General features: G+C 70.9%; 51 protein-coding genes and 1 tRNA gene (2 of these 52 cut by a window edge). 34 read left to right on the plus strand and 18 right to left on the minus strand.

Annotation, left to right across the window (positions count from 1 at the left end; translation table 11 throughout):
• Positions 1-240 carry the 5' portion of a phosphotransferase gene (locus OB08_RS06720; RefSeq protein ID WP_461473416.1) on the minus strand. 690 nt of this gene lie to the left of the window's left edge, so only the first 240 of its 930 coding nucleotides appear in the window; it begins with the start codon at positions 238-240; its stop codon lies off the left edge, out of view.
• An 82-nt stretch (positions 241-322) separates the two neighbouring features.
• Here OB08_RS06720 and OB08_RS06725 point away from each other — a divergent pair, with 82 nt between their 5' ends.
• The 4 genes from OB08_RS06725 to OB08_RS06740 all read left to right on the plus strand — a co-directional run bounded on the left by OB08_RS06725 (position 323) and on the right by OB08_RS06740 (position 4511).
• Complete coding sequence (locus OB08_RS06725) at positions 323-1102, plus strand: DeoR/GlpR family DNA-binding transcription regulator (RefSeq protein WP_461473418.1); 780 nt, start codon at positions 323-325, stop codon at positions 1100-1102.
• Positions 1099-2052, plus strand: a complete 954-nt coding sequence (pfkB, locus tag OB08_RS06730) for a 1-phosphofructokinase (protein ID WP_461473420.1) — start codon at positions 1099-1101, stop codon at positions 2050-2052. Before OB08_RS06725 ends, pfkB begins: the two co-directional genes overlap by 4 nt.
• A 33-nt stretch (positions 2053-2085) precedes the next feature.
• Positions 2086-4176, plus strand: a complete 2091-nt coding sequence (locus OB08_RS06735; protein ID WP_461473422.1) for a PTS fructose transporter subunit IIABC — start codon at positions 2086-2088, stop codon at positions 4174-4176.
• Positions 4177-4241: 65 nt separating this feature from the next.
• A complete protein-coding gene (locus OB08_RS06740) occupies positions 4242-4511 on the plus strand; it encodes an HPr family phosphocarrier protein (protein ID WP_461473424.1) in 270 nt (89 codons plus the stop codon).
• A 95-nt stretch (positions 4512-4606) separates the two neighbouring features.
• Here OB08_RS06740 and OB08_RS06745 read toward each other — a convergent pair whose 3' ends face one another.
• Positions 4607-5245 (minus strand): MBL fold metallo-hydrolase, encoded by a 639-nt coding sequence (locus OB08_RS06745; RefSeq protein WP_461473426.1) that lies wholly within the window; start codon positions 5243-5245, stop codon positions 4607-4609.
• Positions 5246-5352: 107 nt separating this feature from the next.
• Between OB08_RS06745 and OB08_RS06750 the strand changes: the two genes are divergently transcribed.
• Positions 5353-5428: transfer RNA gene (locus OB08_RS06750), tRNA-Glu, on the plus strand.
• 85 nt (positions 5429-5513) lie between these two features.
• Here the strand turns inward: OB08_RS06750 and OB08_RS06755 are convergent.
• Entirely contained in the window at positions 5514-6704 is a 1191-nt protein-coding gene (locus tag OB08_RS06755) for a DUF4349 domain-containing protein (RefSeq protein ID WP_461473428.1), read from the minus strand.
• Complete coding sequence (locus OB08_RS06760; protein WP_461473430.1) at positions 6701-7258, minus strand: RNA polymerase sigma factor; 558 nt, start codon at positions 7256-7258, stop codon at positions 6701-6703. Before OB08_RS06760 ends, OB08_RS06755 begins: the two co-directional genes overlap by 4 nt.
• A gap of 283 nt (positions 7259-7541) precedes the next feature.
• Between OB08_RS06760 and OB08_RS06765 the strand changes: the two genes are divergently transcribed.
• The 7 genes from OB08_RS06765 to OB08_RS06795 all read left to right on the plus strand — a co-directional run bounded on the left by OB08_RS06765 (position 7542) and on the right by OB08_RS06795 (position 15277).
• Entirely contained in the window at positions 7542-8666 is a 1125-nt protein-coding gene (locus OB08_RS06765; protein WP_461473432.1) for a TerC family protein, read from the plus strand.
• Positions 8667-8870: 204 nt separating this feature from the next.
• Complete coding sequence (gene leuC / locus OB08_RS06770) at positions 8871-10349, plus strand: 3-isopropylmalate dehydratase large subunit (RefSeq protein WP_461473434.1); 1479 nt, start codon at positions 8871-8873, stop codon at positions 10347-10349.
• Between the two features lies 1 nt (position 10350).
• A complete protein-coding gene (gene leuD / locus OB08_RS06775) occupies positions 10351-10947 on the plus strand; it encodes a 3-isopropylmalate dehydratase small subunit (RefSeq protein ID WP_461473436.1) in 597 nt (198 codons plus the stop codon).
• Between the two features lie 73 nt (positions 10948-11020).
• Positions 11021-12388, plus strand: coding sequence for a UDP-N-acetylglucosamine 1-carboxyvinyltransferase (murA, locus tag OB08_RS06780; protein WP_461473438.1), 1368 nt, complete (start codon positions 11021-11023; stop codon positions 12386-12388).
• 22 nt (positions 12389-12410) lie between these two features.
• The gene (locus OB08_RS06785) at positions 12411-13160 is read left to right on the plus strand and encodes a lysophospholipid acyltransferase family protein (protein ID WP_461473840.1); all 750 of its coding nucleotides are present in this window, start codon (positions 12411-12413) and stop codon (positions 13158-13160) included.
• Positions 13150-14286 (plus strand): NAD(P)H-dependent glycerol-3-phosphate dehydrogenase, encoded by a 1137-nt coding sequence (locus tag OB08_RS06790; RefSeq protein WP_461473440.1) that lies wholly within the window; start codon positions 13150-13152, stop codon positions 14284-14286. The genes OB08_RS06785 and OB08_RS06790 overlap by 11 nt, the downstream gene beginning before the upstream one ends.
• Positions 14186-15277, plus strand: a complete 1092-nt coding sequence (locus OB08_RS06795; protein ID WP_461473442.1) for a D-alanine--D-alanine ligase family protein — start codon at positions 14186-14188, stop codon at positions 15275-15277. The genes OB08_RS06790 and OB08_RS06795 overlap by 101 nt, the downstream gene beginning before the upstream one ends.
• A gap of 30 nt (positions 15278-15307) precedes the next feature.
• Here OB08_RS06795 and OB08_RS06800 read toward each other — a convergent pair whose 3' ends face one another.
• Complete coding sequence (locus OB08_RS06800; protein WP_461473444.1) at positions 15308-15790, minus strand: DUF3515 family protein; 483 nt, start codon at positions 15788-15790, stop codon at positions 15308-15310.
• 22 nt (positions 15791-15812) lie between these two features.
• Between OB08_RS06800 and thiL the strand changes: the two genes are divergently transcribed.
• Positions 15813-16802 (plus strand): thiamine-phosphate kinase, encoded by a 990-nt coding sequence (gene thiL / locus OB08_RS06805; protein WP_461473446.1) that lies wholly within the window; start codon positions 15813-15815, stop codon positions 16800-16802.
• Between the two features lie 3 nt (positions 16803-16805).
• On the opposite strand, the gene rsmD is transcribed toward thiL, so the two are convergent.
• Together rsmD and OB08_RS06815 are read right to left on the minus strand one after the other, a co-directional pair.
• Positions 16806-17381: a 16S rRNA (guanine(966)-N(2))-methyltransferase RsmD gene (gene rsmD / locus OB08_RS06810; protein ID WP_461473448.1), complete on the minus strand. Its 576-nt coding sequence runs from the start codon at positions 17379-17381 to the stop codon at positions 16806-16808.
• Positions 17382-17403: 22 nt separating this feature from the next.
• Positions 17404-17988 (minus strand): 1-acyl-sn-glycerol-3-phosphate acyltransferase, encoded by a 585-nt coding sequence (locus OB08_RS06815; protein WP_461473450.1) that lies wholly within the window; start codon positions 17986-17988, stop codon positions 17404-17406.
• A 74-nt stretch (positions 17989-18062) separates the two neighbouring features.
• Between OB08_RS06815 and OB08_RS06820 the strand changes: the two genes are divergently transcribed.
• The 6 genes from OB08_RS06820 to mutM are packed head-to-tail and all read left to right on the plus strand — an operon-like array spanning position 18063 to position 23193.
• Positions 18063-20222 carry an ATP-dependent DNA helicase RecG gene (locus tag OB08_RS06820; RefSeq protein ID WP_461473452.1) on the plus strand — a complete coding sequence of 720 codons (2160 nt, stop codon included), beginning with the start codon at positions 18063-18065 and terminating at the stop codon, positions 20220-20222.
• Positions 20223-20235: 13 nt separating this feature from the next.
• Positions 20236-20733: a pantetheine-phosphate adenylyltransferase gene (gene coaD, locus OB08_RS06825; protein WP_461473454.1), complete on the plus strand. Its 498-nt coding sequence runs from the start codon at positions 20236-20238 to the stop codon at positions 20731-20733.
• A 58-nt stretch (positions 20734-20791) separates the two neighbouring features.
• On the plus strand, positions 20792-21346 hold the full coding sequence (locus OB08_RS06830; protein WP_461473842.1) for a YceD family protein: 555 nt from the start codon (positions 20792-20794) through the stop codon (positions 21344-21346).
• 2 nt (positions 21347-21348) lie between these two features.
• A complete protein-coding gene (gene rpmF / locus OB08_RS06835; protein WP_045297913.1) occupies positions 21349-21558 on the plus strand; it encodes a 50S ribosomal protein L32 in 210 nt (69 codons plus the stop codon).
• Positions 21559-21572: 14 nt separating this feature from the next.
• Complete coding sequence (gene rnc / locus OB08_RS06840) at positions 21573-22274, plus strand: ribonuclease III (RefSeq protein ID WP_461473457.1); 702 nt, start codon at positions 21573-21575, stop codon at positions 22272-22274.
• Positions 22267-23193 (plus strand): bifunctional DNA-formamidopyrimidine glycosylase/DNA-(apurinic or apyrimidinic site) lyase, encoded by a 927-nt coding sequence (mutM, locus tag OB08_RS06845; RefSeq protein WP_461473459.1) that lies wholly within the window; start codon positions 22267-22269, stop codon positions 23191-23193. The genes rnc and mutM overlap by 8 nt, the downstream gene beginning before the upstream one ends.
• A 25-nt stretch (positions 23194-23218) precedes the next feature.
• On the opposite strand, the gene OB08_RS06850 is transcribed toward mutM, so the two are convergent.
• The 3 genes from OB08_RS06850 to OB08_RS06860 all read right to left on the minus strand — a co-directional run bounded on the left by OB08_RS06850 (position 23219) and on the right by OB08_RS06860 (position 25732).
• The gene (locus OB08_RS06850; RefSeq protein ID WP_461473461.1) at positions 23219-24319 is read right to left on the minus strand and encodes a GNAT family N-acetyltransferase; all 1101 of its coding nucleotides are present in this window, start codon (positions 24317-24319) and stop codon (positions 23219-23221) included.
• On the minus strand, positions 24316-25395 hold the full coding sequence (locus tag OB08_RS06855) for a GNAT family N-acetyltransferase (protein WP_461473463.1): 1080 nt from the start codon (positions 25393-25395) through the stop codon (positions 24316-24318). Before OB08_RS06855 ends, OB08_RS06850 begins: the two co-directional genes overlap by 4 nt.
• Positions 25396-25477: 82 nt before the next feature.
• Entirely contained in the window at positions 25478-25732 is a 255-nt protein-coding gene (locus OB08_RS06860) for a hypothetical protein (RefSeq protein ID WP_461473465.1), read from the minus strand.
• Between the two features lie 512 nt (positions 25733-26244).
• On the opposite strand from OB08_RS06860, the gene smc reads away from it, so the two are divergent.
• The 4 genes from smc (at position 26245) to OB08_RS06880 (ending at position 31770) form a co-directional block, all read left to right on the plus strand.
• Positions 26245-29820 carry a chromosome segregation protein SMC gene (gene smc / locus OB08_RS06865; protein ID WP_461473467.1) on the plus strand — a complete coding sequence of 1192 codons (3576 nt, stop codon included), beginning with the start codon at positions 26245-26247 and terminating at the stop codon, positions 29818-29820.
• A 50-nt stretch (positions 29821-29870) separates the two neighbouring features.
• Positions 29871-30743, plus strand: a complete 873-nt coding sequence (ftsY, locus tag OB08_RS06870) for a signal recognition particle-docking protein FtsY (protein WP_461473469.1) — start codon at positions 29871-29873, stop codon at positions 30741-30743.
• A gap of 89 nt (positions 30744-30832) precedes the next feature.
• Positions 30833-31333, plus strand: a complete 501-nt coding sequence (locus tag OB08_RS06875) for a DUF2004 domain-containing protein (RefSeq protein ID WP_461473471.1) — start codon at positions 30833-30835, stop codon at positions 31331-31333.
• Positions 31334-31338: 5 nt separating this feature from the next.
• Positions 31339-31770: an MSMEG_6728 family protein gene (locus tag OB08_RS06880; RefSeq protein WP_461473473.1), complete on the plus strand. Its 432-nt coding sequence runs from the start codon at positions 31339-31341 to the stop codon at positions 31768-31770.
• A gap of 24 nt (positions 31771-31794) precedes the next feature.
• On the opposite strand, the gene lipA is transcribed toward OB08_RS06880, so the two are convergent.
• Together lipA and lipB are read right to left on the minus strand one after the other, a co-directional pair.
• Positions 31795-32817 carry a lipoyl synthase gene (gene lipA, locus OB08_RS06885; RefSeq protein ID WP_461473475.1) on the minus strand — a complete coding sequence of 341 codons (1023 nt, stop codon included), beginning with the start codon at positions 32815-32817 and terminating at the stop codon, positions 31795-31797.
• Positions 32814-33455 (minus strand): lipoyl(octanoyl) transferase LipB, encoded by a 642-nt coding sequence (lipB, locus tag OB08_RS06890; protein WP_461473477.1) that lies wholly within the window; start codon positions 33453-33455, stop codon positions 32814-32816. The genes lipA and lipB overlap by 4 nt, the downstream gene beginning before the upstream one ends.
• 86 nt (positions 33456-33541) lie before the next feature.
• Here lipB and OB08_RS06895 point away from each other — a divergent pair, with 86 nt between their 5' ends.
• The 3 genes from OB08_RS06895 (at position 33542) to OB08_RS06905 (ending at position 37353) form a co-directional block, all read left to right on the plus strand.
• Complete coding sequence (locus OB08_RS06895) at positions 33542-34531, plus strand: TetR family transcriptional regulator (protein WP_461473479.1); 990 nt, start codon at positions 33542-33544, stop codon at positions 34529-34531.
• Positions 34532-34754: 223 nt separating this feature from the next.
• Positions 34755-36314, plus strand: a complete 1560-nt coding sequence (gene ffh, locus OB08_RS06900) for a signal recognition particle protein (protein WP_461473481.1) — start codon at positions 34755-34757, stop codon at positions 36312-36314.
• 193 nt (positions 36315-36507) lie between these two features.
• Positions 36508-37353, plus strand: a complete 846-nt coding sequence (locus tag OB08_RS06905) for an endonuclease domain-containing protein (RefSeq protein WP_461473483.1) — start codon at positions 36508-36510, stop codon at positions 37351-37353.
• A 98-nt stretch (positions 37354-37451) separates the two neighbouring features.
• Here OB08_RS06905 and OB08_RS06910 read toward each other — a convergent pair whose 3' ends face one another.
• The gene (locus OB08_RS06910) at positions 37452-38615 is read right to left on the minus strand and encodes a glutamate--cysteine ligase (RefSeq protein ID WP_461473485.1); all 1164 of its coding nucleotides are present in this window, start codon (positions 38613-38615) and stop codon (positions 37452-37454) included.
• Positions 38616-38843: 228 nt separating this feature from the next.
• Between OB08_RS06910 and rpsP the strand changes: the two genes are divergently transcribed.
• From rpsP to OB08_RS06930, 4 genes are all read left to right on the plus strand, one after another.
• A complete protein-coding gene (gene rpsP / locus OB08_RS06915; protein ID WP_461473487.1) occupies positions 38844-39275 on the plus strand; it encodes a 30S ribosomal protein S16 in 432 nt (143 codons plus the stop codon).
• Positions 39276-39279: 4 nt separating this feature from the next.
• Positions 39280-39510 (plus strand): RNA-binding protein, encoded by a 231-nt coding sequence (locus OB08_RS06920; protein ID WP_055965452.1) that lies wholly within the window; start codon positions 39280-39282, stop codon positions 39508-39510.
• A gap of 1 nt (position 39511) precedes the next feature.
• Entirely contained in the window at positions 39512-40171 is a 660-nt protein-coding gene (rimM, locus tag OB08_RS06925) for a ribosome maturation factor RimM (protein WP_461473490.1), read from the plus strand.
• A gap of 119 nt (positions 40172-40290) precedes the next feature.
• Positions 40291-44433: a molybdopterin-dependent oxidoreductase gene (locus OB08_RS06930; RefSeq protein WP_461473492.1), complete on the plus strand. Its 4143-nt coding sequence runs from the start codon at positions 40291-40293 to the stop codon at positions 44431-44433.
• Between the two features lie 96 nt (positions 44434-44529).
• Here OB08_RS06930 and OB08_RS06935 read toward each other — a convergent pair whose 3' ends face one another.
• Positions 44530-45951, minus strand: coding sequence for an MFS transporter (locus tag OB08_RS06935; protein WP_461473494.1), 1422 nt, complete (start codon positions 45949-45951; stop codon positions 44530-44532).
• Positions 45952-46116: 165 nt separating this feature from the next.
• On the opposite strand from OB08_RS06935, the gene trmD reads away from it, so the two are divergent.
• Positions 46117-46794, plus strand: coding sequence for a tRNA (guanosine(37)-N1)-methyltransferase TrmD (gene trmD / locus OB08_RS06940; RefSeq protein WP_461473496.1), 678 nt, complete (start codon positions 46117-46119; stop codon positions 46792-46794).
• Between the two features lie 2 nt (positions 46795-46796).
• Here the strand turns inward: trmD and OB08_RS06945 are convergent, their stop codons facing one another.
• Genes OB08_RS06945 through nirB form a run of 4 tightly spaced genes read right to left on the minus strand, consistent with a single transcriptional unit; the run spans position 46797 to position 51662 of the window.
• Positions 46797-47945, minus strand: a complete 1149-nt coding sequence (locus tag OB08_RS06945; protein WP_461473498.1) for a uroporphyrinogen-III synthase — start codon at positions 47943-47945, stop codon at positions 46797-46799.
• Entirely contained in the window at positions 47942-48706 is a 765-nt protein-coding gene (gene cobA / locus OB08_RS06950; RefSeq protein ID WP_461473500.1) for a uroporphyrinogen-III C-methyltransferase, read from the minus strand. Before cobA ends, OB08_RS06945 begins: the two co-directional genes overlap by 4 nt.
• The gene (gene nirD, locus OB08_RS06955; protein ID WP_461473502.1) at positions 48703-49086 is read right to left on the minus strand and encodes a nitrite reductase small subunit NirD; all 384 of its coding nucleotides are present in this window, start codon (positions 49084-49086) and stop codon (positions 48703-48705) included. The genes cobA and nirD overlap by 4 nt, the downstream gene beginning before the upstream one ends.
• Positions 49083-51662: a nitrite reductase large subunit NirB gene (gene nirB, locus OB08_RS06960; protein WP_461473504.1), complete on the minus strand. Its 2580-nt coding sequence runs from the start codon at positions 51660-51662 to the stop codon at positions 49083-49085. The genes nirD and nirB overlap by 4 nt, the downstream gene beginning before the upstream one ends.
• Positions 51663-51992: 330 nt before the next feature.
• Between nirB and glgX the strand changes: the two genes are divergently transcribed.
• The 3 genes in view from glgX to treZ are tightly spaced (at most 14 nt apart) and all read left to right on the plus strand, a layout consistent with a single transcriptional unit that may run on beyond the window.
• The gene (glgX, locus tag OB08_RS06965; RefSeq protein ID WP_461473506.1) at positions 51993-54206 is read left to right on the plus strand and encodes a glycogen debranching protein GlgX; all 2214 of its coding nucleotides are present in this window, start codon (positions 51993-51995) and stop codon (positions 54204-54206) included.
• A 14-nt stretch (positions 54207-54220) separates the two neighbouring features.
• Positions 54221-56563, plus strand: a complete 2343-nt coding sequence (gene treY, locus OB08_RS06970; RefSeq protein WP_461473508.1) for a malto-oligosyltrehalose synthase — start codon at positions 54221-54223, stop codon at positions 56561-56563.
• On the plus strand, positions 56560-57066 hold the start of the coding sequence (gene treZ, locus OB08_RS06975) for a malto-oligosyltrehalose trehalohydrolase (RefSeq protein ID WP_461473510.1). Its footprint extends 1227 nt past the window's final position; 507 of the gene's 1734 nt are visible here — the first part of the coding sequence; it begins with the start codon at positions 56560-56562; the stop codon falls past the right edge of the window. Before treY ends, treZ begins: the two co-directional genes overlap by 4 nt.

Genomic DNA, 57066 nt, shown 5'->3' on the forward strand with positions numbered 1-57066 from the left:
CGGGGCGAGCAGGGGCAGACTCTCCTGCTCGTGAAGTACAAGGGGTGCCGCGAGCGCGCGACGCGGGAGGCGCACCGCCCAGTGGCCGCCGAGGCGCCACACTTCGCTGTCCCAGCCTTCGGCGACCTTGCGGAGCGGCAGGGAGGCGGCGTCGGCGATGCGACCCGCGCCTTGCGCGACGACGAGTCGGCGCACCAGCCTCTCGTCGATGAGGACCTCGGCTGCGGGCTTGTCGGGCATGGTTCCGACCCTAGCGATGCGGACAGTCTTGTTTTGTGTTGGAGCGTGTTGTACTGTGTGGGAATCCGAAGGAGGGTCGCAGATGTACGCAACGGAGCGCCAAGGGCAGATCGAGCGGATGCTGCTGCTCGACGGGCGGGTGAGTGTCGTCGACCTCGCCGGGCGCTTCGACGTGACGACCGAGACGGTGCGTCGCGACCTCGGCCTGCTCGAGAGCGCGGGCGTCCTGCGGCGGGTCCACGGCGGTGCGGTGCCCGTCGACCGGGGGAGCACGGCGGAGTCCCCGTTGACCGAGCGGCTCCAGCACCACAGCGCGGCGAAGTCCGCGATCGCCCAGCGCGCGATCGAGGCGATCAGCGACGGCTTCCGCGGATCGGTGTACTTCGACGCCGGAACGACCACCGCTGCGGTCGCGAGCCGTCTGGGTGCGCGCCTCACCGCCGGTCCGGTCGAGGTGGTCACGCATGCCCTCACCCTCGCCCATTCGCTCGCGGCGATCCCGGACGCGGCGCTGACTCTCGTCGGGGGGCGGGTGCGCGGCATCACCGGGGCCGCCGTCGGGGCCGACACGGTGCGTGCGATCGAGGGCATGCGTCCCGACATCGCCTTCCTGGGCACCAACGGCGTCTCCGCCGGCTTCGGGCTCAGTACGCCCGACCCCGACGAGGCCGCCGTCAAGCGCGCGATCGTGCGCGCGGCACGACGCGTCGTCGTGGTGGCCGACGCCGACAAGCTCGGTCGGGAGCTGCTGATCGGCTTCGCCTCGCTCGCCGACGTCGATGTCCTCGTCACCGACGCGGACCCCGGCCCCGAGCTTTCGGCGGCGCTCGCGGAAGCCGACGTGGAGGTGTGGCGCGCATGATCGTCACCCTCACCGCCAACCCCTCGCTCGATCGCACGATCGTCCTGGACCGGCCGCTCCGCCCCGGCGACGTGCAGTCGGCCTCATCCTCGCGCGAGGATGCAGGGGGCAAGGGCATCAACGTCGCCCGCGTCGTCGCTGCCGCCGGCCTCGACACGCTCGCCGTGCTGCCGCTCGCCGAGGACGACCCCTTCGACGCCACCCTCAGGGCCGCAGCCCTCGACGCGCGGCGGGTGCCGGTCGGTGGGCGCGTCCGCGCGAATCTCACCATCACCGATCCGTCGGGCGTCACCACGAAGCTGAACCTTCCCGGCGCCGAGCTGTCCGGGGCCGATTCCGCCGCCGTCATCCGTGCGGTGGTCGAGGCTTCGGCGGGCGCGCGCTGGCTGGTGCTGGCGGGATCGCTGCCGCCGGGCGCCGGCGCCGACTTCTACGTCGAGGTGATCGCGGCGGTGCGCGACGCGCTCGGCGACCGGGCCCCGCTCATCGCCGTCGACACGTCCGGCCCGGCCCTCGCGGCCGTCGTCGATGCCGGCCGGCCGGATCTGATCAAGCCGAACGACGACGAGCTCGCCGAGCTCGCCGGGCGTGCGCTGCCCGCCGGCGACCTCGCCGCAGCGGTGGTCGAGGTGGCCCGCGGGCTCGTGCCTGAGCGCGTCGGCGCCGCGCTCGTGACGCTCGGCGCGCAGGGCGCTGTCCTGGTCACCGCGGACGGCGCGTGGTCGGCGACTCCACCCGCGATCCGCGTCGTGAGCACCGTCGGCGCCGGCGACAGCTCGCTGGCCGGCTACGTCATCGCCGACCAGGGCGGTGCCGGCCCCGACGAGCGGCTGCGCACGGCCGTCCGGTACGGGTCGGCCGCGGCATCCCTCCCCGGCACCCAGGCCCCGACGCCCGCCGACCTGCCTGCAGGCGATGTGGTCGTCCACAGAATCTCGCCGCACGTCTGATCCGTTCCCTGAACCGACCTATTGGAGGTCACCGTGTCCCAGACCATCACTCCGGACCTCGTCAGCCTCGACGTCGGTCTCGGCGCCGACAAGTCCGAGGTCATCCGCTCGCTCGCCGCGCGCGTGGTCGCGCAGGGTCGCGCGACGGACGCCGACGCGCTCTACGCCGACGCGTGGGCGCGCGAGCAGAAGGATGAGACAGGCCTCCCCGGCGGCATCGCGATCCCTCATGCCAAGAGCGCCGCCGTCACCGAGCCGTCCCTCGCCTTCGCTCGCCTGGCCCCCGGCGTCGACTTCGGCGCTCCCGACGGCCCCGCCGACCTGGTGTTCCTCATCGCTGCGCCTGAAGGCGCGGCCGAGGCCCACCTCGCCGTGCTCTCGAAGCTCGCCCGCAGCCTCATGCAGGACGACTTCACGAGCAGTCTCCGCGCAGCCGCCACGAATGACGACGTCGTCGCGATCGTGCGCCAGGCGATCGGCGAAGCGGATGCCTCGTCCCCGGCCCCCGCCGCGACGAGCGCGGCCGCGCCCGCGCCCGCGACCGCCGCCTCGACGGCCCCCGCGACGCCCGGCGACCTCACGGTCGACGGCCGACCCGCCCGCATCGTGGCCGTCACGGCGTGCGCCACCGGGATCGCCCACACGTTCATGGCGGCCGACGCCCTCACCGCCGCCGGCACGGTGACCGGTATCGACCTCGCTGTCGAGCCGCAGGGGTCGAGCGGCTACCAGGCGCTGCCCCGCGATGTGATCGACCGGGCCGACGCCGTGATCTTCGCCACCGACGTCGACGTGCGCGAGCTCCAGCGCTTCGCCGGCAAGCCCGTCGTGCGCTCGGGCGTGAAGCGCGGCATCGAGCAGCCGCGCGAGCTCATCGCCGAGGCCGTCGCCGCGGCCAACAATCCGCACGCGACCAGGGTGACCGGGACCGCGACCGACTCGACGGCGACAGCGGCCGGTGAGTCGCTCTCGTGGGGCGCGCGCATCCAGCGCATCCTTCTCACGGGCGTGAGCTACATGATCCCCTTCGTCGCGGGCGGCGGTCTGCTGATCGCGCTCGGCTTCGCGCTCGGCGGGTACGAGATCACGGCCGACGCGTCCAAGATCATCACGCAGAACTCGCTGTGGGATCTCCCGACCGAGAACATCACCTCGCCGTTCGGCCCCCTGGGTCAGTATCTCGGTGCGGTGTTCTTCATGATCGGTGCGACCTCGATGGGCTTCCTCGTCTCGGCGCTGGCCGGCTACATCGCCTTCGCGATCGCCGATCGCCCGGGGATCGCTCCCGGCTTCGTGGCCGGTGCGGTCGCGGTGCTCATGAACGCGGGCTTCATCGGCGGCATCGTCGGCGGTCTGCTCGCCGGCGTCGTCGCATGGTGGCTGGGTCGACTGCCTGCCCCGCGCTGGCTGCGCGGCCTCATGCCGGTCGTGATCATCCCGCTCATCGGCTCGATCGTCGCGTCCGGTCTCCTCGTCCTCTTCCTCGGCCGGCCCATCGCGACGCTCATGGTCTGGCTCACCGACTGGCTCAACAGCCTGACCGAGTCGGGCGCCTCCGCGGTCGCCCTCGGCGTGATCCTGGGCCTCATGATGTGCTTCGACCTGGGTGGGCCGGTCAACAAGGTCGCCTACTCGTTCGCTGTCGCGGGTCTCGCCGCCGGATCGGTCGAGAACCCCGCGCCGCTGTACATCATGGGTGCCGTCATGGCGTCGGGCATGGTGCCGCCGCTCGCGATGGCGCTCGCCTCCACCGTCATCGCGCGCCGGATCTTCACGCCGGTGGAACGTGAGAACGGCAAGGCGGCCTGGCTGCTCGGCGCATCGTTCATCTCGGAGGGTGCGATCCCGTTCGCGGCGGCCGACCCGCTGCGTGTGATCCCGGCCTCGATGGTCGGCGGCGCGGTCACCGGCGCGCTGTGCATGGTCTTCCAGGTGGCGTCGTACGCGCCCCACGGCGGGATCTTCGTGCTCTTCGCCATCAATCCGATCTGGGGCTTCCTCGTCGCGATCGCGGCGGGCGTCCTGGTGAGCGGCTTCCTGGTCGTCCTCTTCAAGCGCTTCATCGCGCCGAAGGAGCTGGCCGCCGCCGAGGCGAACCTCGACGCGGCCGCTGTCCCCGCCTGACCATTCCCTCGGCGGCGCACATGCGAAATGCTGGAGCACGCCGTCTCGACGAAAGGACACCACTCATGGCAGAACGCCAGGCCACCATCGCGAGCAGCTCCGGGCTGCACGCCCGCCCCGCGAAGCTGTTCGTGCAGGCCGTGCAGGAGAAGAGCGTGCCCGTCACCATCGCCGTCGACGGGGGGCCGGACCTCAACGCGGGCAGCATCCTGTCCCTCATGGGGCTCGGTGCCTCGCATGGTACGGTCGTGACACTCAAGGCCGAAGGGGACGGCGCAGAGCAGGCCCTCGACGAGCTCGTCGAACTGCTCGAGACCGATCTCGACGCTTCGTAGACGGGGGCTCTCCGAGTCCCTCGATGCGAGATGAGACGACGGATGCCGCGGGTCGAAGCCGCGCGGCATCCGTCGTCTGCGTCTGCGGGGCGGTCTCAGAGGTCGGTGGAATCGCCCGGGTCCAGGATGAGGAACCCGCCGCCGTCCTGCTCCACCGCCCAGCGCAGCCGGGCGCGGCCCATGTCGCGGCCGATCACCGACAGGGTCATGTCGTGCGTTCCGAACGCCTGGCGAGGCGCGACTTCGAGGACGAAGTCCATCGCGTCGCCGATCTTCAGCCAGGGAGCGCCCACCGGCGCGGCGAGCAGACGCACCTTCTTGCCCGACGGCACCGCGTACGAGTCGCCGGGGTAGTAGAACTCGTCGTTGACGAGCACTCCGACGTTGTCGATGACCGGGATCGACTCGTGGATGACGGCGTGCTTCCCGCCGAAGAACTCCAGGCGGAAGGGCTCGAGATCGAGCGTGTCCCCGGGGTGCACGACCGTCACGTCGTAGCCGGCGGCCGCTTTCGCGACGCCCTCCGGGGCGTAGATCGGCGTTCCGGGGAAGGCCTTGAGCAGCCGGTCGAGGTGATCGGGGGTCCAGTGGTCGGGGTGCTCGTGGGTGATGACGATGCCCACGACGTCCTCGAGCAGAGACAGGGGAGTCGTGAGCGATCCCGGGTCGATCACCAGGGTGCGCCCCGCCTCGAGCAGGGTCAGGGTGGCGTGCTCGAACTTGGTCACTCGCATGTCCCGAGTCAATCCGCGAGGAGCGTCCTGGGCAAGCGCCGCGCCGCTTCCCCCCTCGATTTGGAGACGGCATGAACGCCATGGCATAATCGAACGGTTGCGAAAACGGCCCCATCGTATAGCGGCCTAGTACGCCGCCCTCTCACGGCGGTAACGCGGGTTCGAATCCCGCTGGGGTCACCAACACCAAGAGAAGCCCGGTCCATCGGACCGGGCTTCTCTTGTTCCTCCGCGCCGCCGGGACGACCCACCGGCGGGCGGGTCCGGGTCAGATCACGGGGTCGTCCATGTCGGCCCGCTCTGCGCGCCCCGCGGCCGCGGCATCCGCTCGCCGTGCGGCGCGTCGACCGCGCACCAGGCGGATGACGGCCCACACGATGAGCGCCGCGACGGCGGCCACGAGCAGCCAGGGCAGCAGGAAGCCGAGGGCGATCACGATGCCGTTGAGTGTCGCGACCAGGCCGTTCCAGCCGGCGACGAGGCCGTCGCCGAATCCCGCGGGGTCGGCCTCGACCGTCTCGACGACGGGGACGAGGGTCACCGTGAGCGACGACATCGCCACCTGGTCCTCGAGCATCTCGAGCTGCTGCTGGTAGGACTCCAGCAGCGCCTGCCGCTCCGAGAGCGCGGCCTCGGCGGCGATCAGGTCGGCCACGCTGGTCGCCTCGGCCATGAGATCGACCAGGCGATCGACGGATGCCTGGGCCGCGTCGATGCGCGCCCGCAGGTCGACGGCCTGCTCCGTGACGTCCTGCCGGTTGATGGACGACGCGGTGACCTCGCCCACGTCCGAGAGCTCGTCGATCATCGCGGGCAGTTCGTCTGACGGGACACGGACGCTGATCCACGCCCCGTCCGGCGTGTACGGGTACGGCCTCGAGTCGTACGCGATTCCGGTTGCGGGGTCGACGGGGGAGGACACGCCCGTGGTTCCGATGCTCATCGATTCGACGTAACCGTCGTGTGCGACCGCCGAGTTGCCGATCGTGCGGGCGGCGACGGTGACGTCGTCGACCGACACCGTCGCCGACGCGGAGGAGATGATCTCGCGCTCGCCGGACTGATCGGTGCCCATGACCGCCGCCCCGGGGTCGGTGACGGACTCCTCAGCCTTGCCTCCGGCGCCGTCGTCGGGCGTGCTCGCGCCCGCGTCGGCGCCGCCGAGGTCGCCGTCGGACTCGACGGGGGCGTCGGGGGCGACCGCGGACTGGTCGCTGCCGACGCCGGCGCCGCCGGAGACCAGCGGCACCACGCTCGGGGCGATGATGGCGGCGATCGCGATGACCGCGGCGGCCGCACCCCCGGCGAGCCAGATCCGCCCGCGACGGGCGCTGCGGTCGTGCCGCTCCGACCGCTCGCGGGCGATGTCGGCGAAGAGGGCGTCCTCGATCTCGTCGACGCGCTCCGCGCTGAGCTCGGGAAGCTCCGGCGGTGCGCCGGTGGGCTGCTGCGTGTTCATGTGCTCTCCTTCACGACGGTCCGGAGGCGGGTCCGGATGCGGGAGAGACGGTTGCGGACGACCCCGTGCGCCACTCCGAGCTCGTCGGCGGCCGCCTGGTAGGCGTAGCCCTCGGCGGCGCAGAGGCGGAAGATGTCGCGATCGAGGGGGCTGAGGCCGGCGACCTCCTGCAGGATGCGGTCGGCGAGGTCGGCGCCGATGACCTGCTCTTCGACGTCGACGGTCGCGGGCAGCGTCTCATCGGCCGCCGCCGCGGTGTGCTCGCGATCGCGCTTCTGCCGGCGCATGCGGTTGGCCGCCTGGAAACGGCACACCGTGGCCAGCCATGGCAGCAGCGAGTCCCCGGCGAGCTCGAGCCCGGGGAGCTTCCGCCACGCGACCAGGAACGTCTCCTGCGTCACGTCCTCCGCGTCGGCCGCGTTCCCGACCAGCCCGTGGGCCAGCCAGTACACCGGCCGCACGTAGGCGCGGTACAGCGTGCGGAAGGCGTGCTCGCTGCCTCCTGCCGCCTGCGCCACGAGCGCAGCGTCGTCCCGCTCGGTGTCCTGTGGCATTCCCGTCCTTCGGCTCCACGGTCCCGCCCGGAGAGGCCGGGCCGCGGAGCACCATTGTCTCTCACGGTGTCAGTGTCGGGAGGGTCCGCATCGTCTCGCGACGCCGGGGGCGGCATCCGATGCCTGTATCCTGGACGGGCGAGAGGGAGTATCCCGACAGCGCGCATCCGTCATCACGGGTCCCGACAGTGCGATCCCGGGTGCGCGTCGCGGCCGGCAGTGCCGCGGGGAGAGACTCTCGGCTTCCGCCGTCCCTCCGCACTCTCCCCTCGAAAGGCCCTGAATGGACCTCGAACTCCCGCTGTGGTTCGAAATCGGATCCCTCGTGATCCTCACCCTGATCCTCCTGGCAGACCTGCTCCTCATCCTGAAGCGCCCGCACATCCCATCGACCAGGGAGTCGACGCTGTGGGTCGTGTTCTACGTCACGCTGGCGCTCATCTTCGCCGGGCTGATGTGGGTCTTCGCCGGCGCAGAGTACGCCGGCCAGTTCGTCGCCGGCTGGCTGACCGAGTACAGCCTGTCGATCGACAACCTGTTCGTCTTCGTGCTGATCATGACGCAGTTCGCGGTGCCCCGCCGGTACCAGCAGGAGGTGCTGATGGTCGGCATCATCATCGCCCTCGTGCTGCGCGGCCTGTTCATCCTCGCCGGCGCCGCCATCATCGAGCAGTTCAGCTGGGTGTTCTACATCTTCGGCGCGTTCCTCGTGTGGACGGCCTGGCGCCAGGCGTTCCCTGGCGGGGACCACGATGAGGACGTCAAGCAGGAGAACTTCGTCGTCCGGATGCTGCGGCGCTTCATCGACATCAGCGACCACTACGACGGCGCCAAGCTGCGCACGGTCGTCGACGGCAGGAAGATGTTCACGCCGATGATCATCGTGTTCGCGGCGATCGGCGTGACCGATCTGCTGTTCGCGATCGACTCGATCCCGGCGATCTTCGGCATCACGACGAGTCCGTTCATCGTGTTCACCGCGAACATCTTCGCCCTCATGGGCCTGCGCCAGCTCTACTTCCTGCTCGGCGACCTGCTCGACCGCCTGCGCTACCTGCACTACGGCATCGCGTTCATCCTGGCCTTCATCGGCGTGAAGCTGGTGTTCCACGCCATGCACGTGAACGAGCTGCCGTTCATCAACAACGGCGAGCACATCGAGTGGGCTCCGGAGATCTCGACGTGGATGTCGCTCGGCGTGATCATCGTCGCGATGACGGTCGCGACGGTCGCAAGCCTCATCGCCTCGGCGCGCGACAGGAAGAACACCGCTCCGGATCCCGCCGCCGTGGCCGCCGCCGCCGAGGCGCCCGCCGGCACCGAGGCGGCCGCCGAGGCCGCGACGGTGGTCGCCGAGGAGAAGGGCACACCGCCCACCGTGGAGCAGCCGCATCGCGACGCCCACTGACCCGACGCGACGGGCGCGCACGTGTCACACGACGTCGTGCGCGGCCCGTCGCCGAGCGGTCGGGTGGTAGCCTGGCCCCGTGCGGATCGCTCGCCTTCTCCTTAGCGGCCGCGACGAGTCCTAGTTCCCAGGCCTCCCTCGTCGCGGAGTTCGTCGCGGGCCTTTCCCTTTGCGGACAACGTCCCCTCCGAGGAGAACAGAGCAATGAGCAATCCCGACGCATCCGGCATTCCCGATCGTCCCCGCACCCTGGCCGAGAAGGTCTGGGACGACCACCTCGTCGTCAAGGGCGAGGACGGCCAGCCGGACCTCATCTACATCGACCTGCACCTCGTCCACGAGGTGACGAGCCCGCAGGCCTTCGACGGCCTCCGGGCCGAAGGGCGCCCGCTGCGCCGCCTCGACCTGACGATCGCGACCGAGGACCACAACACCCCGACTCTCGACATCGACAAGCCGATCGCCGACCTGACGAGCCGCACGCAGATCGACACGCTCCGCCGCAACGCCGAGGAGTTCGGCGTCCGTCTGCATTCCCTGGGTGACAAGGAGCAGGGGATCGTCCACGTCGTCGGCCCGCAGCTGGGCCTGACGATGCCCGGCATCACGGTGGTGTGCGGCGACAGCCACACCAGCACGCACGGCGCGTTCGGCGCGATGGCGTTCGGCATCGGCACGAGCGAGGTCGAGCACGTCATGGCGACGCAGACCCTTCCGCTCAAGCCGTTCAAGACCATGGCGATCACCGTCGAGGGCGAGCTCCGGCCCGGGGTCACCGCGAAGGACGTCATCCTGGCGATCATCGCCGAGATCGGGGCCAACGGCGGGCAGGGCTATGTGCTCGAGTTCCGCGGCAGCGCCATCCGCTCCCTCTCGATGGAGGGCCGCATGACGATGTGCAACATGTCGATCGAGGCCGGCGCGCGCGCCGGGATGATCGCACCCGACGACATCACGTTCGAGTACGTCAAGGGCCGCCCGCACGCACCGCAGGGCCAGGACTGGGACGACGCGGTGGCGTACTGGCGCACCCTCCCCAGCGACGAGGGCGCGGTCTACGACGCCGAGGTGTATCTCGATGCCGCCGACCTCGAGCCGTTCGTCACGTGGGGCACCAACCCGGGTCAGGGCGTGTCGCTGTCCGACGTGGTGCCGACGCCGTCGGACATCGCGGATGCGAACGAGCGCGCGGCCGCGGAGCGGGCGCTGGAGTACATGGACCTCGCGCCCGGCACTCCGCTGAAAGACGTCGTCGTCGACGCGGTGTTCATGGGCTCGTGCACCAACAGCCGCATCGAGGACCTGCGGGCGTTCGCCTCGGTGGTCCGCGGCCGCACCAAGGCCGAGGGCGTGCGCGTGATGGTCGTGCCCGGATCGGCGCGCGTGCGCCTCGAGGCCGAGGCCGAGGGGCTCGACAAGGTCTTCACCGACTTCGGAGCGGAGTGGCGCTTCGCCGGATGCTCGATGTGCCTCGGCATGAACCCCGATCAGCTCGCACCGGGGGAGAGGTGCGCCTCGACTAGCAACCGCAACTTCGAGGGGCGCCAGGGCAAGGGCGGCCGGACGCATCTCGTCTCGCCCCTCGTCGCGGCGGCGACTGCCGTCCGAGGCACGCTGTCGAGTCCGAGCGACCTGGAGCCGATCGAGACCGATGCGGTCGCGCCGGCAGGAGCGGAGGCCTGACATGGACAAGTTCACCACGCACACGGGCATCGCCGCGCCGCTCAAGCGCTCGGCCGTCGACACCGATCAGATCATCCCCGCCGTCTACCTCAAGCGCGTGACGAAGACCGGCTTCGAGGACGCCCTCTTCGCGAGCTGGCGCCAGGACCCCGGCTTCGTGCTGAACCAGCCCGCATACGCCGGTGCCAGCATCCTGGTGGCCGGTCCCGACTTCGGCACCGGTTCCAGCCGGGAGCACGCCGTGTGGGCACTGCGCGACTACGGTTTCCGCGTCGTCCTCAGCTCGCGGTTCGCCGACATCTTCCGCGGCAACGCGGGCAAGCAGGGCCTGGTGACGGGCGTCATCTCGGACGCCGACGTGGAAGCCGTGTGGGCCGCGATCGAGGCCGAGCCGGGCATCTCCATGACGGTCGATCTCGAGGCGCGACGCGCGACGATCGGCGCACTCGAGGTCGCTTTCGACATCGACGATTACACTAGGTGGCGGCTTCTCGAAGGGCTCGACGACATCGGGCTCACGCTGCGCAACGAAGACAAGATCGCGCAGTTCGAGGCTCGCCGCGAGGCATGGCGGCCACGGACGCTCCCTGTTCCGTAAGCCAGGCCCACGCCCCACCCGGGCACTCGCGCCGATCCCGCCGCCCCTCGAAGACACAAGTGAGGTCCACCGGATGAAGTCCGCTCTCAGCGTTACGCCCAGCACCCCCGCGGACGGCGAACCTGCCGGCGAGGTCCTCGCCATTCGCGGAGGGCGTCCGTTGACGGGCCGTGTCGAGGTGAAGGGCGCGAAGAACCTCGTCACCAAGGCGATGGTGGCCGCGCTGCTCGGCGAGACCATGAGCACGCTGCGCGACGTGCCCGACATCAGCGACGTGCAGGTCGTGCGCTCGCTGCTCGAGGTGCACGGCGTGCGGGTGTGGGACGGCGACGAGGAGGGCACCCTCCACTTCGACCCGAGCGGTGCCGAGTCGGCGCACTTCGAGGCGATCGACGCGCACGCCGGAGCCTCGCGCATCCCGATCCTCTTCTGCGGACCCCTGCTGCACCTCCTGGGCGAGGCGCTCATCCCCGACCTCGGCGGCTGCCGCATCGGCGACCGGCCGATCAACTTCCACATGGACGCCCTGCGCGCGTTCGGCGCGGTCGTCGACAAGAGCTACGAGGGCATCCGCATCACCGCGCCGAACGGCCTGCACGGAGCCTCGATCGAGCTCCCGTACCCGAGCGTCGGGGCGACCGAGCAGGTCCTGCTGACCGCGGTGAAGGCCAAGGGCACGACCGAGCTGCGCAACGCGGCGATCGAGCCCGAGATCATGGACCTCATCGCGGTGCTGCAGAAGATGGGCGCGATCATCTCCTACGAGCCCAACCGCGTCATCCTCATCGAGGGCGTCGACGAGCTGCGCGGCTACGATCATCGCGCCATCTTCGACCGCAACGAGGCCGCGTCGTGGGCGTGCGCCGCGCTGGCGACCGACGGCGACATCTTCGTCGGCGGTGCCAAGCAGCAGGAGATGCTGACCTTCCTCAACGTCTTCCGCAAGGCGGGCGGCTGGTTCGACATCCACGAGGACGGCATCCAGTTCCGCCGGGGCGGCGCCCTCAAGCCCGTCGTCGTCGAGACCGACGTGCACCCCGGGTTCATGACCGACTGGCAGCAGCCGCTCATCGTGGCGCTCACGCAGGCCGAGGGCACCTCCACCGTCCACGAGACGGTGTACGAGAACCGCCTCGGCTTCACGCAGGCCCTCGTGCAGATGGGCGCCGACATCGTCGTGCACCCGCGCGGGATCGACGCTCCCGACCGCCGGGTTCCGCGCCGCGAGCTCGAGCAGGCTGCCGTCATCACCGGTCCGACGCCTCTCCACGGCGCCGACGTCGTCGTGCCCGACCTCCGCGGCGGCTACAGCTACGTCATCGCAGCCCTCGCGGCGGAGGGCGAGTCCGTCGTGCGCAACGTCGGCATCATCCGGCGCGGCTACGAGAAGTTCCTGACCAAGCTCGAGACGCTCGGCGCCGACTTCGACGTCATCGGATAGTCCTGTGGCTCCCTCGTCCCCGATGCCGCGGGCGTCCCGTGAGAAGACCCGCCCGAGCGTCTTCTGGCCGCTCGCCGCGGTCGCCGCGCCGCTCATCGCTCTGCTCTTCAAGCTCGAGATCCACGGTGCCGAGAAGCTGCCGCGCGAGGGCGCGTACGTCCTCGCGCCGAACCACTACTCCGAGGCCGACCCGCTCGCCGTCGCCCTCGCGGTGTGGAAGGCCGGCCGCGCCCCTCGCTTCATGGCGAAGGAGAGCCTCTTCCGCGTCCCCGTGCTGGGCTGGATCCTGCGCAGCACCGGTATGGTGCCGGTCGCGAGGTCGTCGTCGGCGGCATCCGCTCGTCAGACGCTCGAGACCTCCGAGACGCTCGTGCGACTCGGACGCGGGGTGATCGTCTACCCCGAGGGCACGCTCACCCGCGAGCCCGACCTGTGGCCCATGCGCGGCAAGACCGGCGCTGTGCGACTGGCGCTGGCCGACGCGATCCCGGTCATCCCGATGGCCCACTGGGGTGTCCAGCAGGTGATGCCGCGATACGGCAAGCTGAAGCTGTGGCCCCTCCGTCGTCGTGTGCGCGTGGTGTTCGGCGACCCGGTCGACCTGAGCGCCTTCTCGGGCGGACAGCAGCCGGTGAACCTCGCCGCGGCCACCGACCGCGTGATGGCCGACGTCGCCGACCTGCTCGCGCAGCTGCGGGGCGAGCCCGCCCCGGCACAGCGGTGGAACCCCGCCGATCACGGGCAGAAGGAGACGGGTCGCCTTGAGCCGTAGACAGGATGCCTCCCGCCCCCGCGTGGCGGTGATCGGAGCCGGCAGCTGGGGAACCACCTTCGGCAAGATCCTCGCCGACGGCGGCGCGAACGTCACGATGTGGGCCCGCCGGCCCGAGCTCGCGAGCGAGATCCACGAGGGCAAGCGCAACAGCGAGTACCTGCCGGGGATCAACCTCCCGCGCAGCATGTACGCGACGCACCACCTGTCCGAGGCGCTCGACGGCGCAGAGCAGGTGTACCTCTCGATCCCGAGCCAGGCGGTCCGGCAGAACCTCAAGGCCGTCCGCCCGCTCGTCTCACGCAGCGAGGTCCCGATCGTGTCGCTCATGAAGGGCGTCGAGCGACGGACCGGACTGCGGATGAGCCAGGTCATCGAGCAGGAGCTCCACTGCGACCCGGCGCGCATCGCCGTGGCATCCGGTCCGAACCTCGCTCTCGAGATCGCACGCGAGCAGCCGACGGCCGCCGTCATCTCGTCGACGAGCCAGGAGACCGCCGACGCGGTGGCCCGGCGCGCACGCAACGGCTACTTCCGCACGTTCGTGAACACCGACGTCATCGGCACCGAGTTCGGCGGCGTGCTCAAGAACCTCATCGCCGTCGCGATCGGCATCGTCGACGGCGTCGGCTACGGCGAGAACACCAAGGCGTCGATCATCACGCGCGGTCTGGTCGAGATGACCGACTTCGCGGTCGCCTTCGGCGCGCACCCCGAGACGCTCCAGGGTCTCGCCGGTCTCGGCGACCTCATCGCGACGTGCCAGTCGCCGCTCAGCCGCAACAACACCGCCGGGCGCCTGCTCGGTCAGGGGTACCGCTTCGACGACGTCGTCAAGCAGATGAACCAGACCGCCGAGGGGCTCGCGTCCGTGGCGCCCATCCTCCAGCTCGCGAGAGAGGTCGGCGTCGAGATGCCGATCGTCGAGCAGGTCAAGATGGTCCTCGACGGAACGATGAACCCGCGCGACATCGCGCCGCATCTCACGACAGACGACGACACCCCGAAGGGCGAGAGGACGCAGAATGGACAGGCCGGCGGTGGCGGTGCTCTTTGGCGGTCGCTCCAGCGAGCACTCGATCAGTTCCGCCACGGCGGGAGGGGTGCTGCGGGCGATCGACCGTGACCGCTACCGGGTGATCCCGGTCGGCATCACGCGCGACGGCGTGTTCGTCCTCGAGGACGACGATCCCGACAAGTTCGCGCTCGACGCCGAACGGCTGCCCGAGGTCGTCGACAACGGCACGCGCGTCCTGTGGCCCGAGGGCGGCGGCGACCGCACCCTGCGCGTGCGCCGCGCCGACGGCACGATCGACGAGGTCGGCACCGTCGACGCGGTGCTGCCGATCCTGCACGGCCTGCACGGCGAGGACGGCACGGTGCAGGGCTTCTTCGACACGCTCCGCATCCCGTACGCGGGCGGCGGCGTGCTCGACTCGGCCCTGTGCATGGACAAGCACTTCATGAAGATCGTGCTCGCGGCGGCCGGCGTGCCGGTGTCGCCGTGGGTCACGGTGACGCGCCGGCAGTGGGAGCGCGATCCCGAGCAGGTGCGAGCGGATGCCGCGTCCCTCGGCGCCATCACCTTCGTGAAGCCCGCGCGCGCGGGGTCGAGCGTCGGCGTCTCCAAGGTGCACGACGCCTCGGAACTCGCAGCGGCGCTGGAGCTGGCCTTCGCCGAGGACGACAAGGTGCTCATCGAGTCGGCGATCGTCGGGCGCGAGGTCGAGGTCGCCATCCTGGAGGGGCGCGACGGAGCCGGCTCCCGTGCCTCGCTCCCGGGCGAGATCGTGCTCACCACGCGCGAGTTCTACGACTTCGAGGGCAAGTACCTGGGAGGCGACGGGGCGGACGTCGTGTGCCCCGCCGACCTCACGGACGCCGAGATCGCGGCGCTCCAGGAGCTCGGCGTGCGCGCCTTCGACGCGGTCGACGGTCGCGGCCTGGCGCGGGTGGACTTCTTCCTCACCGACGACGGCCTCTTTGTCAACGAGCTCAACACGATGCCCGGTTTCACGCCGATATCGATGTTCCCCAAGTGCTGGATCGCGTCAGGTCTGTCGTACCCCGAACTGATCACCGAGCTCATCGACACGGCGCTCGACCGCGCGGCCTGACCGGGCACCGCGGCAGGCCGCAGCCGCACGTCAGTCGCTCGCGGCGTCATCGCGGGCCACGCACGTCGACCCGTCCGCCGGGAGGCGCGAGACCACGAGCGACAGCGCATCGAGGACCTCGGCGCTCGCAACCACGTCGTTGTCGAGGTAGACCTCGACGGCGGGCACGCGGCCGAAGGACGTCACGCGGTACTGCGGGGCGTCGGTCTCGTCGATCACCCAGTCCACGCCGTTCACGGTCTGGCACGGAAGGGTGGTGGGGCCGAGCGGCTCGAGCCCGCACGTGAACAGGACGGCGGCGGGTTCGCCCCACGCGGCCGTCGCCTGCGCGTCGGTCCATCGTCGGGGCTGCCCGGCCAGCGAGCCGGGGAGTCCGACGGACACGTCGGCGCAGGCCGGATCGTTCGCGTCCGCCGCGGGCTGCATCGAGACGGTGCTCGCACAGCCGGCGAGACCGGCGGTGCAGGCGATGAGGGCGAGCATGAGGGCGGTCAGGCGGCGCGCTCGGGTCACCCGTCCAGGCTACCTTGGGGGGATGAGTGCCTCGGATCCGCGCGTCGGCGACCTGACCGAGGGCGCGATCCTCCGCGGCATCCTCGACCGCCTCGCGCCGACCCGCGCGGTGGTCGGCCCGGGCGACGACGCCGCCGTCATCGCGGTCGCCGACGGCCGCGTCGTGGCGACCGTCGACACGCTGGTGCACGGCCCCGATTTCCGCCTGGCCTGGTCTGACGCGTTCGACCTCGGCTGGAAGGCCGCCGCCGTCAACCTCGCCGACGTCGCCGCGATGGGCGCGCGACCCACCGCTCTGCTGGTCGCGCTGGCGATGCCCGATGACACCCGCCGCTCGTTCGTCGAGGGTCTCGCAGACGGTCTGCGCGCAGCGTGCGATTCTCTCGCCCCCGAATGCGCGGTCGAGGGCGGAGATCTCACCGTCTCCGACACGCTGACGATCGCCGTCACCGCGCTCGGCTCCCTCGACGGGCGTGCGCCGGTGCTCCGCTCGGGTGCCCGCGCCGGCGACGTGGTCGCGGTCGCGGGAACGCTCGGTCGCGCGGCCCGCGGGCTCGCGATCCTGTTCGAGCGATTCACGGATGCCGCGGGCGCGCCGCTCGCCGTGGACGGCTCCGCGCTCACGGGCGAAGAGCGCAGCGACCTCGCGGTGCAGCTTCGCCCGCGCCCTCCCGTGGCGCTGGGCCCCGTCGCCGCCGATGCGGGCGCGACGGCGATGATGGACGTCTCCGACGGGCTCGTGCTCGATGCGGCCCGGCTGGCCGCGGCATCCGGCGTCTCCGTCTCCTTCGATTCCGCCGCCCTCGGTCCCGATCCCACGTCCGCGCTCTCGGGCGGCGAGGACCACGCGCTGCTCGCGACGTTCCCGAGCGGCTCGGTGCTCCCCGACGGCTTCCGGATCGTCGGCGTCGTGACCGAGCGTGGGGTCGATGCCGTGACCGTGGACGGACGCCCCCACGACGGCAGAGCCGGATGGGATCCCTACCGCGACTGGGATGCGGGCCGCGGCTGAGTGTCAGTCGTCGGCGGACGCCGTCGCGCGCGACCACCACAGCGTCGTGTCGCCGTAGCGCTTGGACCGCTCGGCGACGAGCCCGGCCGGCAGCGCCGGCTCGGGGGAGCGGGACGCCCGCTCCACGATGACGATCGCATCCGGCGCGAGGGTCGGCGCGAGGAGCTGGAGCGCGTGCGTGAGCTCGTGGTCGCCGAGATCGTACGGAGGGTCGATGAAGACGAGGTCGAACGGCCCGCGCGCGGTCTGGAGGAAGGAGAGCACCGCCGAGCGATGCACGGCGATCGCGGCATCCCGGCCGATCGCCTTGGTCACCTTCGCAGCATTGCGCTGGACGACGGATGCCGCGCGCGGCGCCTTCTCGACGAGATCAGCGCGCGCAGCGCCGCGGCTCACCGCCTCGAGTGCGAGGGCTCCGGAGCCGGCATACAGGTCGAGCACCGCCGCACCGCGGAGGGCGTCGGCCGATTCGAGCGCGCCGAAGAGCGACTCGCGCACGCGATCGCTCGTCGGGCGGGTGCCGGCGTCGGGCACCTCCAGGGTGAGCGAGCCGGCCCGGCCCGCGATGATGCGCGTCACACGCCCACGATAGCCGGGCGGCTCAGGCGGCCGTCTCGGCGCCGCCTTCTTCACGCAGACGCGGCTCGGTGCGGTACTCGGGACGCAGACCGGACTTGTCGGCGTAGAAGGCGCGGATGACGTCCATGTCCGCCTTCACATCTCCGGTCAGGTCGATGGTCGGACCGAGGCCGGTGGTCATGGTCGTGCGGTCGACGTAGCCCAGCGTGACCGAGAGTCCGGTCTCGCGGGCGATGCGGTAGAAGCCCGACTTCCAGTACGCGCCGGCGCCCCGCGTGCCCTCGGGAGTGACGACCAGGCCGAAGGTCTCGCCGCCGCGGATGCGCGCGACGACGTCGCCCACCACCCGAGAGGGGTCGGAGCGGTCGACCGGGATGCCGCCCAGACGGTGCATGATCGGGCCGCGCCAGCCGCGGAACAGACTCGACTTGCCCAGCCACCGCACGTGGATGCCGAGGCGCCACGCGATGCCGAGCATCAGCACGAAGTCCCAGTTGGACGTGTGCGGGACGCCGAGGAGAACGGTCGGGCGGTCGGGTGCCGGCTCCGAGGACAGCGTCCAGCGACTGCAGGCCCAGTAGACGCGGGAGAGGAGTCGTCGGAGCATCCGGCAACCGTACGACACCGCCCTGTGGTTACGCCGACAGCAGCGGCGTCGCCGGTCGAACCTAGAATCGCAGCATGCCGTCGTTCACGCTCGAGTCCCGCCTGGACGGCGCCGTCGGCGGCAAGACCGCGTCGGCGCTCGAGCGCGCGTTCGGGATGCGCACGGTCGGCGACCTGCTCGCGCACTACCCGCGCCGCTACGCGAAGCGCGGCGAGCTCACGCCCATCTCGTCCCTCCCCGTCGGAGAGCCGGTGACGATCGTCGCCGAGGTCAAGCGCGCGAACGAGCGCCGCATGCAGAACCGCAAGGGCTCGCTCCTCGAGGTCGTCATCAGCGACGGCCACGGCGACCTCTCGCTGACCTTCTTCAACCAGTCGTGGCGGGTCAAGGACCTGTCGCCCGGCCGGCGGGGCATCTTCGCCGGCAAGGTGGGGGAGTACCGGGGCGCGAAGCAGCTCGCGCATCCCGATTACGAGCTCTTCGACGACGAGGCGACCGCGCGGCTGACCGCCGAGGCCAATGCCAATCTGCCGATCCCGATCTACCCCGCGACGAGCACCGTGGCGAGCTGGCAGTTCGCGAAGATCGTCGACCTCGTGCTCGACGGGCTCGGCGAGGTGCCCGACCCGCTTCCTGACGACCTCCGCGCGCGGCACGGGCTGCTCGAGGCGCGCAAGGCGGTCGAGCGGATCCACCGCCCCGAGTTCGAGGATCAGATCGAGCCGGCGCGGCAGACGCTGCGCATGCACGAGGCGTTCGTGCTGCAGGCGGCCCTTCTCCAGCAGCGGGCCTTCGTGCGCGCGCTCTCGGCGACCCGGCGCGCGCCAGGAGCGCTGCTGGCACGGTTCGACGAGGCGCTGCCCTTCCCGCGCACGCCCGATCAGGTCAGCGTCGGCGAGCAGGTCGAGCGAGATCTGCAGGGCGACTGGCCCATGAACCGCCTCGTGCAGGGCGAGGTGGGGTCGGGCAAGACCCTCGTCGCCCTGCGAGCGATGCTCCAGGTCGCCGAGAGCGGGGGTCAGTCCGCGCTCATCGCGCCGACCGAGGTGCTCGCCGGGCAGCACCTCCGCTCGATCGCGAGGATGCTCGGGCCTCAGCTCGCTCCCGAGCTCATGCCCACGCTGCTCACCGGGCAGATGCCGGCCGCCGAGCGCCGCAAAGCCGCTCTGCGGGTGGCCTCCGGGCAGGCGCGCATCGTCGTCGGCACGCACGCCCTGCTCAGCGAGACCACCACGTTCGCCGATCTCGGTCTCGTCGTCGTCGACGAGCAGCATCGGTTCGGCGTCGAGCAGCGTGAGTCGCTGCGGGCCAAGGGCTCGTCGCCGCACGCCCTCGTGCTCACAGCGACGCCGATCCCGCGCACTGTCGCGATGACGGTCTTCGGCGACCTCGACGTCTCGACCATCCGCACGATGCCGGCCGGCCGAGCGGGCATCCAGACGTTCGTCGCCCCGCTCGCCGAGAAGCCCGCGTGGTTCGGGCGCGTGTTCGACCGCATCGCCGAGGAGGTCGCCGAGGGCCGGCAGGCGTTCGTCGTGTGCGCCGCGATCGACGCGGAGGCGCTCACCAAGGACGACACCGCCGATGAGCCCGTGGGCGACGAGACCGCCGCGCCGCGCACCCGCTGGGGGGTGGTGCAGGTCGCCGACCTCCTGTCGCGGCATCCGGCCTTCGCCGACATCCGCGTCGAGATCCTCCACGGCAAGATGCCTTCCGACGACAAGGACGCCGTCATGCAGGCGTTCGCGCGCGGCGACATCGATGTGCTCGTGGCGACCACGGTCGTCGAAGTCGGGGTCGACGTGCCGAATGCCTCGACCATGGCGATCCTCGAAGCCGACCGGTTCGGCGTGTCTCAGCTGCATCAGCTGCGCGGACGCGTCGGTCGCGGCGGTGTCCCCGGGCTGTGCCTGCTGGTCACCGAGGCGGGCATCGGGTCGCCGGCGCGCGAGCGTGTCGACGCCGTCGCCGCCACGCTGGACGGCTTCGCCCTCGCAGAGGTCGATCTCGAGCTGCGCGGCGAGGGCGACGTGCTCGGCGACGCGCAGTCCGGCGCCCGGTCCTCGCTCCGGCTGCTGCGCGTGGTGAAGGACGCCGACGTGATCGCAGAGGCGCGCATCGCCGCCGAAGCCGTCCTCGACGAGGACCCGGCGCTCACGCGCCACCCCGGACTCGCGGCCGCCCTCGAGCGCCGAGTCGGCATCGAGGAGCGCGCGGCCCTCGCGAAGAATTGAATAGGCTGGCCGCATGAACAGCCGGATCGCCGTCGTCCCCGGGTCCTTCGACCCGCCGACCCTCGGTCACCTCGACGTGATCCGCCGAGCGGCCTCGCTCTACGACCAGCTCCACGTGCTCGTCGTCCACAACCCCGGCAAAGAGGCGATGCTCCCCATCGCGCAGCGCCTGGCCCTCCTCGAGCAGTCGATCGAGGAGAGCGACATCGACGGCGACGTCGTCGTCGCGTCGTGGTCGATGGGTCTCCTGGTCGACTACGCGACGGATGTCGACGCCGGGGTGCTCGTCAAGGGCATCCGCTCACAGGTGGACGTCGCCTACGAGACGCCGATGGCGATCGTCAACCGCCACCTCGCCCACGTCGAGACGGTCTTCCTGCTGCCGGACCCCGCTCACGCCCTGGTGTCGAGCTCGCTCGTTCGCCAGGTGGCGTCGCTCGGGGGCGACGTGTCGCCGTTCGTCCCGCCCGCGGTCGCCCGCTTCCTCGACACGGGCGCACGCGACCTGTGAGCTCCCGGCCCTCGTCCAGGGCCCGGCGCTACGATGGTTGATCGTGGTCAGACAGCATGTGACGGGTCCGTTCGTGATCCGCGTGAAGGACATCGTCCGCCGTCCCGGCGAGATGCGGGAGCTCCGGTTCGAGGTCCCCGCTCCGGAGAAGTGGGGCGAGGGCCTGGTCTCCGTCGAGGCGGGCGTGCCCGTCGACATCGACGTGCGCCTCGAGTCGGTCCACGAGGGCATCCTGGTGTCGGGGAGCGCCGATGCGGAGTACGCCGGCGTCTGCGGACGCTGCCTCACCGACATCGCCGAAGGGCTCCAAGTCGAGTTTCAGGAGCTTTTCGCGTATCCTGGAGAGGAAGCAACTGACTTCGAGGTTCAAGACGACCACGTGGATCTTGAAACTCTGGTCAGGGATGCGATGGTCCTGTCGCTTCCGTTTCAGCCGGTGTGTCAGCCGGATTGCCCCGGCCTCGATCCGGCCACGGGTGAGCGGATGACCGAGAGCACCGGGCCAGAGCAGCGCGAGCCCCTCGATCCTCGCTGGGCCGCGCTCCAGGACTACACCACAGACCACGACGCAGAAGCACCGCGCCTCCGCGCCGAGAACACAGAAGAGAGCTAGCTATGGCAGGCAACCCCCCGAAGCGGAAGGTCTCCCGTTCCAACACGCGCTCGCGTCGCGCGCAGTGGAAGGCCGAGGCCCCCACGCTGGTCAAGACCGTCGAGAACGGCAAGACCGTCTACAGCCGTCCGCACCAGGCGAAGGTCGTCACCGACTCGCAGGGCACCGAGCTGTTCCTCGAGTACAAGGGCCGCAAGGTCGCCGACGTCTGATCGCCTCTGGCGACATGACCGACGTCATGGATGAGCGCCTCGCGCTCACCGAGCTCACGCAGAAGCTCGGGGTCGACATCGACTCCGAGCTTCTGTCGCTTGCGCTCACGCACCGCTCGTGGGCGTACGAGAACGGCCAGGTGCCCCACAACGAGCGCCTCGAGTTCCTCGGCGACTCGGTGCTCGGGCAGGCGGTGACGGTGCGTCTGTTCACCGGTCACCCCGAGCTCGAAGAGGGTGCGCTGGCCAAGCGCCGGGCGAGCGTCGTCTCGACGGTCGCGCTGGCCGAGATCGCCCGCGGCATCGGTCTCGGCGCGCACCTGAAGCTCGGCCGCGGCGAGGACCTCACCGGCGGTCGCGACAAGGACTCGATCCTCGCCGACACCATGGAGGCCGTCATCGGCGCGACCTACCTGTCGGCCGGTCCTGACGCCGCGACCGGTCTGGTGCTGCGTCTGGTCGAGCCGCTGCTGGCCGACCCCGAGCGCTACGGCGCCGCCATGGATCCGAAGACGAGCCTGCAGGAGCTGGCCGCCCGATCCGGGGCCCAGCCCCCGGCGTACTCGGTCTCGTCGACCGGCCCCGATCACGACCGCACCTTCACGGCGGTCGTCGTCGTCGGCGACGTCTCGGCTGAGGGCGTCGGCACGAGCAAGAAGCAGGCTGAGATGGCTGCAGCGCTGCGGGCCTGGAACGAGCTCAGCGGACGTGCCTGAGCTCCCCGAGGTCGAGGTCGTCCGCGCCGGCCTCGCACCCGCGGTGACGGGCGCCACCGTCCTGGGAGTCACGGTTCTCGACGACCGCGCCCTGACGCGCCACGCCGGAGCGGGTGCCGACTTCGAGACGGCGCTCACGGGTCGCGGCCTCCGCTCGGCTGTGCGCCGCGGCAAGTTCCTCTGGCTTCCCCTCGAGCCGCGCAGCGGCGGAGGCGAGCCCGTCGAGGCCGTGATCGGCCATCTCGGCATGAGCGGACAGCTGCTCCTGCGCGCGCCCGGCGCGGCGCCCGAGCGGCACGAGCGCGTGCGTATCGACCTCGTCCATCCGGCGCACGGAGAGGTGTCTGTCATCTTCGCGGATCAGCGCACGTTCGGCTCGCTGGCCATCGACGAGCTCGTCCCGACGGCCGACGGCGCCCCGGGCGGCTTGGGCGGGGGCGAGGCATCCGTCCCCCGTCAGGTGTCGCACATCGCGCGGGATCCGCTCGATCCGGCATTCGCGGATGCCGCGTTCCGCGGTCTGATCGCCCGGAAGCACTCGGGCATCAAGCGCGTGCTCCTCGACCAGTCGGTCATCAGCGGCGTGGGCAACATCTACGCCGACGAGTCCCTGTGGGCGGCGCGCATCCACCCCGAGACGCCGGCCGCCGCGCTGTCGACGCGCGCGGTGAACCGGCTGCTCGCCGAGGTGCGTCACGTCCTCGAGAAGGCGCTGGCCGAGGGCGGCACCAGCTTCGACGCCCAGTACGTGAACGTCAACGGACGGGCCGGCTACTTCGCGCACTCGCTAAACGCCTACGGCCGGACGGGCGAGCCCTGCCCGCGGTGCGGGCGACCGATCGTGCGCGTGTCGTTCACGAACCGGTCCAGCCACTTCTGCCCGCACTGCCAGCGCGGGCCGCGGCATCCGTCCTCCTGAGAGAGCGGATGCCGCGACCTCGTCGTCAGCCGGCGAGGATCTTCTTCCACGCGCCGGCGTACGACGCCGGCGCGAAGCCGATGGCCTCGTTGATGTCGAGCATGTGGCGGTTCTCCTCGGCGTTGAACGTCGACACGCGCGGTGACTCCGGGACGACCTCACGCCACCGCAGGAGGTTCGCGCACTTCACGATCGTGCCGAGCTTGCGACCGCGATGCTCCTTGAGCACGAGCGTGCCGTACTGCTGTGTCGCGCCGCTGTGGTCCTCCGAGATGACGAGCTCGTTGTACGCGGCGATCGTGCCGGTCGGCACGTGCTCCACCGCGGCCACCGAGACCGTGAGGCCCTGCGCCCGCTGGCGGGCGTCGCGCCGCTCGACGCGCGCCGCATCCCAGTGCTGCTCGTCCACGACCATCCCGCCGGTGGGTGCGTCGGTCGACATGCGCGACAGCACATAGCCGAACCCGTCGCGCCGCTCGGGCGGGGTCGGAGCCGTCCACGTGATCAGCCGGTAGTCGTCTCCCGCCGCCGCCCGCGCTTCGGCCAGCATCCGCTCGACGACCTCGAAGTCGCCCCGCAGATCGAACGAGCTGTTGCGCTCGACCTGCTCGAGGGTGAACCCGTTCGCGAGCTGGAACAGCGTCTGACGGTCCTCGGCCGGGATCGCGCCCCAGCCGGTCGGGGGTTCCAGGCGCGGGCCGGGTGCGTCGGGCCGGTGGAGCGTCCACGTCTGGATCGTCTTGAGGCCGCGCCTGCGCGCCTCCGTCTCGACCTCCGCGAGCAGCAGCTCCTCGGCGCCCTGCCCCCACATCGGCGGGTCGATCATGAGATCGAACTCGACGGTCGAGGCGTCCTCTTGGTTGGCGATCATGAGCTTGGCCGCACCGAGGACCACGCCGTCGCGGACGGCGGCGAAGGCCGGCTGCGACCAGTCGGCCTGGTCCTGCATGAAGCCGAGCATCTCCTCGGCCTCCTCGTCCAGATAGTCGTGCCCGGCATCGTGCCGGCACACGGCGTTCTGGATGCGGACCAGCTCGAGGAACCGGCCGGCGTCCGGCGCGTCGAGCGACGCCGGGACGACGATCGGCTCGACGGTGATGGTCGCCTGCTGGGCGAGATCGGTCATGACAGCACCTTCTTCCATGCGCCTTCGTACGCGATCGGGACGAAGCCGATCGCCTCGTTGATGTCGAGCATGGGGCGATTCTCCTCTGCGTTGTACGTGAGCACACGTGGCGATTCGGGCGCGATCTCGCGCCACGACAGCAGGCCGGCGCACTTCACGAGCGTGCCCAGCTTGTGGCCGCGGTGCTCCTTGAGCACGAGCGTGTCCTCCTGGTGGCTCGCTTCGGTGCGGTCCTTCCCGACGACCAGCTCGTTGAAGGCGCACAGCTCGCCGGTGGCGATGTGCTGCGCGGCCGTCACTTGGATGGTGCGACCCGAGTCGGTGTACTTGGCGTCGTGCTCGGCGATGCGCGCGGCATCCCACTTCTCCTCGTCGAACTCGAGCGCGGCGGCCGGCGCGTCGGTGACCATGCGCGACTTCATCCACGCGTAGCCCTCGGCGTACTCGGGCGGAGTCGGCGCGAACCACTGGACGATCCGGTAGTCCTGCGACGCGGCCTGCGCCTCGGCGAGCAGACGCTCCACCGTGTCGAACGGCGCCGTCAGATCGAAGGCGCTGTTGCGCTCGACCTGCTCGAGGGTGAAGCCGTGCCGCCGGAAGAACCGGGCGGCGTGGTCCTCGGGGATTTCGCCGAAGCCCGTGGGCGGTGCGAGGCGGGGTCCGTCGGCGGCGGGGTGCGCGGCCCAGGACTGCAGCACGCTGCGCCCGTTCTCGCGAGCCTCGTGCTCGATCATCTCGTAGGCGGCGGATCCGATGCCGCGGCCCCACGTCTCGCGGAGCAGCTCCACCAGCCAGAACGCCACTTTCGAGTCGTTCTCGAGCGGGAAGTCGACGGCGGCGCGACCGACGATCTCGCCGCCGTCCACGACGACCCACATGTTGCGCTCCTCGTACTCGTTCGGCTTGAAGTGGGGGAGCAGCTCGTCGGCAGGGATCGCGTTGTCGTCGTGCCCGGAGATCTCGCGGTAGACGAGGTTGCGCACCCGCACCATCTCGATGAAGTCGGCGGCGTGGGGAGCGTCGATGGATGCGGGGACCACCAGCGGGCGGAACTCGATGTCGGTGAGTGTGTTCATGATCGTGCGTCTTTCGGTGTGGATCGGAAGTGGGTGAGGGGGTCCGCCGCGCCGCTCGGGAAGCGGCGGACCCCGGTGGCCGTCACGGCCGAGGCGCGAGGAGGGCCTCGCGGAGGAAGCCGTGCTCACGCGCGGTGTTCGCGGCGTGGGTGCGGCGTGCGCGAGCGTGACGCTCGCGATCGTCGGTGAGCCGCGGAGTCCGGGTGCCCCAGATCAGCAGCTGCACGCCCAGATGAAGGGCGATGCGGTCGGCGAGCGAGATACGGGTGTCGCGGCTCGGGAGCCGCAGCGTATCGGGGATGCCCGAGGGGCGCTGCGGCGCGAAAGTGGTGTTCATGATGGTTTCTCTTCCGGATGGGTGGAGGTGGATGCCCGGAACCACGCGCGGTCGGGCGGGATGTCGTGCCGCAGCACGACGGGGATGATGGCAGGAGTGCGCTCGACGCCCGGAATCCGGGGCGGCGCAGGAGGATCGTGCCCTCGAGAGGGCAGAGTTCTCCCCTGCGGGGATCAGCCGGCGGTGTGGAAGCCGCTGTTCTGAGTGGCGCCGAAGGAGAGGGTCCCGAGCGCGCAGACACGAGCCGTCACGCCGTCAGGCGTGGTGACTCCAGTGGTGTTCATGTGCATCATTTCGGGACCTCCTTTCTCGACTTCAAGACGCGGAGAGTGACACTAGCGCGGTCTTGCAGCCCGCGTCAAGCTTTCTCGCAGATTCGGTGGACGACGGGCGTGTCGCGACCCGCGCGGCGATGCACGCGGGTGCGCGCGCACCCCTCCGGTAGCCTGGTGGGCGCCCGGAATCGATCGGGCGTCCCCGGCCGGGGAGGGCGCGACCGCGGAGGCGAACACATGCACCTGAAGAGCGTGACGCTCAAAGGGTTCAAGTCGTTCGCCCAGCCGACGACGTTCGCGCTCGAACCCGGCGTCACCTGCATCGTCGGTCCGAACGGATCGGGCAAGTCCAACGTCGTCGACGCGCTCGCGTGGGTGATGGGGGAGCAGGGTGCCAAGACCCTCCGCGGCGGCAAGATGGAGGACGTCATCTTCGCCGGTACCGCGACGCGCGGGCCACTCGGCCGCGCCGAGGTGCAGCTCACGATCGACAACAGCGACGGCGCCCTGCCGATCGAGTACTCCGAGGTCACGATCAGCCGAACGCTGTTCCGAAACGGCGCGAGCGAATACGCCATCAACGGCGAGGTCTGCCGGCTGCTCGACGTGCAGGAGCTGCTGAGCGACTCGGGCCTCGGCCGCGAGATGCACGTGATCGTCGGGCAGGGCCGCCTGGACAGCGTCCTGCAGGCGTCGCCCGAAGACCGCCGCGGCTTCATCGAGGAGGCCGCGGGCATCCTCAAGCATCGCCGCCGCAAAGAGAAGACCCTCCGCAAGCTCGAGGCGATGGAGGCCAACCTCACGCGGCTGAGCGACCTGGCCGGCGAGCTGCGGCGCCAGCTCAAGCCGCTCGGCCGGCAGGCCGAGATCGCCCGCGAGGCGGCCACGATCGCCGCCGTCGTGCGCGACGCCAAGGCCCGCCTGTTCGCCGACGAGATCGTCGGGCTCCGCGCCGAGCTCGCGTCGCACGCGCACAGCGAGCAGGAGCGCCACGCCGAGCGGATCGTGCTGCAGGACAGGCTCGACAACGCCCGCACCCGCATAGAGCAGCTCGAGGCGCAGCAGCGGTCGGAGGCCGTGGACCAGGCCCGCCGCGTGACGTACGGGCTCGAGCGGGTCCAGGAGCGGTTGCGCAGCCTGTACGCCCTCGCGGGCCAGCGGCTGGCGCTGCTCGGCGAGGCCGAGGACGACGAGCGCATCGAGCTCACGACCGTCTCGCAGGCGATGATCGACGAGGCCCGCGCCGAGATCCAGGACATCGCGGACGGGCTGGGCGGGGCACAGGATGCCGCGGCCGAGGCCTCGCGCGGCGTGATGCGCGCGCGCGGCGAACTCGACGCGCTCGACACCGACATCGCTGCGCAGAGCGCCCTCGTCTCGGAGCACGATCTGCGCCTCACGGCACTGCGGGGGTCGGCGGAGGCGGCCGAGTCGGCCCTGGCCGCCGTGCGGGCGGCCGTCGAACGTCAGCAGCGCTCCCTCGATGCCGCGCTGACCAGGCGTGCCGAGGCGGAGCAGACCCTCGCCGGCGTCGATCCGGATCTGGTGCCGGAGGGCTCGGCGGCCGAGTACGCATCGGCGTACGAGCGCGCCCAGCGCGATGCGACCGAGGCCGAGACCACCGTGGGTGCTCTGCGCGAACGCCTTCATGCCGCGGAGCGCGAGGCGGAGGCTCTCACGGCGCAGACCTCCGCGCTCAGCCGCGCGCTCGACGGGCGCAACGCAGCCGCTGAGATCGTCGAGCGCGGAGCCGCGGGGGTCCGCGGGCTCCTCGGCGACGCCGTCAGGATCACGGCCGGGTACGAGGCGGCGATCGCCGCCGCCCTGGGACCCCTCGTGGAGGGGATCCTCGTCGAGAGTCGCGACGATGCGGTCGCGACCGCGCGACTCGCCCGAGAGGGCGACCTCGGCACCGTCGACATCGCGATCGCCCAGGCCGGCACCATGCGCCCCGAGTTCCCGAAGATCGCCGGAGTCGTGCCGGCACGGGATGTCGTCTCCGCGCCCGACGGCGTGCTGGGAATCCTGGCGTTCGTCGTGGTCGCCGACGACCTGGACGCGGCTCTTTCCGCAGGACCGGTGCTCGCCGCGGCGGGGGTGGGCGGACCTGTCACCGTCGTGACGCGCGCGGGCGAGGTCGTGACCGAGTACACCGTGCGTGCCGGGTCGGGTCAGGGCCGCTCGCGTCTCGAGCTGGCCGCCGAGCGGGATGCCGCAGCCGAGCGTCGCGACGAGATCATCGTCGTGGCCGACTCGCTGCGCGAGGCGCTCCACGATGCCACGGGCGAACTCGAGCGCACCCGTCAGCGCACGACGGCCGCCCTCACGACACTGCGCGAGCACGACGCCGCTCTCGCCGCCCACACCGAGCAGGTCAACCGCGCCACGGTGCGATTCGAGGCCGCGGTCGCCGAGTGCGACCGCCTGGCATCCGGACTCGCGCAGGCCGCAGCGGCGGTGGAGGATGCGGAGGGGGCGGCCCGATCGGCCGGCGACCAATTGACAGCTGCCCTCGAGGCGCCGCGGCCCATCCTCGACGCCTCGGCGCGGGACGGCATGCTCGCCGCTCTCGAGGGTGCGCGCGACGCCGAGATGAGAGCGCGCCTCGATGTCGAGACCCTCAAGGAGCGCATCCGAGCGGGCGAGGCTCGTGTTCTGGGGCTGGAGCGCCAGCGCGAACGCGAACGCGAGGCGGCCGCCGAGGCGGCCCGGCGGGCGGTGGTGCGGCGTGCGCAGCGCGAGACGGCGGCCGGCGTCGCCGCCCAGCTTCCCGCCGTCCTCGACTCGGTCGAGCGTTCCCTCGTGCAGGCGCGTCTCGAGCAGGCGCAGGCCGAGTCCGAGCGCACCGCGCTCACTGCCGAGCTCAGCGAGCTGCGCGGTCAGGAGGCGGCAGCCCGAGAGCGGCTCGCCGGGCTCACGGAGAGCGTCCACAGCCTCGAGCTGCAGATCCACGAGAAGCGCCTGCACGTCACCGGCATCCTCGAGCGGGTGAGTTCCGAGCTGGGTCTCGATGAGCACATTCTGGTTTCGGAATATGGCCCGGATCAGCCTGTTCCTGTCGATGCCGCGCCGAATCGCGACGGCGACGGCGACGGCGACGAGGAGCGCGACGATGCAGGCGGAGGCGCGGACGAGGCATCCGTCCCCTACGAACGTGCGCAGCAGCGCCGCCGGCTGCAGGAGGCCGAGCGGAAACTGACACAGCTCGGCCGAGTCAACCCGCTCGCCCTCGAGGAGTTCGCGGCCCTCGAGCAGCGGCACAAGTTCCTCACCGAGCAGCTCGCCGATCTGACGCAGACGCGCAAGGACCTCATCACCATCATCGAGGAGCTCGACGAGCGGATGCAGGTCATCTTCCTCGCCGCGTTCGAAGACACCAGGACGGCCTTCGGCGAGGTGTTCCCGATCCTGTTCCCCGGCGGGTCGGGCAGCATCTCACTGACGAATCCGGACGACCCGCTGACGACCGGCATCGAGGTCGCGGTGCGTCCGGTCGGCAAGAAGATCGAGCGGCTGTCGCTGCTGTCCGGCGGCGAGCGCTCGCTCGCCGCAGTCGCGCTGCTCACCGCGATCTTCAAGGCGCGTCCGAGCCCGTTCTACATCCTCGACGAGGTCGAGGCCGCCCTCGACGACGCGAACCTCGGGCGCCTGCTCGGCGTCTTCGAGCAGCTGCGCGAATCGAGCCAGCTCATCGTCATCACCCACCAGAAGCGCACGATGGAGATCGCCGATGCGCTCTACGGTGTGTCGATGCGACAGGACGGCGTCTCGGCCGTCGTCGGCCAGCGGATCGGCGAGCGCGCCGCGAGCTGACCCCGAGCGCGCCGACGGCTGAGGCCGCGCGTGCGCCATAGGCTGGTGCCATGGCTGAAAGCTCCTGGTCGCTCGGTCGCGCGCTGCGTGGAATGTTCGTCAAGCCCACGATCGACGAGACCACGTGGGACGACCTCGAGACGGCGCTGCTGACGGCGGACTTCGGTCCCGACATCACCGAGCGGATCGTCGACGAGCTGCGCGAGAAGGTGGAGCGCTACCGCACCACCGACCCGAAGGATCTCCAGCGCATGCTGAAGGAGACGCTCGAGGAGCACTTCGCCAAGTTCGACACGACGCTGCGCCTGACGGAGCGTCCTGCCGTCGTCCTCGTCGTCGGGGTCAACGGCGTCGGCAAGACCACGACGATCGGCAAGTTCGCCAAGTTCCTCCAGCGATACGGCCGCTCGGTCGTGGTCGGCGCGGCCGACACCTTCCGCGCTGCAGCCGTCGACCAGCTCGCCACCTGGGCGGAGCGGGGCGGAGCCGAGATCGTGCGGCCGCAGCAGGAGGGGCAGGATCCGGCATCCGTCGCCTTCCAGACCATCGATTACGCCAAGCGCACCGGCACCGAGATCGTTCTCGTCGACACGGCGGGCCGCCTGCACACGAAGGGCGGGCTCATGGACGAGCTCACCAAGATCCGGCGGGTCATCGAGAAGCAGGCGCCGATCAGCGAGGTGCTGCTCGTCCTCGACGCGACCACCGGGCAGAACGGGGTCATGCAGGCGCAGGCCTTCCTCGAGCACGCGGGCGTGACCGGTCTGGTGCTCACGAAGCTCGACGGATCGGCCAAGGGCGGCTTCGTGCTGGCGGTGCAGGAGCGCACCGGGATCCCCGTCAAGCTCCTCGGCCAGGGCGAGGGGATCGGCGACCTGACCGGCTTCACGCCCCACGTGTTCGCGGCATCCCTCGTCGACTGACGCACTCCGGGAGTGTCGCGCGAGTAACGGATTCGCGCGACGCGCGGCCAGGGCTACCGTCTGAGCGCGGAGGCTGGTTTCATGGGGGCATGGCGATCGAGCACGACTATTTCGGACTCCTCGAGTCGGGGCCCGACGGTTCGATATTCTGGTCCGAGAACGTCGAGCTGGGGGATCAGTCGGTGACGGTGGACCTCACCGCGCCCGACCAGGACGACGTGTCGGAGGCGGCTCTCGATGTGGCGGCGGGACTCATCTCGGCCATCGAGGACATCGACCGCAGTGCGCGCAACTCCATGGTCAACGAGCTGAGCGATCGCACCAGCGAGGTGACCGAGTACATCCTCCAGCAGCAGGATTCTCTCGGCGACGAGCTGGAAGACCTGCTCGTCGACATCTCCGGCGACGTGCACATCGACGTCATCCGCTCACTCCAGCTGATGAGCATGACGATCCTGGCCGACGAGCACGGCGGGTCCGACCCGTTCGCCGTGCTCGAGTACGCGCTCGACCCCGACGCGACCGACGACGTGCTCCTGGTCAATCTCGACTCCGAGGGCGGCGTGCTCTCGGTGACGAGCGCCGAATAGATCGAGTGCAGACCTTTCTGCCCTACCCCTCGTTCGCGGACTCCGCTGCGGCGCTCGACCCGCCGCGCCTCGGGAAGCAGCGCGTCGAGACGCTGCAGCTGCTGCGCGCGAACACGGTGCCCGACTACGGGTGGCGCCACCATCCGGCGGCGAAGATGTGGGCGGGGCGGCTTCCAGCGCTCGTCGCGTACGGTCTCGCCATGACGGATGCCTGGACCGCGATGGGGCGCGCCGACACGGTGCGTCCGCAGCTCCTCGAGTTCGCGCCCGAGGTCGACGGCGTGCCGCAGGCCGACGTGGAGATGCCGCGGTGGCTCGGCGACGAGGCGTTCCACTTGTCCCACCGGTCGAACCTCGTCCGCAAGGATCCGGAGTTCTATCGTCCGCTCTTCGGAGACGTCCCCGACGACCTGCCCTACATCTGGCCGACCGCCTGAGGCTGCGCGGTCTCGCTCAGCCGGTCACACGGCCTGCGCGAACCCCAGCTCCGCCGCCTCGGCGATGTGCGCGAGGTGCGGCGGGATCTCGCGGCCCTTCGACACCATGGACTGCGCCCACAGGCGGCCGGCGCGGTACGACGACCGCACGAGCGGGCCCGCGAGCACGCCGAGGAACCCGATGCGCTCGGCCTCCTCCTTGAACTCCACGAACTCCTGGGGCTTCACCCATCGCGCGACCGGCAGGTGACGCGGTGACGGACGCAGGTACTGCGTGATCGTGATGATGTCGGTCCCGGCGTCGTGGAGATCCTGCAGCGCCTGCACCACCTCTTCGGGCTCCTCGCCCATTCCGAGGATCAGGTTCGACTTCGTGATGAGGCCGGCGCTGCGCGCCTGCGTCAGCACGTCGAGGGAGCGCTCGTAGCGGAACGCGGGACGGATGCGCTTGAAGATGCGCGGGACGGTCTCGACGTTGTGGGCGAAGACCTCGGGGCGGCTGTCGAACACCTCGCGCAGCAGCGCCGGGTCGCCGTTGAAGTCGGTCGCGAGGATCTCGACGCCGGTGTTCGGGTTCATCGCGTGGATCTGTCGCACGGTCTCGGCGTGCAGCCACGCGCCGCCGTCGGGCAGGTCGTCACGGGCGACGCCAGTCACGGTGGCGTAGCGCAGGTTCATGCGCACGACGCTCTCGGCGACGCGACGGGGCTCGTCGGTGTCGTAGTCCGCCGGCTTGCCGGTGTCGATCTGGCAGAAGTCGCAGCGTCGGGTGCACTGCGACCCGCCGATGAGGAAGGTGGCCTCGCGGTCCTCCCAGCACTCGTAGATGTTGGGGCATCCGGCCTCCTGGCAGACCGTGTGCAGCTCCTCGGTCTTCACCAGCGAGTGGAGAGCCTGGTACTCGGGCCCCATCTTCGCCTTCGTCTTGATCCACTCGGGCTTGCGCTCGATCGGCGTCTGCGCGTTGCGCACCTCGAGGCGCAGGAGCTTGCGCCCGTCGGGCCCGCTCGCCGGCGCGGACGACGAGGGGGTGCCGCACGCGCTCATGCCGCCACCTCCGCTGCGTACTCGGCCTGGAAGGCACGGGTCACCGAGTCGAGGACATCGTGCGGCGCGACATCGGCGCCGGCGACCTCGCTGAGGGTGGTGACGCCGGCGTCGGTGATGCCGCAAGGGATGATTCCCCGGAAGCCGGCGAGGCTGTTGTCGCAGTTGAGCGCGAAGCCGTGCATGGTCACGCCGCGCTGCACGCGCACGCCGATCGCGGCGATCTTGTCCTCGCCGAGCGGCCGCCGGACCCAGACGCCGCTGCGTCCCTCCACGCGGTAGCCGTCCACGTCGTGCTCGCTCAGTACGCCGATGAGCACCTGCTCGAGGCGGCGCACATGCGCCACGACGTCGACCGGCTCGGCGAGCCGCACGATGGGGTAGCCGACCAGCTGCCCCGGCCCGTGCCAGGTGATCTTCCCGCCGCGGTCGACGTCCACGACAGGCGTGCCGTCGGTCGGCCGCTCGTGCCGAGCCGTGCGGGCGCCCGCCGTGTAGACCGGCTCGTGCTCGAGGAGCAGCATCGTGTCGGGACGGGACCCCTCGACGACCTCGGCGTGGATGCGGCGCTGCATCGCCCAGCCGTCGAGGTAGGGGACGAAGTCGGGGGAGAGGCCCACGGTCTGGATCTCGAGCATGGTCTTCCTTCGCTTGTGGCGATTTCTGGATCCCGTCCAACATTACGCCACGAACGGGCGATCGCGACGACCGCTAGCGTGTGGGCATGAGCAGCACCGGACGCGTGGGCAGGCCGAAGGCGTCGTCGAAGGAGACGCTCGCCGAAGCGGCGTGCGAGCTCTTCCTCGAGCAGGGCTTCGAAGCGACGTCGATCGCCGACATCACATCGCGCGCCGGCGTCAGCCGCTCGAGCTTCTTCAACTACTTCGCGTCGAAGTCCGACATCCTGTGGGCCGGCCTCGACGAGCGGCTGGCGACGCTCGAGTCGCGGTTCGCCGACGAGGGGGCGACGGATCCCTCATCCGACGTGCGGGCGACGGTCATCGCACTGGGCGCCGACTTCGCGCCCGACAGTCTCGCCCTCGCGATCGTCAACGCGACCGCGATGGGACTCGGGGTCGAGTTCGAGCGCGAGGCGTCCTTCCGCCGCACGCGCATCGCGCGCGCCGTCGCCGACCGGCTGGTGCGCGAAGGCGCCGACCGTCTGCACGCTGAAGTGGCCGGTGCCGCGTGGGGAGGTGCCGTCCTCGCCGCGATCGAGGCGTGGGCGCACGACGGCGCGGGCGTGACGTCGCTCGAGCGCTTCCTGTCACGCGCGGCCGATGCCGCGGCATCCGTCGCGATCCAGCCGCCGGGAGCCGTCCGCCAGCTGCGTGTCGTCGTGCGCGCGCCCGACTTCGATGACGCGCTCGCCTTCTACCGCGATGTCGTCGGTATGCCCCAGTCCGAGGCGTATGAAGCCGACGGGGGCGCACGCGTCGCGATCCTCGACGCCGGACGCGCGACGCTCGAGCTCTCGAACCCCGCGCAGGTCGAGTTCATCGACCGCGTCGAGACCGACGGCGCCGCGAGCGACCGCATCCGGCTCGCCCTCGAGGTCGACGACGCGGCCTCGGCCGCCGATCGTCTCGCTGCCGGAGGAGCGGGGGTCGAGGCATCCGTTCGCCAGACGCCGTGGCGCTCGCTCAACGCGCGTCTGCGGGGGCCGGCGGGTCTGCAGCTGACGCTCTTCCAGGAGCTCGGGCCCCAGGAGTAGGCGCTCGGCGGACGTTTCGCGCTCGGCCGGACAGGTACGGGGTGAAGACCACCTGACGCGGAAGACGCCATGACACCGGACCTGCTCGACGACCTGCTCGACCGCTACGCGCGGGCGAAGGACGAGCTCCGGGCGGTGCTGGGCGCGACCGTCTGCACGGTCTGACGCCGGCGCTCCGGACGACGGCGGGGCGTGGCATCCGCTCGCGTAGAATCGGGGGATCATGGCGACTTTCGGCACCCTCTCCGACCGGCTCACCGAGACCTTCCGCAACCTCCGCACCAAGGGCAAGCTCACGCCCGCGGACGTCGACGGCACCGTCCGCGAGATCCGCCGGGCCCTGCTCGACGCCGACGTGGCGCTGCCCGTCGTCAAGGAGTTCACCGCCAAGGTGCGCGAGCGCGCGCTCGGCGACGAGGTGAACCGGGCGCTGAACCCCGCGCAGCAGGTCGTGCAGATCGTCAACGAGGAACTCATCGCGATCCTCGGCGGCGAGCAGCGACGACTGCAGTTCGCGAAGAACCCGCCGACCGTCATCATGCTCGCGGGCCTCCAGGGCTCCGGAAAGACGACGTTCGCCGGCAAGCTCGCCCGGCAGCTCGAGAAGGACGGCCACACGCCGCTCCTGATCGCCGCCGACCTCCAGCGCCCCAACGCCGTGAACCAACTGCAGGTCGTCGCCGAGAGGGCGGGCGCCGCGATCTACGCGCCCGAGCCCGGCAACGGCATCGGCGACCCCGTGCGCGTCGCCCGCGAGGGCGTCGAGGTGGCGCGCCGGCAGCAGCACGACGTCGTGATCATCGACACCGCCGGTCGCCTCGGCGTCGACGCCGAGCTCATGAAGCAGGCCGCCGACATCCGCAAGGCCACCGACCCCGACGAGGTGCTGTTCGTCATCGACGCGATGATCGGACAGGATGCCGTCAACACGGCCAAGGCCTTCCAGGACGGCGTCGACTTCACAGGTGTCGTGCTGTCGAAGCTCGACGGCGACGCGCGAGGCGGCGCAGCCCTGTCGGTCGCCTCGGTGACCGGGCGACCGATCATCTTCGCGTCCACCGGCGAGGGTCTCGACGATCTCGAGGCCTTCCACCCCGACCGCATGGCGAGCCGCATCCTCGACCTCGGCGACATCCTGACCCTCATCGAGCAGGCCCAGCAGGCCTTCGACGAGGAAGAGGCCATGAAGATGGCCGAGAAGCTCGCCACCGAGACTTTCACGCTCGAGGACTTCCTCGATCAGATGCAGCAGATGAAGAAGATGGGCTCGATGAAGAAGATGCTCGGGATGCTCCCGGGCATGGGGTCCATGAAGGACCAGCTCGAGAACTTCGACGAGCGCGAGATCGACCGCACCGAGGCCATCATCCGCTCGATGACGCCGGGCGAGCGTCGCAACCCCAAGGTGCTCAACGGCTCGCGTCGCCTGCGCATCGCCCGCGGCTCGGGCATGACGGTGACCGACGTCAACCAGCTCGTCCAGCGCTTCGACCAGGCCGCCAAGATGATGAAGACCGTCGCGCGCGGCGGCGTCCCCAACATCCCCGGCATGGGCCCGATCCCCGGCGCCGGACGGCCCGGTGCGTCGGCCAAGCGGGGCAAGCAGCAGAAGGCGAAGGGCTCCCGCTCGGGCAACCCCGCCAAGCGTGCCGCCGAGAACGCCGGCATCGCCGCCGCACCCGTGACGCCCACCGGATCGGGCTTCGGTCTGGGCGGAGGCGCGAAGGGCGGGCCGAGCGAGGCCGACCTCGCCGAGCTGCAGAAGCTCCTCGGCAAGGGCTGACCCGGCCGGCCCGCGGCGCCGCATCCGCGTCGCACGAGGAGCGCTCGCGGGACGAGGACCGATTCCTCGAATCCATCCTCGCGCCGCGAGGTGTCCTCGACTCGCGGCCTCCCCAGGCGACGTTCGGCCGCGTCTTTGCACAGCAGGCATCCGCGGCGCGTCCGGCCCGACAGCTTTACGCGAGCCTTGCTGCATGGCTCGACTCGCGTCGCTGGTGCAATGGATCGATCTTCGCGGGGGCATCGCCCACCGCAGCGAGGCGCGCGCGGCCGGATTCACTGATCACGACCTTCGAACGTCCACCGCACAAGCGCGGATGCGGTCGGTGAGGCGTTCCTGGATCGTGTCGACGGCGGCGCCACCGGCGGGCGTCCGGGCCGTCGAGGCAGGCGGACGTCTCACATGCCTGTCCGAGGCCGTTCGGCGAGGCCTGTGGGTGGCCGACCATGACGACCTGCACGTGGGTATGCCGCGATCCTCCTCGACACCGCTCCGCGACGGCATCCGCTACCACTGGGCGTCCGGACCTGTGCCGATCGCGCGCTGGGCCTGGCATGACGACCCGCATAACATGCTCGCGCACATCGCGACGTGCGTGCCGCGCGACCAGGCGCTTCTCGTCTGGGAGTCGGCGCTGCGAACTCGCCTGGTGAGCGCTGAGCACCTCGCGCGGATCACATGGCCAGGACCCCGAGCGAAAGAGCTGGCAGAAATCGCCGGTGTCCTCTCGGACTCCGGGTTGGAGACGCTCCTCGTTTTCCGGCTTCGACCTTTTTCGCTGCCCATTCGTCAGCAGGTGCTCGTCGAAGGACATCAGGTGGACCTGCTCGTCGGCAGAAGGCTCATCGTGCAGATCGATGGGTTTCAGCACCACAGTGAGGCCCGCGATCGAAGGCGAGACATCGCTCACGACGCGCGACTCGTCCTTCGCGGGTACACCGTCCTGAGGTTCGATTACGCGCAGGTGCTTTTCGGATGGCAAGAGGTGGAGCGAACCATTCTCCTCGCGGTCGCACAGGGTCTCCACCGCGGGGAGTGATGACGAGGAGGAATCGCGAAGAGAGGACCGCCTGTGGCGATCGATCCTCGATTCGCGAGTCGTCCTAGATTCCGGAGCTCGGCTGGGCGCGGCAGGCGTCAGTGACGGAGGGTCGAGAGGTGCTCGCGCAGCGTCGGCCCCGAGCGGAACTCGCGGATGAGGTGGCGCACGACCTCGCGCAGGTCGCCGTCCGCGGCATCCGCCACCACGAGCTGGCGGGCGTAGCTCGCGCCTTGATCGAGGATGGTCTCGATGCCGGCGAGCTCGCGGGCGCACTTGAGCTCGACCGCGATGTCGCCGAGCGCCGCCAGCGTCTCGCGCAGGTGGTCGGTCACGGGTACCTGCGTGCCCGCGCGGTCGACGATGACGCGCGCGTCGAGGCCGTAGCGCGCCGCCCGCCACTTGTTCTCGCGGATGAACCACGGCTGCAGCGTGACCAGGTCGCGGCCCTCGTCGAGCTCGCGGGAGAAGTGCTCGACGAGCACCTGCACGAGAGCGGCGACGGCCGCGAGCTCGGGCAGCGTCGACATGCCGTCGCACGCGCGCACCTCGATCGTTCCCCAGCGGGGAGCGGGCCGGATGTCCCACCGGACCTCGGTCGCGTCTTCGAGCACGCCGGTGCCGACGAGATCGCCGATGTAGCCCTCGAACTGACCCCACGTGTCGAGCGGCCAGGGCAGCCCTGCGGTCGGCAGCTGCTGAAAGACCAGCGAGCGGTTGGAGGCGTACCCGGTGCGCTCGCCCGCCCAGAACGGACTCGAGGCGGACAGGGCCTGCAGGTGGGGGAGGTACACGGCCAGGGCGTTGATGATCGGGAAGACCTTGTTGACGTCGTCGACGCCGACGTGCACGTGGATGCCCCAGATCATCATGTTGCGACCCCACCACTGGGTGCGGTCGATGAGCTTGTTGTAGCGGGTCTTGTCGGTGACCTTCTGGTCGTACCACTGGGCGAACGGGTGACTCCCGGCGCACAGCAGCTCGACGTCGAGCGGCGTGGTGACGGTGCGGACCGCCGCGATCGCATCGGCGATGTCGTCGACGGCGGCGGCGACCGTGTCGCCAACGCCGCTGGTCACCTCGACGGTGTTCGTCAGCAGCTCTCCGGTGACCGTATAGCGCTCGTGCGCGCTCGACTCCTCGAGCTCGGAAAGGATCTCCGGCGCGCGCGGTGCGAGGTCACCCGTCTTCCCATCGGCGAGCATGAGCTCCCACTCCAGGCCTACCGACGAGCGGGCGGATGTCGCGAAGGGCACCGTCATGGGCACAGTCTGACACGCGGATGCCGCGATCCGATGTGTTCACGGCACCGTTCGTCATCCGGTGGGCGGCGTGTTCGCGGGAGTCCCTGCGTTATGGAAGAATAGAGGGCTGGATCACCTGCTCGACCCTCTATCCGGCGGGGCGATCCTCCCTTCAGAGCTTCCGCCGGGTGTGCACCCCACTCTCCAGGCGATCGGTTCACTCACTTCCACACATTCAGGAGAATCGTGGCTGTCAAGATTCGTCTCAAGCGCCTCGGCAAGATCCGTGCGCCCTACTACCGCATCGTCGTGGCCGACTCGCGCACCAAGCGCGACGGTCGTGTCATCGAGGAGATCGGCAAGTACCACCCCACCGAGGAGCCCTCGTTCATCGAGGTCGACTCCGAGCGTGCGCAGTACTGGCTGTCCGTCGGCGCCCAGCCGACCGAGCAGGTGCTCGCGCTCCTCAAGCTGACCGGCGACTGGGGTCAGTTCAAGGGCGACAAGAACGCCGTCTCGACCGTCCGCACCAAGGAGGCGAAGGCCGACTTCGAGGTCGACTCCTCGAAGAAGTCGGTCGTCAAGCCCAAGGCCGAGAAGAAGGCCGAGGAGCCCGTCGAGGCTCCCGCCGACGAGGCGACCGACGCGGCCGACGAGGCCGCCGAGTCCGCCGAGTAATCCGTTGCTCGCCGCCGCGCTCGAACACGTCGTCAAGGGGATCGTCGATCACCCCGACGCCGTGCGCATCGACTCGTCCACGTCGCCTCGCGGTGACGTGCTCGAGGTGCACGTCCACCCCGATGACCGGGGTCGCGTGATCGGGCGCGGCGGCCGCACGGCCAAAGCCCTGCGCACCCTCATCAGCGCGCTCGCCGACGGCCGGCGCGTCCGCGTCGACGTCGCGGACGACTGAGGTGGCAGGCGAACCAGACGTCTGGGGAGAGAGCCCCGAGTCGTCGAAGAACCTCGCTCCCGCGCCGACCGGCAAGACGCAGCTGCGCGTCGGTCGCCTGGTCAAGGCCCACGGCCTGAAGGGCGCCATCAAGCTCGAGCTCTACACGGACGACCCGGAGGGGCGCTTCGTCCCGGGGGCGACCTTCACCCTGCAGGTTCCCGTGTCGTCGCCGTGGCACGGCAAGCCCCTCACCGTCCGTGAGTTCCGCTGGATGAACAGCCACCCCGTCGCGTTCTTCGAGGGTGTCGACGACCGCGACGCCGCGGAGGAGCTCATCCGCGCGATCCTGTGGATCGACCAGGACACGCAGGCGCCCTCGACCGAGGAGGACGCCTGGTTCGACCACCAGCTCGTCGGCCTCGACGTCGTCCGCGACGGCGTGACGGTCGGGCGCGTCGTGCGCGTCGATCACATGCCGGCTCAGGACCTCCTGATCGTGCGCGTCGACGCCGAACGCGAGGTGCTGGTGCCGTTCGTGAAGGCGATCGTCCCGGAGGTCGACATCCCGGGCGGCCGCCTCGTGGTCACTCCGCCGGCGGGTCTCTTCGAGGAGATCCCGGGAGCGGATGCCGGTGACGACGAGCCCGGCGAGCGCGATCCCGACGACGCCGGCGCCTGATCGCGGCGGCGGGCGCGGCATCCGCTCACTCCTGCTCACAGGCGACCGTGAGGTCGATGTGATCCGGCGGTAACACCGCACGCGACGGCGTGGAACATCGCTCCGCGATCATCGGGGGCATGAGCACACTCGCGCCGTCGTCCGACGCGCGCACGCCCGCGCCGCCGTCCGACGTGCGGGCGGTGTGCTCGTACTGCGGGGTGGGATGCGGCATCACCGTGTCGACGAAGCCGGACCCCTCGGGAGGCGGGCGCGTCGTCGCCCGCACGGTCGGCGACAAGGCGCACCCCGCGAACGCCGGGCGGCTGTGCACGAAGGGTGCGACCCACGTCGACCTCATGCACGCGCCCGGCCGCATGTCGACGGCGCACATCCGGCGCGCCCGCGGCGAGGACGCCGTCCCCGCACCTCTCGACACGGCGATCGCGGCGGCCGGCCGGCGGCTGCGGGCGATCGTCGACGAGCACGGGCCGGACTCGGTCGCCGTGTACGTGTCGGGGCAGATGTCGATCGAGGCGCAGTACCTCTCGAACAAGCTCGTCAAGGGCTACCTGCGGGGCCTGCACATCGAGTCGAACTCGCGCCTGTGCATGGCGTCGGCGGGAACGGGGTACAAGCAGTCGCTCGGCGCGGACGGACCGCCGGGCTCGTACGAGGACTTCGACGCCGCCGATCTGTTCTTCGTGATCGGCTCGAACATGGCCGACTGCCATCCGATCCTCTTCCTGCGCATGGCGGACCGGCTCAAGCAGGGCGCGAAGCTCATCGTCGTCGATCCACGCCGCACCGCGACGGCGGAGCGCGCCGACCTCTACCTGCCGATCGCGCCCGGCACTGATCTCGCGCTCCTGAACGGCCTGCTGCACCTTCTCGTCGAGGACGGCAGCATCGACGAGGAGTTCATCGCGGCGCACACGGAGGGCTGGGACGGCATGCCCGCGTTCCTCGCCGAGTACGCCCCCGCTCGCGTGGCAGAGGTCACGGGGCTGCCCGAGGCCGACATCCGCACCGCGGCGCGCTGGATCGGCGAAGCGGGCGAGTGGATGACCCTGTGGACGATGGGACTCAACCAGTCCACGCAGGGGACGTGGCACACGAACGCGATCTGCAACCTGCACCTGGCGACCGGGGCGATCTGCCGGCCGGGAAGCGGACCCTTCTCGCTGACGGGCCAGCCCAACGCGATGGGCGGACGCGAGATGGGCTACATGGGCCCGGGCCTTCCGGGCCAGCGCGCGGTGTTCAGCCCGGCCGACCGCGCCTTCGTCGAAGACGTGTGGGGAGTGGAGCCGGGAACCATCCGTGACGAGGCGGGCACCGGCACGGTCGAGATGTACCGGTCGATGGCGGCCGGCGACATCAAGGCGGCATGGATCATCTGCACCAACCCCGTCGCCTCGGTGGCGAACCGCAAGACGGTGATCGCGGGGCTCGAGACGGCCGAGCTGGTCATCGTGCAGGACGTGTTCACCGAGACGGCCACGAACGCGTACGCCGACATCCTGCTGCCGGCGACCCTGTGGGTGGAGTCGGAGGGCGTGATGGTCAACAGCGACCGCACGATGACCCTCGTGCAGCGCGTCGCGCGGCCTCCGGGTGACGCGCAGCCGGACTGGCTCACGATCTGCCGCGTCGCGCAGGCCATGGGGTTCGACGAGGGCTTCGCGTTCGCGTCCGCCGCGGAGGTCTTTGACGAGATCCGCCGGTTCTGGAACCCTCAGACGGGCTGGGACGTGCGGGGCGTCGACTACGACCGTCTGCGGCGCGGGCCCGTGCAGTGGCCGGCCCCGCCCGGGGACGCCGAGGACCGGCATCCGATCCGCTACGTCAACGACGGCGTGAGCCAGTCGCTCCACCGCGAGCAGGACGGCACCGTTCCCCGCCTCGCCTTCGCCACGCCGTCGCGCCGAGCGCAGTTCTTCGCGAGGCCCCATCTCGGTCCGAGCGAGCTGCCCGACGACGAGTACCCCTGGATCCTCAACACCGGGCGTCTGCAGCACCAGTGGCACACGATGACCAAGACCGGCCGGGTCGACAAGCTTCGCAAGCTGCATCCCGACCCCTTCGTGGAGGTGCATCCGCTCGATGCCGAACACGAGGGCATCGCTCCGGGCGACCTCGTGGAGATCTCGTCGCGGCGGGGCAGGGCCGTGCTCCCTGCGGTCGTGACCGACCGCGTCCGCCCCGGATGCTGCTTCGCCCCTTTCCACTGGAACGACGAGCACGGCGAGTACCTCACCGTCAACGCGGTGACCAGCGACGCCGTGGATCCCGCGTCGCTGCAGCCCGAGTTCAAGTACGCGGCCGTCGCGCTGCGCCGCGTCGGGCCGGCTCCCGACAGGTCCGCCGCCGACGGAGAGAGCGAGCGGATGCCGCACCCCGGCGCCGCCCGCGCGGTGCTGGCCGCCGCCGGCGCGGGGGAAGGCGCCGCACCGGCTCTGAGCGAGGCGGAGGGCGCCTATGTCTCGGGGTTCCTCTCGGCGCTCGAGGCGGCGCCGGTGACGGGCGGCACGGTGCCCGTGCTGCCGGCGAGCGCGCCCCTCCGCGAGATCTCCCGCGCGTGGTTCGACGGCGTGCTCGCCGGCGTCTACTCGCGCACGCCGCTGGGCCTGCCGCTCCCCGCCGCGACCCCCGCGGCGGCGGACCAGGACGAGGTGACGGTGCTGTGGGGGTCGCAGACCGGCAACGCGGAGGAGGTCGCCTCGACGTGCGCGGCGACGCTGACCGCCCGCGGCATCCCGGCGCGCACGGTGAGCATGGTCGACATGTCGCTCACCGACCTGGCGGCCGTGCGCAGGCTCCTCGTGGTGACGTCGACCTTCGGAGACGGCGGGCCGCCCGACAACGCGGCCGACCTGTGGGCCGAGCTCAACGCGGAGGACGTTCCCGCCCTGCCCGAGCTCGACTATGCGGTGTTCGCAATCGGCGACTCGAGCTACGACGACTTCTGCGGCCACGGACGCGGCATCGACGACCGCCTCGGTGCGCTCGGCGCCACCGCGCTCCTGCCGCGCGTGGACTGCGAGCCCGACTACGCCGAACCCGCTGCGGCCTGGCTCGAGCAGGTCATCTCGACGCTCACCACCGGGGACGAGGCATCCGTCGCCCCCGCAGGCACGGTCGAGGCGCCCGCCACGCGACGGCTCTTCACGCGAAGCAACCCCGTGCGGGCGTCGCTCGTGACCAACACGCTCCTGAGCGGCGCAGGATCCGCGAAGGAAGTCCGCCAGTTCGGCTTCGACCTGTCGCGCGCGGGCGTCGCCTATGAGGCGGGCGATTCGCTCGGCGTCGTCTGCGCGAACGCGCCGGCGATGGTGGCCGAGTGGCTCGACGTCACGGGTCTCGCCCGTCACGCGATCGTCGAGGTCGACGGACGGGAGCTGTTCCTCGAGGACGCTCTCACCACCGACCTCGACATCACCCGGATCACACCGGATCTGCTGGCCTTCGTCTCCGGGCGCAACTCCGACCCGACCCTGGCGACCCTGCTGCGTCGCGAGAACAAGGGTCGCCTGGAGCAGTACCTGTGGAGCATGCACGCGGTCGATCTGCTGCGCGCCTTCCCGGTGACGGCGCCGGCGGACGAGTGGGTGAGGATGCTCAAGCGCCTCCAGCCTCGGCAGTACTCGATCTCGTCAAGCCCGAAGACGAGCCCCGACGAGGTGCAGCTCACCGTCTCGGTCGTGCGCTTCCAGACCGAGAGCGGACGGCACCGCGGCGGCGTCGCCTCGACGTTCCTCGCGGACTCCGCGGCGGGGGAGCCCGCGCCCATCTACCTGCAGAAGTCGCCGCACTTCCGCGTGCCGGCGTCGGGCGACGCGCCGATGATCATGATCGGGCCGGGGACCGGGATCGCCCCGTTCCGCAGCTTCCTCCACGACCGGCGCGCCGACGGCCACACCGGCCGCAACTGGCTGTTCTTCGGAGAGCAGCATGCGGCGACCGACTTCTACTACCGCGACGAGCTGGAGGCGATGCGCGAGGACGGCTTCCTCACGCGCCTCGACCTCGCCTTCTCGCGCGACCAGCGCCAGAAGATCTACGTGCAGGACCGGATGGTCGAGCACGGGCTCGAGCTGTGGCGGTGGCTGCAGGACGGCGCGCACGTGTACGTGTGCGGCGACGCGAGCCGCATGGCCAAGGACGTCGATGACACGCTCGTCACGATCGCGCGTCGCCACGGCGGGCTGTCCGAGGAGGCGGCCGTCGAGTACCGCAAGAGCCTCGTCGCGCAGAAGCGCTACGTCCGCGACGTCTACTGACGGACGGGCGGATGCCGCAGCATCCGCTCGTCGGTCACCGAATGCGAGAGCGGGCCGCACCCGGAGGTGCGGCCCGCTGTTCGTCCGGGGGTTCCGTCAGATGCGTTGGCCGGCCAGCGCCTTCCGGGGGATGACGTAGACGAGGACCGTGACGACCATGAGGCCGACGTAGGCGGCGACGAAGCCGTAGAAGGCCGCCGTGTACCCGCCCGTCGCGAGCTGCGACGCGTTGAGCACCTGGGGGACCAGGAAGCCGCCGTACGCGCCGATCGCCGAGATGAGCCCGAGGGCGGCGGCGGCCTTGCGCTGCACCTGCACACCCGCGGGCGTGCCGGGGACGGCTCCCGTGGCGAGACCCCGAGCGGCGAAGATGCTCGGGATCATGCGGTAGGTCGAGCCGTTGCCCATGCCGGTCGCGGCGAAGAGCACGAGGAAGCACCCGAGGAAGACCCAGAAGTTCTGGAGCGGCAGGCTCCAGATCAGCGAGAGCGCCCCGAGCGCCATGACGGCGAAGGCGCCCACCGTCACACGGGCGCCGCCGAAACGGTCGGCGAGGCGACCGCCGTACGGCCGCGCGAGCGATCCCACGAGCGCGCCGAGGAACGCGAGGGAGATCGCCGTCTGACCCACCTGCATGGTCGAGAACGTCGGGAACTGGTCGGCGATGAGCTTGGGGAAGACGCTCGCGAAGCCGATGAACGAGCCGAACGTGCCGATGTAGAGCAGCGCCATCAGCCACAGGTGCGGCTCGCGCAGCGCCGCCGCCGAGCCTGCGAAGTCGGCCTTCGCCGACGACAGGTTGTCCATGTAGCGCCACGCGCCCCAGACCGCCACGAGGATGAGCGGGATCCACATCCAGCCGGCGAGGGCGATGTTGAGGGTCGCCCCGGCGCCGATGGTGACGGCGATCGGCACCGCGAACTGCGCGACGGAGGTGCCGAGGTTGCCGCCGGCGGCGTTGAGGCCGAGAGCCCAGCCCTTCTCCTTCTGCGGGAAGAAATAGGTGATGTTCGCCATCGAGCTCGCGAAGTTGCCGCCGCCGACGCCTCCGAGCGCGGCGACGAGGAGGAGCACGCCGAACGGCGTCTCGGGGTTCGACACGACGATGCCGAGGAGGACGGCGGGGATCAGCAGCAGGGCGGCCGAGACGATCGTCCAGTTGCGGCCGCCGAAGATCCCGACCATGAAGGTGTACGGGAAGCGGAGCGTGGCGCCGACGAGGCTCGGCACCGAGATGAGCCAGAACAGCTCCGAACTCGTCAGCGTGAAGCCGGCTGCGGGCAGCATGACGACGACGATCGACCACAGCTGCCAGATGATGAAGCCGAGGAACTCGGCGAAGATCGACCAGCCGAGGTTCCGGCGGGCGATCGAGCGGCCGGCCGACTGCCAGAAAGCCGAGTCCTCGGGGTTCCATCCGTCGATCCAGCGGCCGGGTCGGTGGGTGAGAGCGACCGGCGCGGAGGCCGGGGACGGAGCTGCGACGTCCGTCGTTGACGGACTGACGGTCGTGGTCATGACGCCTCCTCAGGTGAAGTGTGCCTTCACCGTATGAAGGGGGTGTTTCCGCCCTGCGACCGCTGCGGTTACTTCTCCGTCAAGGTTCCGTCACGGGCCCGCGGCCGGCGCGGTTAGGACCCCGTCACACGTCGGAAACATGAGCGGATGCCTAGACTCGAACCCATGCGCGTCGACATCGTCACGATCTTCCCGGCGTTCTTCGACGTGCTCGACGTCTCGCTGATCGGCAAGGCCCGCGACCGCGGCATCCTCGACATGAACGTGCACGATCTGCGCGACTGGACCCACGACCGCCACCGCACCGTCGACGACACCCCGTACGGCGGGGGTGCCGGAATGGTGATGAAGCCCGAGCCGTGGGGCGAAGCGCTCGATGGTCTCCTGACGGACGAGGCGGTGCTGCTGGTGCCGTCGCCGGCGGGGGAGCAGTTCACCCAGGCGATGGCGCGCGAGCTGGCTGAGGAGAAGCACCTCGTCTTCGCCTGCGGCCGCTACGAGGGGATCGACCAGCGGGTCGTCGACCATTACGCGCAGCGCGGCCGTGTGCGGCTGATCAGCCTCGGCGACTATGTGCTCAACGGCGGCGAGGTGGCCGCGATGGCGGTCGTCGAAGCGGTGTCGCGCCTGGTGCCCGGGGTCGTCGGCAATCCCGAGAGCCTCGTCGAGGAGTCGCACGAGGACGGGCTCCTGGAGTACCCCAGCTACACCAAGCCCGCCGTGTGGCGCGGGCACGAGGTGCCCCCGGTGCTGCTCAGCGGCAATCACGGGGCGATCGCCGCGTGGCGGCGCGAGCAGAGCCTCGAGCGCACCCGCGCGAACCGGCCCGACCTGCTCGCCTAGGCTCAGGCCGACGCTTCGGCGGGGTCGAGCACGTTGAGGCGGTAGCCGCGCTTGACGACCGTCTTGATGAGGTCGGGCGCCGGAAGCGCCTCACGCACGCGCGCGACGGCCATCTCGACGGCGTGCGTGTTCTCGCCGGACCGCGGGAGCGCGCCCTGCAGCCGCTGCCGCGAGACCACCCCGCCTCCCGCATCGAACAGCGCCGCGAGGATGTCGGTGCCGGTGCGCGACAGCGGCACGTGGGCGCCGTCGAGCACCGCTCCGGTGCTGCGCAGCTCGAGCCGGCCGGCACTCGTCTGCAGCGAGGCGGCGTGCCCGCCGCCGAAGTGCGTCACGACAGCCCGGACGAGGGAGCCCAGGCGGCCACGCTCGGCGACGAGCGGCGTGATGCCGACTTCCAACAGGGGGCCGGCCGTGATCGGGCCGACCGCCGCCATCAGGACGCGGCCTCCTGCGGCGAGGTCGACGATGTCGTCGAGCACGCCCTCGCGAGCGGCCGCGGCCAGCCATTCGGCCGCGCCGGGAGCGGACGTGAACAGCACCCCGTCGACCTCGCCCTGCGCGGTCGAGGCGACCGAGCGGCACACGGCCGCCGCATCCGGCGGCGGACCCCAGCGGTAGACCGTGAGACTGACGACCTCCGCCCCGGCGCCCTCGAAGAGCTCGTCGAGGCCGTCGGCGCCCGACCCGTGGTGCTGCACGGCGATGCGGCGACCGGCGACGCCCTCCGCGAGGAGGTACTCGCCGAGCTCGGCCGACGTCTCGGATTCGGCCACCCAGTCGGCGGTGAGTCCCGCCTGCTGGATCGCCCCGCGCGCCTTCGGGCCGCGGGCCACGATCTGCGCGGCGGCGAGCGCGGCGTGGAGATCGTCGAGCAGGCCCGCCTCGTCAGCGGCCTCCATCCAGCCGCGGAACCCGACGCCGGTCGTCGCGACGACGATCTCGGGCGGACTGGCGATCAGCTCCCGCGTGGCGGCGACCAGTGCGTCGTCGTCGATGTGGGGGACGATCGTGAGCGCCGGCGCATGCCGGACGCTCGCCCCGTGACGCTCCAGCGCGGCGGCGAGCTCGAGTGAGCGCCGGTCGACGGCGATCACGATCGTGCAGCCGTCGAGGGCGGCGGACAGAGCGGGGCGGGGCGTGGAGCTCACGGTGCGGGGGTGTCGATTCCGGAGCGTGCGGTGAGCAGGTCGGGCACGAGCATGCCGGCGCGCGCCACATCCCCGACCACGATGACGGCGGGGTTGCGGACGCCGATCCGTCCTGCGTCGAGCACGATCGCTCCGAGGGTGCTGCGCGTGGTCCGCTGATCGGCGTGGTGGCCGCGCTCGACGATCGCGACGGGGCGCTCGGACGGGACGCCGGCGCGCAGCGCGTCGGCGACGAGGCGGGGGAGGGCGCCGACACCCATGAGGATCACGGTGGTGACGCTGTCGTCGGCGAGGGCGGCGATCGTGGCGGGGGTGATCTCGGACTGGCCGTTGACGATGTGGAACGCGGACGCGACGCCCCGGTGCGTGACCGGGATCCCCGCGGCCTCCGGCACGGCGACGGCGCTCGTCACGCCCGGAACGACCGCGACCGGGACGCCGGCCGCCACGCAGGCGACCACCTCTTCTCCGCCACGCCCGAAGACGAACGGGTCGCCACCCTTCAGTCGCACCACCCGTTTCCCGGCGCGCGCCCGGTCCACCAGGATCTCGTTGATCTCGTCCTGCGGGACCGGATGGTGGCCCGGGAGCTTGCCGACGTCGATGATCTCGGCGCGGGGCGCCACGTGCGGGCGGATGTCGGTGGGCCCGAGCCTGTCCATCACCACGACGTCGGCCTGCGCCAGCAGGCGCCAGGCGCGCACCGTCATCAGGTCGATCGGACCGGGCCCGCCGCCCACGAGGTCCACGCGCCCGGTCATGACCGAGCCTCCCACCGTACGAGCACCTGGCCGTCTGTGACAGACACCGGCCACACGTGCAGCGCCGCCGGCTCCTTGCCCCGGGTGTCGAGGCAGGCGCCGGTGCGGAGGTCGAAGACCTGCTTGTACATCGGAGAGGCCACGGTCGGGGCATCCTGTCTCGTACCGACGATGCCGCGCGAGATGACGTTCGCCCGGCTGTAGGGATCGAAGTTCGAGACGGCGTGGACGCGCCCGCTGTGGAGCAGGAAGAGCGCCAGCTGGGTGCCGCCGAGGAGCGCGGCGCGGCCGCGCTCGACCTCGAGGTCCGAGAGCGCGCACACGCGCACCCACCCCTCCGGGGCATCCGTCACTGCGGTCTGCGGGTCGACGAGCGTCATCGGCGCACCTCCAGGATCGTTCCGGCGATGAGGACGCCGCCGCTCTCGCGTTCGGCCTCGGTGGCGGGTCGCCCCTGCCCACGCTCGGCGGTGTAGGCGAGCGACGGGTCGGGGGTCGTGGGCGCGTTGACGAACGACGCGAACCGGCGCAGTTTCTCGGGGTCGTCGAGGGTGGCCTTCCACTCGTCCTCGTACGAGCCGATGTGGGTGGCCATCGCCGCGTCGAGGTCGTCGCAGATGCCGAGGCTGTCGTCGAAGATGACGGCGCGCAGGCCGTCGACCCCGCCTTCGAGGTCTTCGAACCACGGCGCGGTCCGCTGCAGGCGGTCGGCGGTGAAGATGTAGTACATCAGGAACCGGTCGATCGCCGTGAGGAGCTCGTCGTCGCTCAGGCTCTCGGCGAGGAGCACCGCGTGCCGCGGCGTGAAGCCGCCGTTGCCGCCGACGTACATGTTCCAGCCGGTCTCGGTCGCGATCACGCCCACGTCTTTGCCGCGCGCCTCGGCGCACTCGCGCGCGCAGCCCGAGACGCCGAGCTTGATCTTGTGCGGGGAGCGCAGTCCGCGGTACCGGAGCTCGAGCTGCACGGCCATCCCCACCGAGTCCTGCACGCCATAGCGGCACCAGGTCGACCCCACGCACGACTTCACCGTGCGCAGCGACTTCCCGTAGGCGTGGCCGGATTCGAAACCGGCGTCGACGAGGCGTCGCCAGATGTCGGGGAGCTGCTCGAGCCGTGCCCCGAAGAGGTCGATCCGCTGGCCGCCGGTGATCTTCGTGTACAGGCCGAAGTCGCGGGCGACCTCGCCGATCACGACGAGACCTTCGGGCGTGACCTCGCCGCCCGGGATGCGCGGCACGACCGAGTAGCTGCCGTCCTTCTGGAGGTTCGCCATGACGTGATCGTTGGTGTCCTGCAGCGTGGCGTTCTCGCCGTCGAGGACGTGGGCGCCCACGAGTGTGGAGAGGATGCTCGCGAGCGCCGGCTTGCAGATGTCGCAGCCGCGTCCGTGGCCGAACCGCTCGATCACCGCGCTGAACGTGGTCAGTCCGGAGACGCGCACGGCGTCGAAGAGCTGACGGCGCGACATGTCGAAGTGCTCGCACAGCGCGTTGCTGAGCGCGGCGCCCGACTTTGCCAGCTCGGTGCCGACGATCTTCTTGACCATCATCACGCACGAGCCGCACGCCGCGCCGGCCTTGGTGCAGGACTTGATCGCCGTGACGTCGGTGCAGCCGTCCTCGTGGACCGCTTGGCGGATCGCGCCCGCCGTCACGCTGTTGCACGAGCACACGAGCGCCGCGTCCGGGAGGTCGCCCGTCGGGGCGGCCGCGCCGCCCTCGGGCATGAGGTAGGCCGCGGGATCGCCGCCGAGCGCTCCGCCCACGAGGGGGCGCAGCGACCCGTACGCCGACGCATCGCCGACGAGGATGCCGCCCAGGAGGGTCTTGGCGTCGTCCGACAGCACCAGCTTCTTGTACACGCCGGCCACCGGGTCGACGTAGACGACGTCGAGCGCGCCCGGGGTCTCGGCGAACGCGTCGCCGAAGCTCGCGACGTCGACCCCCGTCAGCTTGAGCTTCGTCGACAGGTCGTAACCGGGGAAGGACGCCTCGCCGCCGAGCAGCCGCGTGGCGGCGACCTCCGCCATCGCGTAGCCGGGGGCGACGAGCCCGACGCACATCCCGTCGAAGTTGGCGACCTCGCCGATCGCGAGGATGCGCGGATCGGTCGTCTCGCATCCGGCGTCGATGAGCACGCCGCCGCGCTCGTGCACGCCGAGGTCGGCGCCCCGTGCGAGTTCGTCGCGGGGGCGCACGCCGACGGTGAAGACGACGACGTCGGTGCGCTCGTAGCTGCCGTCGCGGAACTCGAGGCCCGTGACCTGGCCGCTGCGGTCGGGGTCGAGGCGCGTGGTGCTGGTGTCGGTACGCACCCGGATGCCCCGGGACTCGATGAGCCGTCGGAGGGCGTTGCCGCCCGCGAGGTCGAGCTGTGCCGACATGAGCCGGTCGGAGGACTGGACGACCGTGCACGAGACGTCGAGCCCCTGCAGCGCGCCGGCGGCCTCGAGGCCCAGCAGTCCGCCGCCGATGACGGTGCCGGTCAGCGGGCGGCCGAGCTCGCGCGTGCGCCGTTCGACGAATGCTCGCAGCCGCTCGACGTCGTCGAGGGTGCGGTAGACGAAGCATCCCTCCAATCCGAAGCCGTCGACCGACAGGCGGGCGGCGTAGGAGCCGGTGGCGAGCACGAGCCTGTCGTATGCCACGCTGAGCCCGCTGCGCGTGGTGACCCGGCGTGCCGCGCGGTCGATGCGGGCGACCCCGTCGCCGCCGACGAATCTCACACGGGTGTCGTCGAGCACCGAGCGCTCCAGGGTGAGGTCCTCGGGCGTCGACCCGCCGAAGAAGCCGGTGAGCCCCACGCGGTCGTAGGGGTGGCGTCCCTCCTCGCCGATGAGCGTGACGCGCCACGTCTCGTCCGCGCGGCTGAGCAGGCTCTCGACGAAGCGGTGCGCCACCATGCCCGCGCCGACGACCACGACGTGCGTGGGGGTGGGGCGGGCCTGGCTCATGGCGTCACGGTACGCGTGCGATGTTGCGGGGGAGTCAGCGTCATGTTTCCGGCTCTTGACGGCCTCGGCGTCACCGCCGTCCGCCGCGCGGGGTGATTCCTCGGTCATGGCGCCTCCTGCCGGGTCACGGTTCCTCGGTGTCCGTCACGCTAGGAGCGCGGTGTTTCGCCCCGGGCGTGCGGGCGGTTACCCCGAGCGAACGTTTCCCTCACACGCGCCCGCGGCGGGATGTGAGATCCCCGGACGCTTAACCCAGCGCGTCCCCTTCCGCCACCCCCGGAGGCGAATCTCTCGCGGCCACTATCGTGAAGAACCCGACTTGGAGGTCCTATGCAGATCTGGCCCGGTTCCCCGTACCCGCTGGGAGCGACGTTCGACGGCAGCGGCACGAACTTCGCGCTGTTCAGCGAAGGAGCGGAGCGTGTGGAGCTGTGCCTGTTCGACGACGACGGCGCTGAGACGACGGTGCCCCTCGTCGACGTGGACGCCTTCGTCCACCACGGATACCTGCCGGCGGTGCAGCCGGGTCAGCGCTACGGCTACCGGGTGCACGGCGAGTTCGATCCGACGAGCGGGCGCCGGTTCAACCCGAACAAGCTCCTGCTCGATCCGTACGCGAAGGCCGTCGAAGGGCAGGTGCGGTGGGGTCAGGAGGTCTTCGGCTACGACTTCGGCGACCCCGACTCGCGCAACGACGCCGACTCGGCGCCCCATCAGATGATGGGAATCGTCGTGAACCCGTACTTCGACTGGGCGGGCGACCGTCAGCCGAAGACCCCGTACTCCGAGTCGTTCGTCTACGAGGCGCACGTCCGCGGCCTCACCAAGCTCCACCCCGCGGTGCCCGACGAGATCCGCGGCAGCTACAGCGCGATCGCGCACCCGGCGATCATCGAGCACCTGCAGAAGCTCGGGGTCACCGCGATCGAGCTCATGCCCGTGCACCAGTTCGTCAACGACTCCGTCCTCGAGGAGAAGGGGCTGTCCAACTACTGGGGCTACAACACCATCGCGTTCTTCGCCCCGCAGAACACCTACTCCTCCAGCGGCCAGCGCGGCGAGCAGGTGCAGGAGTTCAAGGGCATGGTGAAGGCGCTGCACGCCGCCGGCATCGAGGTCATCCTCGACGTGGTCTACAACCACACCGCCGAGGGCAACCACCTGGGGCCGACCCTCTCGATGCGCGGCATCGACAATGAGGCGTACTACCGGCTCGAGGACGATGACAAGCGCTACTACACCGACTACACGGGCACGGGGAACAGCCTGAACGTCGGCAATCCCCACACGCTGCAGCTCATCATGGACTCGCTGCGCTACTGGGTGCTCGAGATGCACGTCGACGGCTTCCGGTTCGATCTGGCCTCCACGCTCGCGCGCGAGTTCTACGAGGTCGACAAGCTCGCGACCTTCTTCGAGCTCGTCCAGCAGGATCCTGTCGTGTCGCAGGTGAAGCTCATCGCCGAGCCGTGGGACGTCGGTCCCGGCGGCTACCAGGTCGGGAACTTCCCCCCGCAGTGGACGGAGTGGAACGGCAAGTACCGCGACACCGTGCGCGACCTGTGGCGCGGCGAGCCCGCCACCCTCGGCGAGTTCGCCTCCCGGCTGACCGGCTCCGCCGACCTCTACGAGCACTCGGGCCGCCGGCCCGTCGCGTCCATCAACTTCGTCACGGCGCACGACGGGTTCACCCTGCGCGATCTCGTGTCGTACAACGACAAGCACAACGACGCCAACGGCGAGGAGAACCGCGACGGCGCGGACGACAACCGGTCGTGGAACAGCGGGGCCGAGGGCCCGACGGACGACCCGGCCATCCTCGGGCTGCGGGCGCGGCAGCAGCGCAACTTCATCGCGACGCTCATGCTGTCGCAGGGCGTGCCGATGCTTCTCCACGGCGATGAGCTCGGCCGCACGCAGGGCGGCAACAACAACGGCTACGCGCAGGACAACGAGATCACGTGGGTGGACTGGTCGAAGGTCGACCAGCCGCTGGTCGAGTTCACGGCTGCCCTCGCGCGGCTGCGGCGCGAGCATCCCACGTTCCGCCGTCGCCGGTTCTTCAACGGGCGGCCGATCCGCCGCGAGGAGGGGGCGCCCCTCCCCGACATCGTGTGGGCGCGCCCTGACGGCAGCCAGATGCAGCCCGAGGACTGGGATTCGGGCTTCGGCAAGGCGATCGCGGTGTTCCTCAACGGCGACGGCATCCGAGAGCGCGACCGCCGGGGCGAGCAGATCTCCGACGCCCACTTCATCGTGCTCTTCAACGCCGGTGACGACGTGGTCGACTTCATGATCCCCGAAGTCGAGTTCAGCCCGAAGTGGGACGTCATCGTCGACACCGCGGGGGAGCACGCGAACACCGCGCCGGTCGATCCCGGATCGACCCTCGCGCTCCCGGGCCGATCGCTCATGGTGCTGCGCGAGCACGAGGTGCCCGAGCCCGAGGTCGATCACTCGGTCGCCGCCTCGCTCGCGGTGCGCTCGGTGCCGGGGATCGACGAGGTCCCGGGCGCGGCCCCCAAAGTCGAGCTCGGGCGCTGAGAGAGGTGGAGCGGATGCCTCGTTCCCGTCGTCCCCGCACCACGTATCGCCTGCAGATCCGTCCGGCGTTCACCCTCGACGACGCCGCCGCGCTCGCGGACTACCTCGACGCCCTCGGAGCCGACTGGGCGTACCTGTCGCCGCTGCTGACGGCTTCGACAGGCTCCGACCACGGATACGACGTCGTGGATCCGACGTCGGTCGATCCCGCGCGCGGCGGACCGGATGCCCTCGCTCGCGCCGCCGCGGCGTTCCACGACGCCGGCATGGGCGTTCTCGTCGACATCGTGCCCAACCACGTCGGCGTGGGTGTCCCGCACGAGAACGCCTGGTGGTGGGATGTGCTCGCGCGCGGCCGGGAGTCGGAGCACGCGGCGTCGTTCGACATCGACTGGGACTTCGGCGACGGCCGGGTGCGCGTCCCCGTCCTGGGCGAGGACATCGCCGACGCCGCGTCGGCAGGTTCACTGCGGATCGAGGGCGGCGAGCTTCGCTATCACGACCGGCGATTTCCCCTCGCCGCCGGCTCCACCGATGCGGGAGACGTGCTCGCGGTCCACGACCGCCAGCACTACGAGCTGGTGGACTGGCGCCGCGAGGCGTACGACCTGAACTACCGTCGCTTCTTCGGGGTGTCGAGCCTCGCGGCTGTCCGCGTGGAGGATCCTGCGGTCTTCGAGCGTTCGCACGCCGAGATCGCCCGCTGGTTCGCCGAAGGCCTCGTCGACGGTCTACGCGTGGACCATCCCGACGGCTTGCGCGACCCGGTCGGGTACCTGGAGTCGCTGGCGCAGCTCACCGACTCCGCCTTCGTGCTGGTCGAGAAGATCCTCGAGCCCGGCGAACGCCTGCCCCAGTTCTTCGACGCCGACGGCACGACCGGCTACGACGCACTCGCCGAGGTCGACCGCGTGCTGATCGACCCCGCCGGCGAGAGCGCGCTCGACGCGCTCGATGCGCGTCTTCGCGAGCGGACGGGTGTGCCCGCCGCGATCCCGTGGCAGGACCTCATCGCCGCGACCAAGCGCACGATCGGCGAGGGGATCCTCCGCTCCGAGGTGCGCCGGCTCGCGCGCGAGCTCGGGGTCGACGGCGACCCGGCGAGCGAGGACGCGCTGGTGGAGCTGCTCGCCCGTTTCCCGGTCTACCGCTCGTACCTTCCTGCAGGAGTGGAGCACCTCGAGCACGGGGCGGCTGCGGCGCGCGCCGCGCGGCCCGACCTGGCCCCGGCGATCGATGCCCTTCTCCCCGCGCTCCGCGACCCCCGGCATCCGGCGGCCATCCGGTTCTCGCAGACGAGCGGCATGGTCATGGCCAAAGGCGTCGAAGACACCGCGTTCTACCGCGCGACCCGGCTGGGCACGCTCACCGAGGTGGGCGCCGACCCCGACGAGTTCGCGCTCTCGGTCGATGAGTTCCACGAAGCTCAGGCGCGCCGGCTGGCGACGTGGCCGAGCACGATGACGACGCTCAGCACCCACGACACGAAGAGGGGTGAGGACGTCCGGGCGCGCCTGTCGGTGCTCGCCGAGATCCCCGAACGCTGGGCCGAAGTGCTGGAATCGCTGACGGATGCCGCCACCACGGGTCACGGCCCGTTCGACGCGCTGCTGTGGCAGGCGATCATCGGCGCGTGGCCGGCGTCGCGGGAGCGGCTGCACGCCTACGCCGAGAAGGCCGCGCGCGAGTCGGGCGAAGCGACGGGCTGGCTCGCGCCGGATGCGTCCTTCGAGCGCCGCCTGCACGCGACGGTCGACGCCGCGTTCGACGATCCCGGCGTCGCCGAGATCGTCGGCTCCTTCGTCGCCGAGATCGAGGGAGCCGGTTGGTCGAACGCCCTCTCGGCGAAGCTTCTCCAGCTGGCGGGGCCGGGCGTTCCCGACGTGTATCAGGGCAGCGAGCTGTGGGAGCAGAGCCTCGTGGATCCCGACAACCGGCGTCCCGTGGACTTCGATGAGCGCCGGGCGATACTCGCGCGGCTGGATGCCGGTGAGCGGGCCCCTGTGGATCGCACCGGCGCCGCCAAGCTCCTGGTCACGTCGCGCACCCTCCGCCTGCGTCGCGACCGGCCCGATCTGTTCACCCGCTACACCCCGGCCACGGTCGTCGGCGACGCCGCCGCGCACGCGATCGCGGCCGACAGGGGCGGCGCGCTCTTCGTCGCGACGAGGCTTCCCGTCGCCCTCGCGCGTGGCGGCCAGGACGCCGCGGGGCGATGGAGCGGGACCACCTTGCTGCGGCACGCGGGACCCACGGTCGACGCGTTCACGGGCCGCCGGTTCACCGGCAACGTCGCGCTGGCCGTTCTGCTCGAGACCTACCCGGTCGCACTGCTCATCCCCGAGGAGGCGTCATGAGACCGGCTGTCTGGGCCCCGAGGGCGCGCACCGTCGCGCTGCGGGCAGCGTCCCGCGACGACGACGTCCCGATGTCGGCGGGCGAGGGCGGCTGGTGGAGCGCCGACGTGGACCTCGCCGAGGGGGAGGAGTACGGCTTCGTCATCGACGGGGGAGCGGATGCCCGCCCCGACCCCCGCTCGCGCCGGCAGCCGTCCGGCGTCCACGGGCTGAGCGCGGTCTTCGACGCGGGTGCCCATCGGTGGCGCGACGACGACTGGCGGGGCAGACAGCTGGCCGGCGGCATCGTCTACGAGCTGCACGTCGGCACCTTCACGCCCGAGGGCACGCTGGAGGCCGCGGCCGGCCGTCTCGCACACCTCGTCGATCTCGGGGTCGACTTCGTCGAGCTCCTGCCCGTCAACGCGTTCAACGGCGTCCACAACTGGGGCTACGACGGGGTGCTCTGGTACGCGGTGCACGAGGCGTACGGCGGCCCTGCCGCCTACCAGCGGTTCGTCGAG

The organism is Microbacterium sp. HJ5 (assembly GCF_054824025.1).

Excerpts from the sequence above, each read along its gene's own strand:
- trmD (WP_461473496.1), top strand. The coding sequence starts at position 46,117 with ATGCGCGTCGACATCGTCACGATCTTCCCGGCGTTCTTCGACGTGCTC.
- pfkB (WP_461473420.1), top strand. The coding sequence starts at position 1,099 with ATGATCGTCACCCTCACCGCCAACCCCTCGCTCGATCGCACGATCGTC.
- OB08_RS06930 (WP_461473492.1), top strand. The coding sequence starts at position 40,291 with ATGAGCACACTCGCGCCGTCGTCCGACGCGCGCACGCCCGCGCCGCCG.
- coaD (WP_461473454.1), top strand. The coding sequence starts at position 20,236 with ATGAACAGCCGGATCGCCGTCGTCCCCGGGTCCTTCGACCCGCCGACC.
- nirB (WP_461473504.1), bottom strand. The coding sequence starts at position 51,662 with ATGAGCCAGGCCCGCCCCACCCCCACGCACGTCGTGGTCGTCGGCGCG.
- OB08_RS06850 (WP_461473461.1), bottom strand. The coding sequence starts at position 24,319 with ATGACCGATCTCGCCCAGCAGGCGACCATCACCGTCGAGCCGATCGTC.
- OB08_RS06765 (WP_461473432.1), top strand. The coding sequence starts at position 7,542 with ATGGACCTCGAACTCCCGCTGTGGTTCGAAATCGGATCCCTCGTGATC.
- OB08_RS06905 (WP_461473483.1), top strand. The coding sequence starts at position 36,508 with ATGGCTCGACTCGCGTCGCTGGTGCAATGGATCGATCTTCGCGGGGGC.
- OB08_RS06815 (WP_461473450.1), bottom strand. The coding sequence starts at position 17,988 with ATGCTCCGACGACTCCTCTCCCGCGTCTACTGGGCCTGCAGTCGCTGG.
- OB08_RS06910 (WP_461473485.1), bottom strand. The coding sequence starts at position 38,615 with ATGACGGTGCCCTTCGCGACATCCGCCCGCTCGTCGGTAGGCCTGGAG.
- leuC (WP_461473434.1), top strand. The coding sequence starts at position 8,871 with ATGAGCAATCCCGACGCATCCGGCATTCCCGATCGTCCCCGCACCCTG.
- murA (WP_461473438.1), top strand. The coding sequence starts at position 11,021 with ATGAAGTCCGCTCTCAGCGTTACGCCCAGCACCCCCGCGGACGGCGAA.
- ftsY (WP_461473469.1), top strand. The coding sequence starts at position 29,871 with ATGGCTGAAAGCTCCTGGTCGCTCGGTCGCGCGCTGCGTGGAATGTTC.
- lipA (WP_461473475.1), bottom strand. The coding sequence starts at position 32,817 with ATGAGCGCGTGCGGCACCCCCTCGTCGTCCGCGCCGGCGAGCGGGCCC.
- glgX (WP_461473506.1), top strand. The coding sequence starts at position 51,993 with ATGCAGATCTGGCCCGGTTCCCCGTACCCGCTGGGAGCGACGTTCGAC.
- ffh (WP_461473481.1), top strand. The coding sequence starts at position 34,755 with ATGGCGACTTTCGGCACCCTCTCCGACCGGCTCACCGAGACCTTCCGC.
- OB08_RS06860 (WP_461473465.1), bottom strand. The coding sequence starts at position 25,732 with ATGAACACCACTTTCGCGCCGCAGCGCCCCTCGGGCATCCCCGATACG.
- thiL (WP_461473446.1), top strand. The coding sequence starts at position 15,813 with ATGAGTGCCTCGGATCCGCGCGTCGGCGACCTGACCGAGGGCGCGATC.
- OB08_RS06935 (WP_461473494.1), bottom strand. The coding sequence starts at position 45,951 with ATGACCACGACCGTCAGTCCGTCAACGACGGACGTCGCAGCTCCGTCC.
- OB08_RS06855 (WP_461473463.1), bottom strand. The coding sequence starts at position 25,395 with ATGAACACACTCACCGACATCGAGTTCCGCCCGCTGGTGGTCCCCGCA.
- leuD (WP_461473436.1), top strand. The coding sequence starts at position 10,351 with ATGGACAAGTTCACCACGCACACGGGCATCGCCGCGCCGCTCAAGCGC.
- OB08_RS06875 (WP_461473471.1), top strand. The coding sequence starts at position 30,833 with ATGGCGATCGAGCACGACTATTTCGGACTCCTCGAGTCGGGGCCCGAC.
- OB08_RS06740 (WP_461473424.1), top strand. The coding sequence starts at position 4,242 with ATGGCAGAACGCCAGGCCACCATCGCGAGCAGCTCCGGGCTGCACGCC.
- nirD (WP_461473502.1), bottom strand. The coding sequence starts at position 49,086 with ATGACGCTCGTCGACCCGCAGACCGCAGTGACGGATGCCCCGGAGGGG.
- OB08_RS06795 (WP_461473442.1), top strand. The coding sequence starts at position 14,186 with ATGGACAGGCCGGCGGTGGCGGTGCTCTTTGGCGGTCGCTCCAGCGAG.
- cobA (WP_461473500.1), bottom strand. The coding sequence starts at position 48,706 with ATGACCGGGCGCGTGGACCTCGTGGGCGGCGGGCCCGGTCCGATCGAC.
- OB08_RS06755 (WP_461473428.1), bottom strand. The coding sequence starts at position 6,704 with ATGAACACGCAGCAGCCCACCGGCGCACCGCCGGAGCTTCCCGAGCTC.
- OB08_RS06725 (WP_461473418.1), top strand. The coding sequence starts at position 323 with ATGTACGCAACGGAGCGCCAAGGGCAGATCGAGCGGATGCTGCTGCTC.
- smc (WP_461473467.1), top strand. The coding sequence starts at position 26,245 with ATGCACCTGAAGAGCGTGACGCTCAAAGGGTTCAAGTCGTTCGCCCAG.
- rnc (WP_461473457.1), top strand. The coding sequence starts at position 21,573 with ATGACCGACGTCATGGATGAGCGCCTCGCGCTCACCGAGCTCACGCAG.
- lipB (WP_461473477.1), bottom strand. The coding sequence starts at position 33,455 with ATGCTCGAGATCCAGACCGTGGGCCTCTCCCCCGACTTCGTCCCCTAC.
- OB08_RS06895 (WP_461473479.1), top strand. The coding sequence starts at position 33,542 with ATGAGCAGCACCGGACGCGTGGGCAGGCCGAAGGCGTCGTCGAAGGAG.
- treY (WP_461473508.1), top strand. The coding sequence starts at position 54,221 with ATGCCTCGTTCCCGTCGTCCCCGCACCACGTATCGCCTGCAGATCCGT.
- rpmF (WP_045297913.1), top strand. The coding sequence starts at position 21,349 with ATGGCAGGCAACCCCCCGAAGCGGAAGGTCTCCCGTTCCAACACGCGC.
- OB08_RS06745 (WP_461473426.1), bottom strand. The coding sequence starts at position 5,245 with ATGCGAGTGACCAAGTTCGAGCACGCCACCCTGACCCTGCTCGAGGCG.
- OB08_RS06785 (WP_461473840.1), top strand. The coding sequence starts at position 12,411 with ATGCCGCGGGCGTCCCGTGAGAAGACCCGCCCGAGCGTCTTCTGGCCG.
- OB08_RS06820 (WP_461473452.1), top strand. The coding sequence starts at position 18,063 with ATGCCGTCGTTCACGCTCGAGTCCCGCCTGGACGGCGCCGTCGGCGGC.
- OB08_RS06760 (WP_461473430.1), bottom strand. The coding sequence starts at position 7,258 with ATGCCACAGGACACCGAGCGGGACGACGCTGCGCTCGTGGCGCAGGCG.